General features: G+C 64.9%; 49 protein-coding genes (2 of these 49 cut by a window edge). 25 read left to right on the top strand and 24 right to left on the bottom strand.

Annotated features, from left to right (window positions below; genetic code table 11):
* A protein-coding gene (locus OCK02_RS21920; protein ID WP_263814867.1) for a tripartite tricarboxylate transporter substrate binding protein crosses the window boundary here: on the bottom strand, positions 1-395 show its 5' end (the start). Its footprint begins 592 nt before the window's first position; the window shows 395 of its 987 coding nt (coding positions 1-395); the start codon lies at positions 393-395; its stop codon lies off the left edge, out of view.
* A 266-nt stretch (positions 396-661) separates the two neighbouring features.
* Between OCK02_RS21920 and OCK02_RS21915 the strand changes: the two genes are divergently transcribed.
* Positions 662-1,600: a LysR family transcriptional regulator gene (locus OCK02_RS21915; RefSeq protein ID WP_263814866.1), complete on the top strand. Its 939-nt coding sequence runs from the start codon at positions 662-664 to the stop codon at positions 1,598-1,600.
* A 96-nt stretch (positions 1,601-1,696) separates the two neighbouring features.
* On the opposite strand, the gene OCK02_RS21910 is transcribed toward OCK02_RS21915, so the two are convergent.
* Positions 1,697-3,499 (bottom strand): NAD(P)/FAD-dependent oxidoreductase, encoded by a 1,803-nt coding sequence (locus OCK02_RS21910; protein ID WP_263814865.1) that lies wholly within the window; start codon positions 3,497-3,499, stop codon positions 1,697-1,699.
* A 198-nt stretch (positions 3,500-3,697) separates the two neighbouring features.
* On the bottom strand, positions 3,698-5,587 hold the full coding sequence (locus tag OCK02_RS21905) for a sigma-54-dependent Fis family transcriptional regulator (RefSeq protein ID WP_263814864.1): 1,890 nt from the start codon (positions 5,585-5,587) through the stop codon (positions 3,698-3,700).
* Between the two features lie 286 nt (positions 5,588-5,873).
* Here OCK02_RS21905 and OCK02_RS21900 point away from each other — a divergent pair, with 286 nt between their 5' ends.
* A complete protein-coding gene (locus OCK02_RS21900; protein ID WP_230808835.1) occupies positions 5,874-6,050 on the top strand; it encodes a hypothetical protein in 177 nt (58 codons plus the stop codon).
* A gap of 29 nt (positions 6,051-6,079) precedes the next feature.
* Positions 6,080-6,262: a hypothetical protein gene (locus OCK02_RS21895; RefSeq protein WP_230808836.1), complete on the top strand. Its 183-nt coding sequence runs from the start codon at positions 6,080-6,082 to the stop codon at positions 6,260-6,262.
* Between the two features lie 224 nt (positions 6,263-6,486).
* Here the strand turns inward: OCK02_RS21895 and OCK02_RS21890 are convergent, their stop codons facing one another.
* The 8 genes from OCK02_RS21890 to OCK02_RS21855 form a co-directional block, all read right to left on the bottom strand.
* The gene (locus tag OCK02_RS21890; RefSeq protein WP_263814863.1) at positions 6,487-7,611 is read right to left on the bottom strand and encodes an extracellular solute-binding protein; all 1,125 of its coding nucleotides are present in this window, start codon (positions 7,609-7,611) and stop codon (positions 6,487-6,489) included.
* Between the two features lie 46 nt (positions 7,612-7,657).
* Positions 7,658-8,428: an enoyl-CoA hydratase/isomerase family protein gene (locus OCK02_RS21885; protein WP_263814862.1), complete on the bottom strand. Its 771-nt coding sequence runs from the start codon at positions 8,426-8,428 to the stop codon at positions 7,658-7,660.
* 3 nt (positions 8,429-8,431) lie between these two features.
* Positions 8,432-9,637 carry a CaiB/BaiF CoA transferase family protein gene (locus OCK02_RS21880; RefSeq protein ID WP_263814861.1) on the bottom strand — a complete coding sequence of 402 codons (1,206 nt, stop codon included), beginning with the start codon at positions 9,635-9,637 and terminating at the stop codon, positions 8,432-8,434.
* A gap of 37 nt (positions 9,638-9,674) precedes the next feature.
* Positions 9,675-10,955: a TRAP transporter large permease gene (locus OCK02_RS21875; protein WP_263814860.1), complete on the bottom strand. Its 1,281-nt coding sequence runs from the start codon at positions 10,953-10,955 to the stop codon at positions 9,675-9,677.
* A gap of 4 nt (positions 10,956-10,959) precedes the next feature.
* Positions 10,960-11,523 carry a TRAP transporter small permease gene (locus tag OCK02_RS21870; protein WP_263814859.1) on the bottom strand — a complete coding sequence of 188 codons (564 nt, stop codon included), beginning with the start codon at positions 11,521-11,523 and terminating at the stop codon, positions 10,960-10,962.
* A 79-nt stretch (positions 11,524-11,602) separates the two neighbouring features.
* Positions 11,603-12,580, bottom strand: coding sequence for a TRAP transporter substrate-binding protein (locus OCK02_RS21865; protein ID WP_263814858.1), 978 nt, complete (start codon positions 12,578-12,580; stop codon positions 11,603-11,605).
* 47 nt (positions 12,581-12,627) lie between these two features.
* A complete protein-coding gene (locus tag OCK02_RS21860) occupies positions 12,628-13,092 on the bottom strand; it encodes a MaoC/PaaZ C-terminal domain-containing protein (RefSeq protein ID WP_263814857.1) in 465 nt (154 codons plus the stop codon).
* Positions 13,093-13,273: 181 nt separating this feature from the next.
* Complete coding sequence (locus OCK02_RS21855; RefSeq protein ID WP_263814856.1) at positions 13,274-14,317, bottom strand: LacI family DNA-binding transcriptional regulator; 1,044 nt, start codon at positions 14,315-14,317, stop codon at positions 13,274-13,276.
* 464 nt (positions 14,318-14,781) lie between these two features.
* Between OCK02_RS21855 and OCK02_RS21850 the strand changes: the two genes are divergently transcribed.
* Complete coding sequence (locus tag OCK02_RS21850) at positions 14,782-15,057, top strand: hypothetical protein (RefSeq protein WP_263814855.1); 276 nt, start codon at positions 14,782-14,784, stop codon at positions 15,055-15,057.
* Between the two features lie 163 nt (positions 15,058-15,220).
* On the opposite strand, the gene OCK02_RS21845 is transcribed toward OCK02_RS21850, so the two are convergent.
* The 10 genes from OCK02_RS21845 to OCK02_RS21800 form a co-directional block, all read right to left on the bottom strand.
* The gene (locus OCK02_RS21845) at positions 15,221-15,724 is read right to left on the bottom strand and encodes a hypothetical protein (protein WP_263814854.1); all 504 of its coding nucleotides are present in this window, start codon (positions 15,722-15,724) and stop codon (positions 15,221-15,223) included.
* Positions 15,725-15,822: 98 nt separating this feature from the next.
* Positions 15,823-17,019 (bottom strand): hypothetical protein, encoded by a 1,197-nt coding sequence (locus tag OCK02_RS21840; protein WP_263814853.1) that lies wholly within the window; start codon positions 17,017-17,019, stop codon positions 15,823-15,825.
* A 50-nt stretch (positions 17,020-17,069) separates the two neighbouring features.
* Positions 17,070-17,861, bottom strand: coding sequence for a TfuA-like protein (locus OCK02_RS21835; RefSeq protein WP_263814852.1), 792 nt, complete (start codon positions 17,859-17,861; stop codon positions 17,070-17,072).
* Between the two features lie 4 nt (positions 17,862-17,865).
* The gene (locus OCK02_RS21830) at positions 17,866-19,080 is read right to left on the bottom strand and encodes a YcaO-like family protein (RefSeq protein WP_263814851.1); all 1,215 of its coding nucleotides are present in this window, start codon (positions 19,078-19,080) and stop codon (positions 17,866-17,868) included.
* The gene (locus tag OCK02_RS21825; RefSeq protein ID WP_263814850.1) at positions 19,077-22,112 is read right to left on the bottom strand and encodes an ATP-binding protein; all 3,036 of its coding nucleotides are present in this window, start codon (positions 22,110-22,112) and stop codon (positions 19,077-19,079) included. The genes OCK02_RS21830 and OCK02_RS21825 overlap by 4 nt, the downstream gene beginning before the upstream one ends.
* A gap of 167 nt (positions 22,113-22,279) precedes the next feature.
* The gene (locus OCK02_RS21820) at positions 22,280-23,101 is read right to left on the bottom strand and encodes a sulfite exporter TauE/SafE family protein (protein ID WP_263814849.1); all 822 of its coding nucleotides are present in this window, start codon (positions 23,099-23,101) and stop codon (positions 22,280-22,282) included.
* A gap of 31 nt (positions 23,102-23,132) precedes the next feature.
* Positions 23,133-23,855 (bottom strand): GntR family transcriptional regulator, encoded by a 723-nt coding sequence (locus OCK02_RS21815; protein ID WP_230808852.1) that lies wholly within the window; start codon positions 23,853-23,855, stop codon positions 23,133-23,135.
* A 47-nt stretch (positions 23,856-23,902) separates the two neighbouring features.
* The gene (locus OCK02_RS21810) at positions 23,903-24,802 is read right to left on the bottom strand and encodes an ABC transporter permease (RefSeq protein WP_263814848.1); all 900 of its coding nucleotides are present in this window, start codon (positions 24,800-24,802) and stop codon (positions 23,903-23,905) included.
* Positions 24,799-25,620, bottom strand: coding sequence for an ABC transporter ATP-binding protein (locus tag OCK02_RS21805; RefSeq protein WP_263814847.1), 822 nt, complete (start codon positions 25,618-25,620; stop codon positions 24,799-24,801). The genes OCK02_RS21810 and OCK02_RS21805 overlap by 4 nt, the downstream gene beginning before the upstream one ends.
* Position 25,621: 1 nt before the next feature.
* Entirely contained in the window at positions 25,622-26,611 is a 990-nt protein-coding gene (locus OCK02_RS21800; protein WP_263814846.1) for an ABC transporter substrate-binding protein, read from the bottom strand.
* A gap of 291 nt (positions 26,612-26,902) precedes the next feature.
* Between OCK02_RS21800 and OCK02_RS21795 the strand changes: the two genes are divergently transcribed.
* The 11 genes from OCK02_RS21795 (at position 26,903) to OCK02_RS21745 (ending at position 36,960) form a co-directional block, all read left to right on the top strand.
* Positions 26,903-27,589, top strand: coding sequence for a fumarylacetoacetate hydrolase family protein (locus tag OCK02_RS21795; RefSeq protein ID WP_263814845.1), 687 nt, complete (start codon positions 26,903-26,905; stop codon positions 27,587-27,589).
* 4 nt (positions 27,590-27,593) lie between these two features.
* On the top strand, positions 27,594-28,250 hold the full coding sequence (locus OCK02_RS21790; RefSeq protein ID WP_263814844.1) for a 4-carboxy-4-hydroxy-2-oxoadipate aldolase/oxaloacetate decarboxylase: 657 nt from the start codon (positions 27,594-27,596) through the stop codon (positions 28,248-28,250).
* A 94-nt stretch (positions 28,251-28,344) separates the two neighbouring features.
* Positions 28,345-28,617, top strand: coding sequence for an acylphosphatase (locus OCK02_RS21785; RefSeq protein ID WP_263814843.1), 273 nt, complete (start codon positions 28,345-28,347; stop codon positions 28,615-28,617).
* Between the two features lie 161 nt (positions 28,618-28,778).
* Positions 28,779-29,432, top strand: coding sequence for a Rieske (2Fe-2S) protein (locus OCK02_RS21780; protein ID WP_263814842.1), 654 nt, complete (start codon positions 28,779-28,781; stop codon positions 29,430-29,432).
* Entirely contained in the window at positions 29,429-30,271 is an 843-nt protein-coding gene (locus tag OCK02_RS21775) for an aromatic ring-hydroxylating oxygenase subunit alpha (RefSeq protein ID WP_263814841.1), read from the top strand. The genes OCK02_RS21780 and OCK02_RS21775 overlap by 4 nt, the downstream gene beginning before the upstream one ends.
* On the top strand, positions 30,268-30,927 hold the full coding sequence (locus OCK02_RS21770) for a glutathione S-transferase family protein (RefSeq protein ID WP_263814840.1): 660 nt from the start codon (positions 30,268-30,270) through the stop codon (positions 30,925-30,927). Before OCK02_RS21775 ends, OCK02_RS21770 begins: the two co-directional genes overlap by 4 nt.
* Positions 30,927-32,306, top strand: coding sequence for an amidohydrolase (locus OCK02_RS21765; protein ID WP_263814839.1), 1,380 nt, complete (start codon positions 30,927-30,929; stop codon positions 32,304-32,306). The genes OCK02_RS21770 and OCK02_RS21765 overlap by 1 nt, the downstream gene beginning before the upstream one ends.
* Positions 32,307-32,330: 24 nt before the next feature.
* Positions 32,331-33,428 carry a BMP family ABC transporter substrate-binding protein gene (locus OCK02_RS21760; RefSeq protein WP_263814880.1) on the top strand — a complete coding sequence of 366 codons (1,098 nt, stop codon included), beginning with the start codon at positions 32,331-32,333 and terminating at the stop codon, positions 33,426-33,428.
* A 3-nt stretch (positions 33,429-33,431) separates the two neighbouring features.
* Positions 33,432-34,955, top strand: coding sequence for an ABC transporter ATP-binding protein (locus OCK02_RS21755; RefSeq protein WP_263814838.1), 1,524 nt, complete (start codon positions 33,432-33,434; stop codon positions 34,953-34,955).
* Complete coding sequence (locus OCK02_RS21750; protein WP_230808865.1) at positions 34,952-36,052, top strand: ABC transporter permease; 1,101 nt, start codon at positions 34,952-34,954, stop codon at positions 36,050-36,052. The genes OCK02_RS21755 and OCK02_RS21750 overlap by 4 nt, the downstream gene beginning before the upstream one ends.
* Positions 36,049-36,960 carry an ABC transporter permease gene (locus tag OCK02_RS21745; RefSeq protein WP_263814837.1) on the top strand — a complete coding sequence of 304 codons (912 nt, stop codon included), beginning with the start codon at positions 36,049-36,051 and terminating at the stop codon, positions 36,958-36,960. The genes OCK02_RS21750 and OCK02_RS21745 overlap by 4 nt, the downstream gene beginning before the upstream one ends.
* 71 nt (positions 36,961-37,031) lie before the next feature.
* Here OCK02_RS21745 and OCK02_RS21740 read toward each other — a convergent pair whose 3' ends face one another.
* Positions 37,032-37,934 carry a LysR family transcriptional regulator gene (locus OCK02_RS21740; protein WP_263814836.1) on the bottom strand — a complete coding sequence of 301 codons (903 nt, stop codon included), beginning with the start codon at positions 37,932-37,934 and terminating at the stop codon, positions 37,032-37,034.
* Between the two features lie 162 nt (positions 37,935-38,096).
* Here OCK02_RS21740 and OCK02_RS21735 point away from each other — a divergent pair, with 162 nt between their 5' ends.
* The 4 genes from OCK02_RS21735 to OCK02_RS21720 all read left to right on the top strand — a co-directional run bounded on the left by OCK02_RS21735 (position 38,097) and on the right by OCK02_RS21720 (position 48,283).
* Positions 38,097-38,909, top strand: coding sequence for an alpha/beta hydrolase fold domain-containing protein (locus OCK02_RS21735; protein WP_263814879.1), 813 nt, complete (start codon positions 38,097-38,099; stop codon positions 38,907-38,909).
* Positions 38,910-38,955: 46 nt separating this feature from the next.
* Positions 38,956-40,137: an efflux RND transporter periplasmic adaptor subunit gene (locus tag OCK02_RS21730; RefSeq protein ID WP_263814835.1), complete on the top strand. Its 1,182-nt coding sequence runs from the start codon at positions 38,956-38,958 to the stop codon at positions 40,135-40,137.
* Between the two features lie 131 nt (positions 40,138-40,268).
* Entirely contained in the window at positions 40,269-43,448 is a 3,180-nt protein-coding gene (locus OCK02_RS21725) for an efflux RND transporter permease subunit (RefSeq protein WP_263814834.1), read from the top strand.
* 200 nt (positions 43,449-43,648) lie between these two features.
* Complete coding sequence (locus OCK02_RS21720) at positions 43,649-48,283, top strand: hypothetical protein (RefSeq protein ID WP_263814833.1); 4,635 nt, start codon at positions 43,649-43,651, stop codon at positions 48,281-48,283.
* A 77-nt stretch (positions 48,284-48,360) separates the two neighbouring features.
* On the opposite strand, the gene OCK02_RS21715 is transcribed toward OCK02_RS21720, so the two are convergent.
* Complete coding sequence (locus OCK02_RS21715) at positions 48,361-49,083, bottom strand: response regulator transcription factor (protein ID WP_230808871.1); 723 nt, start codon at positions 49,081-49,083, stop codon at positions 48,361-48,363.
* Positions 49,080-50,333 (bottom strand): sensor histidine kinase, encoded by a 1,254-nt coding sequence (locus tag OCK02_RS21710; RefSeq protein ID WP_263814832.1) that lies wholly within the window; start codon positions 50,331-50,333, stop codon positions 49,080-49,082. Before OCK02_RS21710 ends, OCK02_RS21715 begins: the two co-directional genes overlap by 4 nt.
* Before the next feature lie 306 nt (positions 50,334-50,639).
* Here OCK02_RS21710 and OCK02_RS21705 point away from each other — a divergent pair, with 306 nt between their 5' ends.
* The 6 genes from OCK02_RS21705 to OCK02_RS21680 form a co-directional block, all read left to right on the top strand.
* Positions 50,640-51,656, top strand: a complete 1,017-nt coding sequence (locus OCK02_RS21705; protein WP_263814831.1) for an ABC transporter substrate-binding protein — start codon at positions 50,640-50,642, stop codon at positions 51,654-51,656.
* Positions 51,657-51,728: 72 nt separating this feature from the next.
* The gene (locus OCK02_RS21700) at positions 51,729-53,183 is read left to right on the top strand and encodes a sugar ABC transporter ATP-binding protein (RefSeq protein ID WP_263814830.1); all 1,455 of its coding nucleotides are present in this window, start codon (positions 51,729-51,731) and stop codon (positions 53,181-53,183) included.
* Complete coding sequence (locus OCK02_RS21695) at positions 53,180-54,127, top strand: ABC transporter permease (RefSeq protein ID WP_263814829.1); 948 nt, start codon at positions 53,180-53,182, stop codon at positions 54,125-54,127. The genes OCK02_RS21700 and OCK02_RS21695 overlap by 4 nt, the downstream gene beginning before the upstream one ends.
* Complete coding sequence (locus tag OCK02_RS21690) at positions 54,124-55,074, top strand: ABC transporter permease (RefSeq protein WP_263814828.1); 951 nt, start codon at positions 54,124-54,126, stop codon at positions 55,072-55,074. The genes OCK02_RS21695 and OCK02_RS21690 overlap by 4 nt, the downstream gene beginning before the upstream one ends.
* 18 nt (positions 55,075-55,092) lie before the next feature.
* Positions 55,093-56,007 carry an SMP-30/gluconolactonase/LRE family protein gene (locus OCK02_RS21685; protein ID WP_263814827.1) on the top strand — a complete coding sequence of 305 codons (915 nt, stop codon included), beginning with the start codon at positions 55,093-55,095 and terminating at the stop codon, positions 56,005-56,007.
* A gap of 356 nt (positions 56,008-56,363) precedes the next feature.
* Positions 56,364-57,370: the 5' portion of a DUF3141 domain-containing protein gene (locus tag OCK02_RS21680; protein ID WP_263814826.1), read on the top strand. 1,222 nt of this gene lie beyond the right edge of the window; 1,007 of the gene's 2,229 nt are visible here — the first part of the coding sequence; its start codon is at positions 56,364-56,366; the stop codon falls past the right edge of the window.

Genomic DNA, 57,370 nt, shown 5'->3' with positions numbered 1-57,370 from the left:
ATGGCCGCGAGCGGCGTGAAATCGCGGTGGCTCAACGGCATCTTGCCCAGAAGCGGCGTTGTGAAGAAACTGACGCCGACCCCGCCGAGATAGTAGGGATTGCCCTTCTGCGCGTTGATGAACGAGTAGCCGATGGCGCCCGAGCCTCCCGGCCGGTTCTCGACCAGCATCTTCACCGGAATGAGCTTCTTGTCGTCGATCACCTTGGCCATGGTGCGGGCGATGATGTCGCTGCCGCCGCCGACGCCGAAGGCGACGACGTAGTTCATCGTCTCAGCGGGATAGTCCTGCGCCTGCGCCGTCACGGGCAGCATCGGCTGAAGCGCAAGCAGGGCTGCACCGCAGGCCAGCAGCGCCCGACGCTTCAGTCCGTTGCGGGTCTTAAGTCTTTCCATTGTCTTTCCTCCCAAAATGTCTGTCGCCCGGCAGGTAGCCATGATCAGGTGGATGCCTTCAGGCATCGCACAGCCTTCGCCGGATGCGAGATTTCGTCGCCATGACTTATGACACGGTCCGCAATTTCGGTTTCGATCAGGGCGCCTCCGCCGGTGTCGGCAATCCCTTCCCGATTGCGACACCCAAAGTCTGGACCTGGACAGGGTGGCGGTTCAAGTATAATAATGATACCGATTGGTCATCTTAACGCACCAATGGAATAGCCATGGAGATCGTCAACGACATCAATCTCAGACTGCTCCAGACCTTTCTCGTAGTCGCGAGCGAAGGCAGCTTCCGCCTTGCCGCGGACAAGCTCAATCGCGCGCATTCGGCCATCAGCATTCAGATCAGGCAGCTTGAGGAACAGCTTCAGGTCAGGCTTTTCGAACGCACGACGCGCAGCGTGCGGTTGACCGAGGAAGGTGCAAAACTGCGGGAGAGCCTGCGCAAGGCGCATTTCGAAATCCTGCATGGACTGCGGGAAATCCGGGAGGCGGCCGATCTCAAGCGTGGCCAGCTTTCACTCGCCAGTTCGTCGCATCTCGCCTCAATTCATCTGCCGCCGATCCTGACGGAATTCGTACGGCAGTTTCCCGAGATCGCGGTCACCATCCGCGAGCTGACGTCGACCGACCTCTATGAGGCGCTGCGAAAGCAGGAGGTCGATTTTGCGATTGGTCCACATGCCGAAGACCGTGCATTCGATTTCAGCCCGATCCTCGTGGAACCGCTTCACGCCCTGGTCCATCCGCGTTTCATAGCGGAGCCGCGCGACAGCGTGACCTGGCGCGAGATCTCGCAGTATCCAATCCTTCTGCCCGCCCCGCAGACGGCCATGCGCCGGATCGTGGACCGCGTTCTCCGCGAGAACGGACTGGAAACCACGAGCCGGTATCAGTTCATACAGGCCGAGACCATCATCGCGATGGCCGAGGCCGGTCTGGGGGTCGCCATTCAGCCGAGCACCCGACTGGAGAAGCAGCCACTCGCCAATGCCCGGACGATGACGCTGACCGATCCCCACATCCGCCGCGCCATGTCACTCATTAGGATGCGCAACCGGCAGCTTTCCCCGGCGGCCCGTTATCTCGCGGACAAGATCATCAGCGAGGTTCGACGGGTCAGCAGCTATGCCCTCGACGAGCCGTTCTTTGTTTCCTAGCGGCAATCCCTACGCTCGCCTTGGCGGGGAGTGATCAGAGTTGGATAAGCCCGGCCGCCAGAGCGTGTTGCTCTCCGGTGGCCGGGTTGCCGTGCATCAACCGAGATGATGCCGTTCCTGCAGTCCGTAGACCGGCGTCGCGATTCCTTCTTTTCGTGCCTTCAACTGCAGCGCCAGATATTGCGAGTAGTGCCGCGACTGGTGCAGGTTGCCGCCGTGGAACCACAGCGCCTCCTGCTGTGTCGGCTTCCACATGTTGCGTTGCTCGCCTTCCCAGGGCCCGGGGTCCTTCGGTGTGTCCGACCCCAGCCCCCAGCATTTGCCGACCTTGTCTGCGACCTCTCTTGAAATCAGGTCGGCGGCCCAGCCATTCATCGAGCCGTAGCCCGTCGCGTACACGACGAGATCGGCCGGCAGCGCCGTCCCGTCCTTCAGGACCACCGCGTTTTCCGTCAGGCGTTCGACGTCGGAGCCGGATTTCAGCTTGATCGAACCGTCGATGATGAGGTCGCAGGCCCCGACATCGATGTAGTAGCCCGAGCCGCGACGGAGGTACTTCATGAAGAGCCCGGAGCCGTCTGCACCCCAGTCGAGCATGAAGCCGGCCTTCTCCAGCGCGTCATAGAAGGCAGCGTCGCGGTCGCGCATCTTTTCGTAGAGGGGGGTCTGGAACTCGTGCATGATCCGGTAGGGGAGCGAGGCGAAGATCAGGTCGGCCTTGCGCGTCGTCATGCCTGCCGCCACGGCCCGCTCGGAATAGAGGTCGCCGAGACCGACATCCATCAGCGTGTCGGAGCGGACGATGTGCGTCGAGGAACGCTGGACCATGGTGACGTCGGCGCCGCCTTCCCACAGCGCGGCACAGATGTCATGCGCCGAATTGTTGGAGCCGATGACCACGACCTTCTTGCCCTTGTAGGCGTCAGGGCCCGGATGCTGCGAGGAATGCTGCTGCTCGCCCTTGAACAGGTCCTGTCCCGGAAATTTCGGAATGTTGGCCTTGCCGGACATCCCGGTCGCCAGCACCAGTTGCTGCGGCCGGAGCACCACTTCCTTGCCGTCACGCTCGACGACGACCGTCCATTCCTTCTTCGTCTCGTCGTAGGAGGCGGACTTGCAGGCGGTCGAACTCCAGTAGTTGAGTTCCATGACCTTGGTATACATCTCCAGCCAGTCGCCGATCTTGTCCTTCGGCGCGAAGACCGGCCAGTTCTCCGGGAACGGAATGTAGGGAAGGTGGTCGTACCAGACGGGGTCGTGCAGGCAGAGCGACTTGTAGCGTTTGCGCCAGCTGTCGCCCGGTCGTTCGTTCTTCTCGATGATGATCGTCGGCACGCCGAGCTGGCGCAGGCGGGCGCCGAGCGCGATGCCGCCCTGTCCGCCGCCGATGATCACCACGTTGGGCTGCGTGCCATAACCGAGCTCCGACGTCTCCTGTTCGCGCTTTTCCTTCCAGGTCCTGCGCGCCTTGCCATGCCCATGTTCGGCGCCGAGCGGCCGGCGGATCCCCTTGGGTTCCTCATGTCCCTTCAGTTCGGTCATGGTGGTGAGAAGCGTCCAGACGAGGCCATCCTTCAGCCGAATATGGCCGTATCCGCGTCCGACGTCGGTCTCGAACTCGAACCAGCCCTGGGTAATGCCGTCGCCGTCGCTGGCAGGCTCGCCCGTATCCTGATGGAAATGGCGCGGCTTGATGGCAGCCAGCTGTCTTGTCAGCATGTCGCGGATCTGGTCCCGGCCCTCCATGGTCTTTAGGTTCCAGGTGAAGGTGACCAGGTCGCGCCAGTAGCAATCGGCCTGGAACAGGTTCACCGCGGCGTCTATGTCGCCGGTCTCCAATGCCTTGCCCAGTTTTGCGAGTACATTGTCGATCTTCGTGCCGGGGCTGTCGTCAAGCATGTGATCTCCTCCATTTTGCTGGCATTTGTCGATGGGGCCTGCCGGAACTCCTCCTCCGGCGGTCCTCCGACAACAAAGGCAGCAAGCGACGTGCCACGGCGGCAGCGCCGGAAAACACAGCAATTTCAGGGGCGAAATCGAACTGTGATGTGGCGCGGGCCGAAAAAGCGCCACGCCTGTGGCGCCACAGGCGTGGCATCAGTGCTTGGGCGCGATCCCGTAGCGCCTGATCTGGCGATGTACGGTGGAGCGGTCGACGCCCAGCCGGCGCGCCGCCTCCGAGACGTTCCAGTTGCAGGCGGAAAGCAGCTGCCGCAGTTCGCCGCCGGCGTCGTCTGCCATACCGACGCCGGAAGGCGCGCCGGGCAAGATTTCCGGCAGATCGGAGGGCTCGATGACGTCGCCTTCGCTGATGGCGACTGCGACCGCCAGAACGTTGTCGAGTTCGCGGATGTTGCCCGGCCAGTCATGGCGTTTGAGCAGATCGAGCGCAAGCGGCGACAGCACCGGCACGTTGCCATCCTTCGCGTGCCGCTCGAGGATGCGAGCCATGATCCATTCGAAATCCGTCCGTTCGCGCAGTGGAGGCAATGCGAGCGTCGCAGCATTGAGCCGATAGAACAGGTCCTGCCGGAACCGTCCCTCCGCGACGAGTTCGTGCAGCGGCCGGTGGGAGGCCGATACGATGCGGATGTCGACGGGGCGCGGCTCATGGCCGCCGATCGGCAGCACTTCCTTCTCGGCGAGAACGCGCAGGAGCCGGCTCTGCAAGGCAAGCGGCATGTCGCCGATCTCGTCGAGGAAGAGCGTTCCGCCCTCGGCCTGCTCGACAAGGCCTTTGCGTCCTTTCGCCGAAGCGCCCGTGAAGGCCCCAGGCATGTATCCGAACAGCTCGCTCTCGATCAGTTGCTCGGGAATGGCTGCACAGTTGATCGCGACGAAGGCGCCTTTCAGGCCGCTGCCCTCATGGATCGCGCGCGCAAGGTGCTCCTTGCCCGATCCGGTTTCTCCCTGGATCAGCACCGGCAGCGCCGTTCGGGCGAGCTTGGCGACTTTTGCCTGCAAAGCAACGATCTCCGGTGTGTCGCCGCCGAGCCGGCGGATCGGCCGGGGGATATCACCGCGCACCCAGGCGGAGGCGCGACGCTGGACCTGCGGTTCGATCGCATGGGCGAACAGCGCGTTACCGTCCCGGGCGAAGACCAGCCGGTCCTGCGTCGGCCGGCGCCGGGTCAACTCGGACAGGCCGTCGACTTCAAGGTTCAGAAACGTCGACACGGGCTGCCCGATCAGGCTCGCCGGCGTGCGCCAGTCCGCACCGGCCGCCCGGGCGAGGATCTGCGCCCCTCCATGCGTCATGCCGATGATGCGGCCGCTGCCATCGATCGATATCGCCGCTTCCGGATCGACATCCAGGAATTCAGGCGAACGCGAGAAGCGCAAAACCCATTCGTGGCGCGTCTGGGCCATCAGGTTCGCAAGTTCGATCCGCCGTACCGTCGCGCCGACGAGATGGCGCGCCAGGTTCTGGCTCGCCTTGAGGATCGGCGAACTTAAAAGGGAGATGTCGAGAACGGCCGCAAGTTCGCCCGTCGTGTCGTAGATCGGAGCCGCGGTGCAGGAGAGCGGCGTGTGGGTGTTGTCGAAATGATCGGTCTGATGGATCGTCAATGCCTCGCCGGTTTCGATGCAGGCGCCGACCGCGCAGGTTCCCGCCCGACTCTCGGACCACTCGGAGCCGAGGTAGAGCCCGGCCTTGCGCAGGTTGTTGTCGAACAGCGGATCGCCGAGAAACTCGACCGTGACGCCCTTGCGATCGGAGAGAAGCAGCACGTAGTTCTGCCCGGCCACCTGATGAAACAGATGCTCCAGCCCCGACCGGGCGATCCGTATCAGATCCTCGGATCGTTGCCGGTGCTCCCGCAAGCGCGCCTCAGGCAGGATGAAGGCTTCGCAGGCATGGGTGGGATCGAGACGATGCTGGTCGAGGCAGCGCAGCCACGATTGCACGACGATGTCGTCGCGCCCGGTCGACAGCCCGCGACTGACCCGTTCGATTTCACGGATATGCTCCGAATGCGAGAACATGCAGCTTCAAGGCCGCGTTTGGCGCGTCCCCTCCTCCATTCCTCCGTGCGAATAGTTAACCGATCGGGTTTCGATGTAAAGCTGCGACGTCACCGCCTGTCGCGGATGCCTGGCCGACGGCTTGGCTGGCATGAGTTTCCTCCTGCCCCGATCGGCGGTCACGAGGTCCTGCAAGGGGCAAACGAACTCGACCTGCGACAGCATTCCGTTCCCGGCCGCTCGCGTTTCTGGTTGACTCCAGGTCTCCCGAATGAGAACATAAAGTGAACATTATGGAGCTCTCGATATGGCCGATACCGACAAAGTCATCGCGCAAGCCCTCGCCGCGGTCGCAGCCTCAAAGGCGCTTCGTGAACGTCTCCTTGCCCGTCGTGCCGAGGCGCAGAAGCGCCTGGAGGCACCGCCGCGTCCCGTCTACGTTCGGCGCAAGGCCGGCACCCAACTCCGCCTGCCCCTCCAATGAGCGCCGCCACTTCCGAGGGGCCGCCTCCGTTGGACGAGGCGGTCGCGATCCTTGAATTGCACAACGGCAACGCACTGGAAGCGATCCGATCTCTGCTGGCCGAGCGCGATGCCGTGGAAGAGAAACTCAGGGCCACGGCGATCGCGATGGGACATGGCTTTGATCGTGGCTGGCGAACGCGCCGACCCGGCAGTTTCACCGGTGAGGGGTAGTGCGCAGCACCACGGCATGGCGATGCGGGAAGAGATCTCAGTGGATGCCACAGTTTCCCGACGCCGCTTGGGACAGGATGCGGTTCCAGGTGACGTTCCCGTGACCGGTCCGACTCGCATAGATGGCAACGATTTCCGTGCGATTTTCCTACTCTATGCAGCGTCGGGCGATACCGCCCGATTCCGGACCGGCGTCCGTCCTGATGGCTGGTCCCCGATGCGCCTCAGGTGAAGCTGTTGCGGTAGAGGTCGTTGAGGTCGGCGATCACGGTTTCGGCCGCTTCTGCGGACTTGAGGCCGGCGCTGATGCGTTCGGATGCCGCCGCCTGGAACGGCATGTAGCCGTCGTGGCGGGGGCGGAGATAGGAGCCCTCGAGCGTCGCGCGGGTCTTTTTGTAGAAGTCCCAGGCGGGAGCGTTCACGCCATCATCCTCCCAGGCGGCCGCGTGGCCGGGCTGCCCGCCTGCCGCCGCATAGGGGCCGCGCTGCGCATCCGCAGCCGAGATCCAGTAGGCGAAATCGATCGCTGATTCCGGATGCTTCGTATAGGCGGAGACCGCAATGCCGGTTCCTCCGAGCGTTCCCCCGACCGGTCCGTTCGTCCCCGCGGCCGGAATATCGGCAAAATCCAGCCGCCTGTCGCGGAAACCTTCCAGGGCATAGCTGACGTAGCCATAGGTGTAGGGAATGCAGGCGATCCTGCCGTCCGCCATCGCTTCCGACGCCTGGATCGGATCCATGTCGAAGCAGGCGGGATCCAGATGGGCGACAAGCTCCTTCAGCAGATCGTAGACGCGTGCACCGGCAGCGGCATCGATCAGATCGCCCGACACGGTCGAGCACGGCCGGCCGGTGTTCGCAGCCAGCGTGTAGAACGTCATCAGCGCATGGGGCGCGCGAAGCGGCAGCAGGACACGTCCTTCGCGGGCGAGATCGACGACCTCCTCCCAGCGCCTCGGTGCGCGAGCGGCGAGATCCGGCCGGAAAGCCTGCACCTGCGTTGCCGCATCGATCGGGAACGCCCACTGGCGCCCCTGCCAGAAATAGCTGCGGTAGGACGGGCCGACCGAGGCGTCGCCAAGGGCTTCCCGCTCCGCCTCCCTGCCCTCGACATCGAGCGGCAGCAGGCAATTCTCCTGCGTCACCTGCCCCACATGAGGATGATCGATGACGATCAGGTCGTAGGCGCGGGCCAGTTCGTCGACCGGGAAGCTCTCGAAGTCCTGAAGCGAGCGCTTCTCCCAGACGATTTCGATCCCCGTCTTCTCTTTGTAGACCTCGGAGCAGCGCACCATCGGGTCGTAGCCGCGCGGATGGCTCCAGGTCATGCCTTTCAATGTCACGGTCATGGTCGCAACTCTTGTCTCTTGTCGCGTGTTCGGGAACGGGTTGTCGTCAACGCCGGTGGAAGACCGGTGCGCGCTTCTCCTTGAAGGCGGCGCGGCCTTCCAGGGCATCCGCCGTTGCAAAGCAGATCGTCTGCAGGTCGCGCTCGTATTCGATCGCCTTCTCCTGCGGCATGGCATGGGCGGCGCGGAGGTTGAGCTTGGCAGTCTCGGCGGCGATCGGCGCACGCGAAGCGATCGTCTCGGCGATGCCGCGGGCCCGTGCCGTCAACGCGGCCTGCGGGACGACCTCGCTGACGAGGCCCCAGGCGAGCGCTTTGTCGGCCGACACGGCATCGCCGGTCATCAGCATCAGCGCCGCGTTGGACGCGCCGATCGAATGCGCCAGGAAGGTGGCCATGCCGCCGCCGCCGATCCAGCCGAGCTTGATCTCCGGCGCCGCGAACTGGGCGTTTTCGGAGGCGATGCGGATATCGCAGCTCATCGCGGTTTCCAGCCCGCCGCCGAAGGCGTAGCCGTTGACGGCCGCAATCGTCGGCTTCAGGAGCCGCCGCATGGCATCGCAATAGTCGGGCCGGTTGCGAAACTGCCAGGGCGTCTCGTAGCCATCCAGTTCCTTGATATCGGAGCCGGCACAGAACGCCCGGTCGCCGGCGCCGGTGACGATGACGCAGCGGATCGTGTCGCTGGCGTTGACCGTCTTCACCGCTTCGACGATCGCATCGGACATTTCCGGCGTGACGGAGTTGAGTTTCTGCGGCCGGTTCAGCGTGATCGTCGCCACGTGGCCATCGATTGTGAAGACAATGTCGTCCGTCATCGCTCAGAGTTCTCCCTGCGCGACGACACCGGTCGCCAGAAGCTTCTCGATCCGCTCAGGTGCGAAACCGGCTTCCTTCAGGACTTCGCGCGAATGCTGACCGGTCACCGGCGCACCGCGGTCGACGCGGGAGGGCGTCCTGGAGAAGTTGATGGGGAAACCCGGCGTCTTGATGCGGCCTTCCGTCGGATGGTCGTACTCGACGAACGTGCCGTTGTGGCGGATCTGCTCGTCCTTCAGGAGCTCCTCGTATCCGTAGACCGGACCGCACCAGATGTCGGCGGCGCGCAGCAGCGACAGCCACTCGGCGGAAGTCCTGGCCAGCAGCCGCTCGCGCGTGCGGGCGAAGATGTGGTCGCGCTGCGCCCAGCTGTCCGTCTCGTCGTCCATCGTCAGGAAAGACGGCTCGCCGATGATCTCGCCGAATTTGCGGAGCGGCGGGAAGGCCACGATGATGTAGCCGTCGCTGGTGGCGAATGCGCCATAGGGCGCGCGGATGTAGACATGGGCGTGCGGTTCGGCGGAGCGCGCCTGCGGCTTGCCGGCGACGGTGAAGACCGACAGTTCCTGCATCTGGATGTTGGTGATGGCGTCGAGCATGTTCACCTGGACAAGCTGCCCCTCGCCGGTGCGCTCGCGGTGAAGCAGCGCTGCGAGGGCGCCTTCGAAGGCGTTGTAGGCGGCCACGGCATCGACCAGGTACTGGCCGGCGGCCGTGGGCGCTTCGCCTTCCCGTCCCGCCGACAGCATGGCGCCCGACATGCCCTGCAGGATCAGGTCCTGGCCGGGACGGTCGAGATAGGGGCCGCTCTCTCCATAGCCCGACATGGAGACGTAGACGAGGCGCGGATTGAGCTTGGACAGCGTCTCGTAGTCGACGCCGAGACGTGCAGCGACGCCCGGACGGTAGTTCTGCAGGAACACGTCCGCATCCTTGACCAGATCGAGCAGCACCGCCTTGCCTTCCGGCGACTTCAGGTCGATCGCCAGCGAGCGCTTGTTGCGGTTCAGCGAGAGGAACGAGACGTTGATGCGGTTGCCCTTCGCGCCGCCGGCCGAAACATGGCGCTGCCACTCGCCGGTGACGGGTTCAATCTTGACGACATCCGCCCCGAGATCGCCGAGGCGCTGCGCGGCAAAGGGGCCCGCCATGGCGATGGAGCAATCGAGGACGCGATAACCGGAAAGAATACCGGAGCTTTTGGTCATGTCAGTAGATCCTTGGTGCTGACTTCGCAGTCGGTGCTCAATAGAAGAAGTTCGGCAGCCACATCACGATGGGCGACCAGTAGGTGATGATGAGAAGCATGATGCCGAGCGGGATGTAGAAGGGCAGGATCGCCCTGACCATCTGCGAGAAGCGGATCTCGGCGATGTGCTGGCAGATGAACAGGATGACGCCCATCGGCGGCGTGATGGCCCCGATCAGCAGGTTGACGATCATGATGACGCCGAGATGGATCGGGTCGATCCCGAAGGCGGCAGCGAGCGGCAGGAGGGCGGGCGTTGCGATCAGCAGCACAGCGGTGGTCTCGATGAACAGGCCGAAGATCAGCAGCGCGATGTTCACGACCAGCAGGAACACCACCCAGTTCGCACCGATGGCTTCGAAGAAGCCGAGCAGGCCGGAAGCATAGTTGCCGACCGAGATGATCCAGCCGAACGGCACGGCTGCCGCGATGATCAGCGTCAGGATGCCGGAGGTCACCGCGCTCTGGCGGATGTGCATCAGCAGCGACGAGATCGTCAGGTCCTTGGTGATGAAGCCCAGCACGACGGCATAGATGACCGTCAGCGCGCCGAGTTCCGTCGGTGTCGCAAAGCCCAGCAGCATGCCGGCCGTCAGGAAGATCGGGGCGACCAGGGCCGGCAGGGCCTTCCAGAAGGTGATGGCGATTAGCGGAATGCTGGCGCGCGGTTCCGTCGGCGCCTTGACGCGGCCCGTCGCAGCCAGGACCCAGACGAGGATCATCAGCGCCAGACCCATCGTCAGGCCCGGAATGATGCCGGCAAGGAACAGTTTCGTCAGGGAAACCTGCGCGGTCACGGCATAGACCACCATGATCACGCTCGGCGGAATGACGGGGCCGATGATGGCTGAGGCGGCGGTGCAGGCGGCTGCGAACGGCGCACTGTAGCCGTGGTCCTTCATGTGCTTGATCTCGATGGTGCCGAGGCCGGCCGCATCGGCCTGCGCCACGCCGGACATGCCGGCAAAGACCATGCTTCCGAAGATATTGACCTGGGCGAGCCCGCCCTTGATATGGCCGACGAGCGCCACGGCAAAGGCGTAGATCCGGGCAGCGATGCCGGCGCCGTTCAGGATATTGCCGGCAAGCACGAACAACGGAATGGCGATCAGCGGAAAGCTGTCGAGGCCGGAAGCCATGCGCTGGACGACGATCTGGATCGGCATCGGCGTGAAGGTGTCGATATAGGCCAGCGACGACAGGAAGAGCGCAATGGCGACGGGGACCTCGGCCGCGAGGAGGGCCAGGAAGCCTGCAAACAGAATGAATATCGGCACGGGATCAGCTCGCGGTTAGGGGAATGTCTTGCTCTTCGACGGGGAACGGCGCGACGAGCGGCGTCCGGTCCTTGAGCATGATCAGCCGGAACAGGCGCGCGAGGCTCGAAAAGGCCGTCACGAAGGCAAAGTAGAACAGCGGCACGGAATAGAACCAGGAGCGCGGCACATCGATCGGCAGCGCAATCGTCGTGCTCCGGCTTTCGATCCCGATGACGCTCGGCGTGATCCAGGCGAGATAGGCGCAGCCGAGGAAGATGAAGATGTGGCTCAAGATCGCAATCCGGCGAAGCCCCTCTTCGCCGAAATTGGCGCTGAACAGCTCCACCTTGATCAGCTTGCCCTGCTTGGCACCGTAGCTGGCGCCGACGAAGGTGATCCATATGAAAGCATAGACGGCGCCCTCCTCCACCCAGGTGATGGGACGGCCGAAGGCGTACCGCGTGAAGGTCTGGAGCGCTATCGAGGCGATGATGAAGACCATCGCGACGACAAGCGCAGAAATCTCTATGCGGGCGATGATGCGGATCAGGCCCGCAAGATACCCGTCTATTCTATTAGCAAGCATGGATTATACCTTTTCGCGACGTGCGACCCGCCCGGCGGGTGGGAAAGGTGGCCGGCAGCGGCCGGCCACCGGCATCAGATCAGTCCATCGCCTGGATTTCGGCCCAGAGACCCTTCGGCCAGAAGCCTTCGGCTTCGAGCTTCTCCACGGCAACCTCCGAACGCTCGCGAAGCGGCGTCACGTCGATTTCCGTCACCGTCGCCCCGTCGGCGGCCATCTTATCGAGCGTCTCGGCTTGCTCCGCGGTCACCGTTTCCATCTGCCAGATCACCGCATCCTGCGCCGCCTTGGTCAGCAGCTCCTGGATTTCCGGGGTTTGTGACTGGAACCAGGCATCGTTGACTGCGATATGCGCGATGATGCGGACATGGTCCGTGCGGGTGACGTTCTTCGCCGCCTCGTGGAACTTCGCGCCGTAGATCGACGAGATCCCGCCTTCGGCACCCTCGACGACGCCCGTCGACAGGCCCAGGAACGTCTCTCCCCAGGCGACGCGCGCCGGCGCGGTGCCAAGCGTTTCCCACAATGTGAGATAGGTGCGGATCTCGGGAACGCGCATCTTCAGGCCGGCGAGGTCCTTGACGCCCTTGATCGGGCGGCTCGACACCATCACCCGGACCTGCCCGGGTGCGGCGGCCAGAACCCTGATCCCCTGCTCCGCACGGAGCTTTTCGATGGCGTTCTTGTAGCTGTCGCTTTCGATGTAGGCCTGGACATGGGCGTTGTCGCGAAACAGGAAGCCCCAGCTGACGATGTTCAGTTCCGGCACCCAGTTCGAGTAAAAGCTGAAGTCGTCGCCGTAGAACTGTACGGCGCCGCTCATCACCTGCTCGATGACCTGGACGTCGTTGCCGAGCTGTTCGCCGCGGATGAACTCCAGCTTGATCTGGCCTGCGCCGCGTTCATTGACGAGGTCGACAAAATGCTGGTTCTGACGATCGTAGACGCCCTCCAGCGGGTCGGCTCCACCGAATACGGCCGAGACATCGGCCGAGGACGTGCCCGCCATCGCCAGAAACGCAATTGCGGCCAAAAGGCCCCTTCCCATCATTTTCATGCTCTCTCCTCCCTTTGAGCCGGGCGACTGTGAACGTCGCCCTGTTTCTATCCAGCCTTCCGGATCCCTTCCGGGGCTTTTTCAACCACGCGAATGTGATCGCTAACAAGAACGGTTTCGTTTCTCTGGTTGACCACCTCGCAACGCTCGGTCACCCGCCCGTATTCGGGCCTGCGGGGATCGTCCTCCTTGGCGACGACCGTAACCCGGGTCTGGATCGTATCCCCGATGAAGACCGGGCGGACGAAGCGCAGCCGGTCATGGCCATAGCTGAACGATGCGGGGTTGACTTCGGCGGCCGCCAGCCCGATTCCGATGGAAAACACCATCGTTCCGTGCGCAATGCGCTGGCCGAAGGGCGTTTTTGCCGCGAACTCCGCATCGACATGGTGAGGAAAAAAGTCACCGGTGTGCCCGGCATGAACGACGATGTCGGTCTCGGTTATCGTGCGGGTCGGCGAAGAGCGCGTCGCCCCGATGGTGAATTGCTCGAAATAGACCGCGCCCGACATTCAGTGCCTTTCCTCCGCATGCAGGCATTCGCAATTGCTGCGGGCGCTCTTCAGGCGCCGGCGCTGTGCGGCCGTCTTCGGTCGCTGCGAATGACAGGAATTCGGATCTCCTCCCGAAATCGTGTGATTTAGTGTTAGCGCTATCAAAAACGATTGTCAATCGCCGATCGAACGTTCCCACCTATGCGCTTCCACGCCTGAGAAGCTGAAGCGGCACGATGGTCCGCGACGGCCCCTTGGTGGTTCCGTCCAGCCTGGCCAGGATGGCATTCGCGGCAAGGACGCCTATTTCCTCGAAGGGAACCGAGACCGTGGTCAGTGACGGCACGACGGCATCGGCGAAATCGTAGTTGCCGAAGCCGCAGATCGCCAGTTGCTCCGGCACGCGGATTCCGCGACGGTTGCATTCGAGCAGGGCGGAGATTGCCAGGTTGTCGGCGCTGAAGAAGATCGCCTGTGTCAGCGGATCGATGGCGAGGACGCGATCGAGGCCACGAACGCCGTCGCCAGCCGGCATCGGCAGGGTGAGTTCGACCCGGGCGACGGGTGCCAGTCCCTCTTCATTCAGGCGGGAGCGCAGGCCGTCGAAACGCGCATTCGAGCGAAAGTCCTGGTTCCTCCGTCCGCCGACATAGGCAATGCGCGTCAGGCCGCGACTGCGGAAAAGCTCGGCAACCCTTCGGCCGGCCTCGAAGTTGCTGAAGCCGATGGACGTGTCCATGGCGGCATTGTCGCCGTCGAAGGTCTCGACGACCGGAACACCGCTGTTCCTGAGAAGCTGACGGGTCAGGTCGGTGTGCTGGGTGCCCGTCAGGATGAAGCCGTCCGGTCGCCGTTCGAGGAAGGACTGGACCAGCCGTTCCTCGCGCAGTTCGGAATAGTCGCTGTGGCCGATCACGACGGAAAAGGAATGCTCCTCGAGTACGCGCACGATGTGGTGGACTTCCTGCGCGTAGACGGTGGCCGAAAGGCTCGGGATGATAACGGCCACGATATGGCTGACGCTCGACGCCAGCAGCCGGGCAGCGCTGTTCGGAATGTAGTTCAGGTCCCGGATCGCCTGTTCCACGAGCTTGCGGGTCTCGTCCGCGACGAGTTCCGGGCGGCTGAGAACGCGCGACACCGTCTGCGTGGACGTGCCCGCGCGCCGGGCGACGTCGACCATCCTGACCCCGCCGCTGGACAGGCGGCGGCTGCGTAGGCGCTTTTCTGGTGTCTCGGACATGAAGCCTCCCCGACCGAGATTCGCAGGAGGAATATCGGCGAACCCACCTTATCGCGGATTTAACGCTTTCAAAGCAAGGGCATGCCCGGCGGCAGGGGCGGCCCGAAAGGGCTAAGGTCGGGCGCCGCCGTCGGAAGGGTTCAACCCCTACGCGTTCGGCGCCACGACGGTCGCCACCAAGGGCCGCGTTGCCCGGCTGAGGGAATGCTTGCTCGGCCAATTCGACCCCGGCGCCCTTTCCACAACTGTGCGCATTCGGGCAATTCGGGCACTCTCTGAGCGGTACGGGGAGGCTGGAGGTTCTCGCAGGGTGGCGGTTGATTTGCCGATCAGGGCGCAGAACGCTGCGTCACAGTATTCTCCGGCATGCCACTTTTCGGCTGTGAGATTCTTCAACTGGTAGAAGTAGCTGTACTCTGTTAATTTATTTAGGTTGGAACAATGGTAGCGCTATGGAGGAACCTATGACGAGTCTTGTATATTTCATAGCAGCTCAATCAGAGAAGTTTATAAGAATAACTGATTTATTTTTTCCCGATCCAAAACCAGGTGATCCGAAATTATTAAAGACTGACGAGGCTACGCCTGTAAAAATAGAGGACTATGATGGAGTAACGGGTCGAATAAAAGTCGAGGTAAGTAGGGACAAGAAAACCTATGCGCCGCATTACGAAGTGAAGCGTGTCGAACATGGGGAGACATACTCGATAGACGACAGCAAGCTTCCAGCACAGAAGTAGCAACAGTCGGCGGCATCCTAGAGCCCTGTCTTACGAAATTGCGCAGCGGCTTCGTGTCCGCGAGATACGAGAAGCGAGCGCTCAAGGCACGTAACGCGAATCCGAACGGTCGCGACGGACTTCAGCGTCAGTTGCAATTTGCGCCATTGCCATTCGGCGACGACTAGCCGCCATTGCCCCCGCCACGATTCAGCCGACCACTGCGGTGCCCCAGCATGAAGCTGTTGCCGTAGGTGTTTGGATTACGGTTTCCGGGAAGATTGGAATTCAGGACGATCTCTTCGGCAAGGTCTGTACTTGTGGCAAATTCCATGACGGGCGTCTTGCTTGTGATCTGCCACATCGAGTATCCCAGATCTTCAAAGCCGCATCCAACTGCCGGAACCTCTGCCACGCCTGGCCGGAATACGAGCAGCTTTGGTTTGTCCAAGCGATAGCAGTGGCCTTCAAAGGCATATCCGTAGATTGCCGCAATCACCATCACTTCCGGGTCTGTCGGAGCGTCCGACCCGATCGGCACGATTGAAAGCCGGACGAAGTGGCCTTCGAACGGAAGATTAGCCGCCCTGTCCGTCGATTCGAGGTTCAGGGCAACACCGTATAGCGTAATCTGATCCGGCAGAAATCTCCGCGGGTTGGGTGCTGCAGGAATGTTGTCTGTCGTCATCGAATTTCTCCCTCTTTATCGCTTCGACGCCGACGAAATCTGTCGTCTGCGCCGACTGGCCGTCACGGCCCCGGTTCGTCATCGGCATGCGTTTCGCTTCATAAAATCCCGCGCCAGGCGAAGTTGTCGATGATGCTGCCGGCAAAACGGCTGCAGCGTCCATTCTCGGCCGCTACGATCATCGCCTCCGCCGCCCAGCGGTAGTCGAGTGTTTCCGGGTCAAGCTCTTCCCATGAGCGGACCAGCGTCTCGCCGACAAGGTCGCGCGCCTCTTCCAGCGCCGATTTCAGGGCAAAATGCCGGCCTTCGTTGCCGCTGAGCGAGACCGAAAGCTGCCGTTCCAGTTCATCTTCCGGCAGCTGGTTCCTGAGGTCTCGGAACTCGCGCGGATCGAGATCGGAAAGCTCGCGTTCGAAAAGCAGCACCTGGTAGATTTCAATCAGGACATCGAACAGCGCTCCGGCGAAAGGCTTGGAGAGATCGTGCACTTCTGCGCTGACGTCGCCCATCCGCAGCGAATGGCTGAAGAGCCGCACCTGCTTCTCGTCGGATAGCTCGCCGAAGCGATCAAGCTCGTTGGCGATCAGGAGGTTGCCGCGCGTCCGCCGCAGAAGCAGGTCGAGCGCCGTGTCGAAATGCAGCAGCCCGATGAGCCCGATGAAGTCGGCGACAGCCTCGTGATAGCCGTAGTATTCATGCGGAGGGTCGAACCGGGGGGCGCCCATCACGCCGAAGATGATCAGGTGCCCGATCTCGTGGGCGACTGAGTCGAAATTCAGCGCGAAGGGCTGCGGTTCGCCACGCGCCAGATCCTCCCCCATCTCCAGAAAGCCATAGCCCGACTGCGCGTTGTCCCAGTGCAGGCGCGGCACGATCTCGAGCCGGTTATAGGTCGGCTCGAAGAACCAGGGGATTTCGCGACCGAGGTAGCTCTCGCAGATGTCGAGCACGCGCCGGACGCAGGCATAGGCGTGTGCCGCCTCGAATTCCGGCGTGCCGACCGGAATCGTGTCGAAGTGACCGTCCGGGCCCGCCGTTGCCGGTGGCAGCAGGGCGCCGGCATAGGGAGGCAGGTAGGGAAACTGGTAGGGTTGCTTCTCGGTCCGCGGGGCGATCACGTACATCCGGTGGTCGGCCGGTCCCGGGCCGATCCGCTCGGGCGGAGTGGAAACCCAGATCGTCTCCGGACGCTCATAGCCGGGAATGAAAGGGGGCTGCGGGAAAACGAGGAAGCGCGTTCCAAGGCGGGAAACCGCGGTGCTCTCGCCAGACTGCCATTGTCCGGTAGAATCCATACTGGCGCCCCCGCCTTCTCCCCGTCGCAGGGGATGACCCGAAGTTATCCTTAAGTCATTTTACTGTTGTCTGCAAGTATTGTTGCAATATCGTCGTCCCAAAGCCCCGCCGCGTCGAGGTCATACGCCCATGCTTCGGTCAGCCGGAAGGGCGGGGTGTCAGGGCGTCGCAGGACCAACTCCGGGTAGCGGGAGAGCCTCGTCAGCAGTCCGAGCGCATCCTCGCGCTTGCGGTCGATCGTCCTGGAAGGGAGCCAGTCCGCGAGGCGATCCAGCGCGTCAGCGGATACAGGAAGCAGCATGGATCTTGCGTCCGCGAGCAGGCGCGCATAGCTGCGATCGACGAAGTGCATGCTGCGTGCCTGCGCTTCGAGTGTGCGCTGCTCCGGCACGGTCAGGATCCCGGCGCGTGCCGCGCGGCGCAGCGTCAGGCGGATGTTGATCAGCGCCTCGCTCAGCGGCGCCGCACCAAGGGCCGGCGGGCACATGGCCACCGCAACCTCGTCGTCATCCGCCAGGGGCGTGAGCGCGTACCACCGGTAGATGAAGCCGTGGCCCTGCATGCCGACCGCGGCCAGTTCTGCCGCCCGGAGTGCGCCCATGCTGGCTGCCCCGAACATCGGGATGCCTTTCGCAAGCGCCCAGAGGATCTCCTTGTGACGGACTGCGGGGGCCGTTGCGAACGAGCCGTCGATCAGCACGATCGCTCTTGGCGCATATGTCCGCACCGCGCGCACGACGGAGCCTTGCTCTGCCGGCGGCAGATAGACCGCATCGAGAATTTCGGCTGCTTCGGCGCGCCGCAATGTCGGTCCGAGGAAGACGACCAGTTCGCCAGCCATCGCCTCACGCTCCGCCGAGATCTTTGAGTGGCGGTACGACGAGACGGACAACCTCGATGTCCGGATCCTTGCCGCTGTAGAGAGGCACCACGAGTGCCGCGAGCGCTCCGGCCGCCTTGAGCGCATCGAGCAGGGCCGCCAGCGCAGCAGCGCCGGACGCGGGCTCGTCGCGCTCGGCGGGAAGTGCTGCCGTCTCGCCTGGCGACCGGAACGCGCGCCGGCGCGCATCCAGATATTCGCGATCATGGCGCTCGGGATAGGACATGCGGGTAATGTCCTCACGCCCGCCGGCCAGCGCCGTCACCCGTGCCTGTGCCGCTTCCGTCAGCGCCGCCGCCAGCGCGCGGTCATAGGTGAAATCGCACGCGAACCCCTCACCCGGCATCGGCGCGATCTCCCGATGGCCCTCGGTCTCGATGACCTGACAGCGAAAGACGGGCAGATCATGGTCGGTCGGGACCAGCCAAATGCCTGCGACAAGATCCGATGCCGAAAGCCGGTTCAAGGCCCGCGACGCCAGTGGTCCACTGATGCTGGAGGGATCGATCCGAAGCTCGGGGTAGGAGCGTGGATAGCGCTCCGCCGCTGCGACGCCCGCCCTCTCCAGGACCTCGAGCGCCGCATGGATGATCGCCGCAAGCGTGGTCCGACCGGCGGCGAGCCCCCGTGTCGAGCGTGGAAACGCTATCGGATGTGGCGAAGGAAGCGTATAGACCGTATCGACCATCGCGACGGGAACCGGCAGGATGCGCGCGGTGAAGAGGTCGTAGCCCTCCGTCCAGCCGAGTTGCAGCTGGTCCCAGCCGGCATCGAAGCCGTGCACGCGGCAACCGGCGTAGAGGTTGCGAACCTCGTCTCCCAGATCGCGTGCGCTGGCGACCTCGATGCGCTCGGGTGCGATCCGCTCCGCCGCCCAGCTCTCGATCGCCTCCATCAGGGCCGATGCCGCAGCCTCGATGATGTTGGCGCCCTTGCCCTGGGAGACGGCGTTGGACAGCGAAAGCGGCCGCACCACCTGGGCCACCGCGACGCCGGCGCGATCGAGCCGGGTCAGCGATCCGACGCGCGTGATTCCGAAGCGCCGGCGCGCGGACAGAAGCGCACGGACGAGTTCCTCGGTGGCGTCCGGGTCCCGTCCCCGGAAATGGCTACTGGCACCGATTTCCCGCTCGAGGCGCGCTCCCAGTTGAGCGGCCGTTGCCGCATGGGCCCCGCTCATGCGTCGGGTGCCGTAGCTTTGATTCCAAGCCGCTTCAAGTCGAGGCGCGCACGCGTGACGAGCGCCGAAGCGTGCTGCTCGGTCGCGACCTGCAGTGCACGGCCAAGGTCCAGCGCGATTGCCTTTTCCGGCTCCTGGCGAGCATGGCGAAGAAGGGCCCGCTGCCGGAGTAGCTCTGCGAGCCAGAAGACCTGGCCGCTGCCGATCGAGGCATCGATCGCGCCGTCCAGGATGGACAGGGCCTCGTCGTTGCGTCCGGTTCGCTCGAACAGTTCCGCCCGCATCCCTTCATAGACCGGCGCGCCCTCGTAGGTGGCGATCTCGCGCTGTCGTTTCAGTCCGGCCTCGAATTCCGCCAGCCCGGCTTCCGCATCCTTGCTCAGGCCGCGCGCCCAGGCGCGAAACAGCGCTGCCTTGGCGAGGACGCCCGGTACGGCTTCGGCGAGTTCGGCGATCCTGTTCGCAGCCGAAATCACGCCGGCATGATCGTCCCGATAGCGCTTCAACTCGATATCGAATTCCAACGCATGAAGGAGGCTGTTCAAATGGTTGACGTGCTCGGCCCATTGCTTCGCCGCGTTGATGCTTTTCGACGATCCGGCGTCGTCGCCGATGAACCAGAGGGAGAAGGCCCGTTCGCCCAGGCCGCAGACCCGCGCATCGTGGCCGCCATAGCGGCCGCGGCTGAAGCGCGCCCGGCTCTCGTCGTAGAGCCTGAGGCCGTCCTCGACGCATTTCAGGCAGTGCAGATGCCGTCCGGCGTCTTCGTTCGTCGCCCAGGCGCAATGAAGCGACTGAAGCCGGACCTCGGGATCGGCCGAGCCTTCGAGGTCGCGGACGAGGATGTCGGAGCGGGCGCGCTGCGTCTCGTAGTCGGGCGCTGTGAACCACCAGCCCCAATAAAGCGGGAACCATTTCGCGCGATCCTGGTCCTTGTGTTCGGCACATAGCGATACGCCCCGTTCGTAGATCGAGCGGGCTTGCTCGCCCCCCCGCCCGAAGAGCGCCGCAGCAACCGGCCCGCGGATCGCGAGAAGGCGAAGCATCAGGTCATCCGCGTCGTCGCCTTTTCCCGCCTGCGCAAGCTGCCTCTCGGCAGCGTCCAGCAAATGCTCGGCTTCGTACATGGCCGATCGGAACCCACAGGCCTCGGCCGCCTGAATTCCGTAGCGCGCCGCCTCGAGCGGCTGGCCGGCCAGTTCGAAGTGCCACGCCATGGTTTCATCGGGGAGCGGTGAAACCGAACCTGCCTGGACAAGGCGGGCGATGCGCCCGTGGATTTGCCGCCGTTCCGATTTCAGGAGGCTGTCATAGGCTGCCTCCTGGATGAGGACGTGGCAGAACCGGTCGTTTGCGCCCGCGGCCTTCCGCCGCAAGATGCCGGCGTGAACGAGCTTCTCGAGCGCCTCGTCCAAGGAAATGGGAAGCTGCTCGGGTTCCATGACGGCAACGAGGAGCTTCCGACGGAACTCCCGCCCGATGACGCTCGCGATTTGCGCAACGCGCCTCAGCGGTCCAAGATCGGCGAGCCGGGTCGAGATGAGGTCGCGCAAATTGATGACGCCATCGCGGAGCGGCGCTTCCCATCCGGCCCGATCCTGGGCGCCGTCCTTCGCGCGTTCCCTGAGCAAAAGGGCGAGCTGTTCGGCAAACAGAGGCACGCCGTCGCTCTTCTCATAGACAAAGGCGGCAAGCCCCTCCGGCGGCGGTGTCTCCCAGATGCCCTCGATCAGTTCCGAGGTGGCTTCAGCCGTGAGGCCGGATAGCGGCATCGCGAGAACGTTCGGATCGTCCAGGAGATGTTGCTCGATGGCGTCGCGGGACGTTGCAAGGGTCAGGACAGGCCTTGCCGCGATCCATTCAGGCAGGCGAGCGACAAGCGCACTCGTGAGCGTGTCGGCCCAGTGGAGATCTTCGATCACGATCAGGAGGGGTTTCGACACGGCGGTGGAGGTCAGCACGGCAAGCATGGCCTCGACGGCGCGGGCCCGGATTTCCTCGTCGGAAAGATCGATCGACCAGGTCTCGTCGGACGATTCCTGCGCCTTGCCGAGCATCAGGAACGCAACGATCCCGGCATCGAGTTCGCCCACCTCGCAACTGAGGGATCGCAAGTAACGGACGATCGCATCCCGGTCCGGTTCGGCCTGCCTGCTCGCCTCTGCGACAAGCTGCCTGATGAGCTCCAGGAAGGGATGAAGCGGTTTGGTGCGGCCCCGGGGCTGGCACTGGAATACGACCGTGTCCACGCCCTGCCTTTCAAGGCCGCGACGGAACTCGGTGATGAGCCGCGATTTCCCGATGCCGGCGTTGCCATGCAGGAACACGAACTGGCCGTTGCCGCCGATGGCCCGGGTCCAGCGTCGTTGGCACAGTCCGATCTCCTCGTCGCGGCCGACCAGGGGCGTCGAGACACGCCGGGACGCCGTGAAGCGATCGGGTGGCTGCCGTCGGGCAATCGGTCGCCATAACGCGACCGGCTCGTCGAAACCCTTGATCTGCCGATGCCCGATTTCCTCGAATTCAAACGTTCCGGTGGTCAACCGATAGGTCGCCTCCGAGACGGCAATGCCGTTCGGCGCGGCCTCGGACTGGATGCGGGCGGCGAGTGCAGGGGCAATGCCGATGACCTCGGTATGTTGGGGTAGCGTCGGATTTGAAGCATCCGCGAGGACGACCACGCCGGTGGCGACGCCGACCCTGACTTTCAGGCTGGATCCGAACTGCTGCTCGCATCGCTCGACGATCTCAAGGGCCGAGACGAGCGCACATTCGGCGGCATCCTCGCTCGGCTGGGGAAACCCGAAAAAGGCACAACCGCCATCACCCTGGATCCATTCAAGGTAACCGCTGTTGTTCCTGATGACCGCGGCCGCCTCGTTGTGGAGCGTCCGTTGCATGTCGCCGAAATCTTCAGGATCAAGCTGGTGCAGCAAGGCGGTCGAGCCAACAATGTCGTAGAAGAGTGCGGTGACCTGCCTGCGTTCTCCCGAAAGGGCACCGGTATGTATTTGTCGACCTGCTTTGGACATCGAACAGCCCGCAAGATTTTAACACTGCCACGAATGCCGCAGCACTATCGTATCCAAACTCAATCTCGACCGCGAGCCCCAGTGGCGAACAAAAATCATGTTGTATTGTCGTGGAAAGGACACGTCCACTCGCCCAGATTATCGGACGATTCTCATCGCAACACACATCATGACACGATGTCGTAGAGAAAGCGCAGGCAAACGGTCATCAGGAAGAGGCCGAAGAACAGCTCGAGTTGTCGCTTCTCCAATCCATGGGCCGCCCGAACGCCGAAGCGCGTGGTGAGGAATGACGTCGGCAGCATGAGCAGAAAGCCGAGAAGCGAGACATAGCCGAGTGCATCCGGCGGCAAACCCGCCTTGCCCCAGCCGGCAAAGACATATCCAATGGCTCCGGGTATCGATATCAGCACGCCCACGCCTGCCGACGTGGCGACCGCACGATGGATCGGTGTGCCGAAGAGCGACAGGATCAGGTTCGAGATCGCGCCGCCGCCAATTCCCATGAGGGAGGAGAGGAAGCCGATCGTCACGCCGAACAAGCGCATCAGGCCCGCGCCCGGCAGGGTGCTTGCAACGCTCCAGCCGGAACCGCGCAACATCCGTACCGAGACCACCCCGGCGACACCGATGAAAACGAGCTTGAAGACCCAAGGATCGGAGTAGCGTGCGACCACCGAACCGATGCAAACCCCGAGCAGGATCGGCAGCGCCCACTGCCGAAGTGTCTTGATGTCGATCGCACCGCGCAGGTAGTGGCCGCGTGCCGACTGCAGGGACGTCGGCACGATCAGCGCAAGCGAGGTGCCGACCGCAAGCGGCATTCGCACCGCATCGTCGATGCCGAGAAGGCCGAAGGCCTCGTAGAGCACCGGAACGGAGACCGCGCCCCCGCCCACCCCGAAAAGGCCGGCGAGGAAGCCGACTGCGGCTCCCGCAACAAGAAGCAGGCCGCCAAGGGCCAGAAGCGTCTCCAGATCGAATGGCATGTTGATTTATTTCCTGCTTGCAATGGTAGGATCAGACGTCCGACATCGTCTCTTCGTAAATTTTCAGGGTCAGCAGGTATTGCCCTTGAAGGGCCTCCACGGCTCGCACCGTCTCGCCCGCCAGTGCGGCATCCACGATCGCCTGATGTTCTTCGATGCTGCGCCGGCGCGGATGGGTGTTCGCCATGGAGATGAAGCGGTACCGTTCGCTGAGCAGCATGAGTTCTTCGGCAAAGCGCAGAAGATGCCGTGAGCCGCAGTTGGCGATCAGGGCCCGATGAAATATGCGATGGCGTTCTTCCCAAATGCTGTTGTCCGGCGCCGGCATCCCCGGTTCCGTATGCTCGAAATAATGTATCGGCGTATTACGGAGACGGTGATTGGCGAGGATCACCGCGTCCTCCCAGGCTTCCGTCCGGTTGCGGATCGATTCCTCCAAGGCCTTGCCCTCGACCCAGCAGCGGGTGTGGACGATGTCGCGGAAATCCTCCAGCGAAATAGGCGGCACGAAGAAGCCACGCAGATCCTCGCGATCCACCAGCCGTTCGGAAGAGAGCCGATTGAGTGCTTCGCGCACCGGATTGGTGCCCGCCGAATAGCGTTCGGCAATCTGGTCGATCAGGAGCTTGTGGCCGGGTTCGAGCACGCCCCGCACGATGTCTCGCTTCAGGGCGTGATAGACCGTCGTGGCTGCGGTCTCCTTTTCGACCCGCCGCGGCACTACGCGGCGGGGGGCACTCGTGCGGGTCGTCATCGGCTTTGACTTCCTATCCTATGCTTTCGGAACATGGCACCTGTACATCAACGCCGGTCGTCAATACCCGTGACCGACGCGCGATGCCAGAAGACAAGCCTGCGCTCGAGGACAACCACTGTCCAGAACACCAGGAAGCCGAGGACGCTGAGATACAGGATCAGCGAGAACACGCGCGGTGTCTGGAGCTGGCTTGCGGCCACGCGAATCAGTTCTCCAAAGCCCTTGCCGCCGCCGAGGAATTCAGCCGTGATGGCGCCCGCCATCACGCCGACCGCGCCAATCTTGAGGCCGGTGAAAATCTGCGGCAGGCCGGTCGGGATCTTCATGCGAAACAGTGTCTGCCAGCGGCTTGCGCCGAGTGTCCGGAAAAGCATGCGCGCATTCTCGTCCGCGGCGTGCAGCCCCGCCGCCGTCCCGACAACGATCGGAAAGGTGGCGATGAAGGCAGCCAGCGCAACTTTCGACGCTATGCCGAAACCGAGCCAGGCCAGAAAGAGCGGTGCGAAAGCGACCTTCGGCATGGTGTCGATGGCGACGAGATAGGGCAGTACGGCACGCTCGCCAAAGGCGGTTTCTCCCACCAGAACGCCCAGCGAAAAGCCGATGGCGATGGCGAAGAAGAAGCCCCAGAGCACTTCCTTTGTGGTCGTCCACAGTGCCGACAGCATGTAGCCGCCGGTCAGGATGTTCTTGCCGACGACGACGATGTCATGCCCCACTTCTGCGGGAGATGGCAGGATGATGCGCGAGACCACCTCGAAATGATGGACCGCCCACCAGGCGGCAATGACGGTGAACAGCAGCCCCGCCATGGCGACGACGCGGGGGATGCGATCGATCCAGGCGATCTGTTCGCTCCAGACGGTATCAGGAAAGACACCCGCCTCGACGGTGACCGGGCGGCCGAGAACGCGGGGGGCGGTTTCTGTATCGAAAGGTTTCATGCGGTCACGGCCCCTTCATCCAGCCGGCTGCGGATATAGCGGACATACTCGCCGAACTCCGGCGTCGTCATCATTTCAAGCGTCCGCGGCCGTGGCAGATCGACATGGACCGCCTCGAGGAATTTCCCCGGACGCGGCGACATGATGTAGACCACATCGGAAAGCAGCACGGCCTCCGGAATCGAATGAGTGATCAAGAAGGCGGTGGCGTTGCGCGAGAGGCAGATGCGCTGCAGCTCGATATTCATGAAATCGCGCGCAAGTTCATCGAGAGCCGAAAAGGGTTCGTCGAGCAGCAGGACCTGAGGCTCTGTGATCAGCATCCGGCAAATCGACGTGCGCTGTGCCATGCCGCCAGAGAGCTGGCGCGGATAGACCTTGTCGAAGCCCCTCAGGCCGACCAGTTCGAGGAGTTCCTGCGCTTCCTTGCGGCGTGTCTCGGCGGCAGCCCTGCCGTCACGAATACGGATCGGCAGCAGCACGTTGTCCAGCGCGGTCAACCACGGAAACAGCGTTGCCTGCTGGTACATCATGCCGATCTCGCGTCGCGCACCGAGGACGGGCTTCCCATCGAGAATGACGCTTCCCGTGGACGGTGGGGTCACTCCGGCCATGATCTTCAGCAGCGTGGACTTGCCGCACCCCGACGGGCCGATCACGGACGAGAAGGAGCCTTCGCGCAGATCGAGGTCGACGGGGTCGAGGGCGCGGATACGGCCGAATCCGAAGGATTTCGAGACATTGCGGAGCTGATAGACCGGTCGGGCAAGGGGGTGCCCGACCGTTTGCTCCGCCACGGGAGTGGCGCTTTGCATCATCTTATTTGGTCGCGTGCCAGGCGTCGATGAACTGGTTGGTATAAGCCGCTTCGAGATTGTCCAGCGGCTTGTCGAGGCCGCCACTCGCGACGAGGCTCTCCTGCCACTTCACCCAGGCGCCAGGCGGCATGTAGCCGAAGGGATCCTTGGGATCGACCGGCAGGGTTCTGCCCTGGATGGCGGTGAGCAGCGCATCGGCGAAGGCAGGATCTTCGCTCTCCTGCGGGTTGCCGGCAGCAACGTGTTTCAGCGTCGCCTCGCGGTTGGCCGGGTCGAGGCCGAATTTCGTTCCCCTCACCAGCGCGCGACCGAACCCTTCTATCGTCCCGGGATTGGCGTCGAGAAACGCCCGGGTCACCGCCCAACCGTTGCCGAAATAGTCGAGATAGGGCTCGGGCGTGATTTCGCGCAGCGGAATGCCGCGTGCCGAGATGATGGCCGCATCCGCAACGGCTGCCGCATAGGCGCCGACTTCCTTGTTGAGGAAGGCCGCTACCGCCGTGCCGCCGTCGCCGATGGCGAGAAACTGATAATCGGCACCGTCCTTCAAGCCCAGATCGTTCATGATGCCGCGGGTGAAGCCCACTTCGGCCCCATCGGCCGTTCCGACGCCGATCGTCGCGCCCTTGAGATCGGCAGGGACCTTGGCGGGGGATTCTTCCGGCACGACGAGGCCGAATACGGAGCGGCTGAAATGGTTATAGATGAAGACGACGTCTTCGCCGCGGGCGCGCGCGGCCAGAAGCGGTGCCGGGCCCGGCTGGCCGATATGCCCCTGACCGGAAGCAAGCAGTTGAAGCACGGAAGCCGAGCCGTTCACCGCCTCGACCTTCACGTTCAGGCCTTCCTCGGCGAAGTAGCCCACTCCCACGGCGACATGCAGCGGGTAGACGTTGATGGCAGACGGGTTGGGCACGACGATGGTCAGTTCCTTGACTTCCGCCGATGCGGGCGCCAACGCGCTCATCGCAAGCAGAAGGGCTGCGCCCATGCGCATTATTCCAATCATATCTTCCTCCCTGAAGGGCTTCGCGCCCGCAATGACCTCCGGACCGATACGGTGTTTTCGCCGTCCTGCCCGGCGTCAGGCCGGCTCCTCTTCCGGCTGACGGGAGGAGCTTGAAGCATACCTTATTCTCTGTCAATCACGAAATAATGTATGATTCATGTTGATTGTGAAATCATACATGCTAGCTTCTGACGGCGGTCGGGCCGGTTTCCTGCGTGAGGAGCGCGGGGCCGGAACCCGACGCGACAACGACCGAGGAGGAGACCAAACCGCATGAGCAGCCACGTCATCGACGCACCGAAAGCAGCCACGATTCCGGTCGTCGGCAGCGACAGGACATTCCCGGTTCGCCGCATCTACTGCATCGGCCGCAACTATGTCGCCCATGTCGAGGAGATGGGAGGAGACGCCGATCGCGATCCGCCTCTATTCTTCCAGAAGCCGACTGACGCCGTCGTCAACAGCGGTGCGACGATCCCCTACCCCACGAAGACATCGAACTACCACCACGAGGTCGAACTCGTCCTGGCGATCGGCAAGGGTGGACGCAACATTCCCGAAGCCGAAGCCGAATCGCACATCTGGGGCTATGCCGTCGGCCTCGACATGACGCGTCGTGACATTCAGGGCGGTGGCCTGCCATGGGAAATCGCCAAGTCTTTTGACCATTCCTTCCCGGTGGGGGCTATTACGCCCGTTTCCGAAACCGGCAGGATCGACAAGGGGCGGATCGAGCTGAAAGTGAACGGAAAGGTGACGCAGGAGTCCGATATCTCGCTGCTCATCTGGCGAATTCCCGAGATCATTTCCCGCCTCTCGGAATTTTTCGAGCTCCAGCCGGGGGACGTCATCCTGACCGGCACACCGCACGGTGTGGGGCCGGTGGTGCAGGGCGACACGCTGGCTGCCACGTTCGCCGGGCTCGCGCCGCTCGAGATTACCATCGGCGCTGCGGCCTGAACCGATGGGCAGGGCTGCCGATCTCGCCCAAATCCCGCCAGGCCTCCTGGATGAAATGGCCGGATTCGGGACGGCCACGCTCCACGAGGCCGCGGGCCGGATCGGCGCCCTGCCGGGCGCCATCGCACCTCTGGATCGTCGAATGAGGCTGCGCGGGCGGGCGTTGCCGGTCTTTTCACCGGCCGGCGACAATCTCGCCGTGCATCGTGCCATCGCCCTGGCGCAGCCGGGCGACGTTCTGGTGGTCAGCCACGGCGGCACGCTTTCGCACGGCCCCTTCGGCGACATTCTCGCCCTAGCGGCACAGACGCGCGGCATTGCAGGCCTCGTCATCGATGGCGCCGTTCGCGACAGCGACAGTCTTGTTGCGATGAACTTTCCGGTTTTTGCGCGCGGATGCTCGATCCAGGGCACGATCAAGCGCGATCCGGGCACAGTCGGCGTGCCGGTGCTGATCGGCACCGTCGCCATTCACCCCGGCGACGTGGTGATCGGTGACGCCGACGGAGTCGTCATCCTGCCGGCAGGACAACTGGCGGCCATTCATGCCGCCTCCATAGACCGGTTGGCCACCGAGGCCGACATGCGCGAGCGGATTGCAAACGGAGAGCTGACCCTGGACTTTCTGGGGTTGCGCAAGCTGTTGCCGGGCGACGTGTAGCCGCGTGGTCCCGCAGGATGGGCTTGCGTCGCAGGTCGTCCTTGCGCACAGTGACAGGGCATCATGCCGTGGGGCGCGCGAGCGCGGGATATTCATGACCGGACAGAAACAGGACCAGCTTCACGAGCGGATGACGATCCGTGGTGCGGTTGATTCGGCTTCCTTCGTTCCCTGGATCCGGCGTCATGCCGCCAAGCTCGGGCTTCGCCAGGAAATTCTCCATGCCGATCCCGGCCGGATCGAGCTCGACGTGGCGGGACCGGTCGAATTGATCGACATGCTGGAAATGGGTTGCTCGCTCGGCCCGATCGACGTCTGGGTCGAGACGATCACCCGCACGCCGGCCGCGGGCGGGACCGGCGGGTGAAATCGATGCTTCTTTTCGGGCGATTTTCTTGACTGCCTTTAATTTAATCAATATTGCCAATGTCGACTAGTTATGCAAACCTTGTCGCACCTTGGTAACAATGCTGTCGGCCGGCCTTGTCGATCAAGGTTACAGGTTTGAAATCGTTCAGGAAATAAATCATGCTGTCCGACCCGACGGGATCGTGGACGCCGGTCGTCCTTTCTGCCGATCTTCCCCCGGGAACCGTGGTGCCAGCGCGGACGCCAGCCGGGCCGATTGCGCTCTGGCGGAGTGCTTCGGGGCGTCCCTCGGCTTCGGCGGACCGATGTCCGCATCGCGGCATGCGCCTGTCCCATGGCTTCGTGCGCGGCGAGACGCTCTCGTGCATCTACCACGGCTGGAGCTATGGCCAGGCCGGAAACTGTCTGCGCATTCCGGCCCATCCCGGCCTGGCGCCGCCCGAGACGATCCGTGTGGCGACGCATCCGGTGGAAGAGATCGGCGGCGTCCTCTGGGTCGGGGTCGGTGAACCGACGACACAGCCGCCGCAGCTTGCCGGGCTCGTTCCCCTCCGTTCGCTGCAGGTTCGGGCGGGCGTTGCGGCGCTCGAGGCCGCAGCCGGCGCCAAGGCCGATGCGGACGGCCTGCTCGAGATGACGCAGGGTTCGCAGCAGATCCGGCTCCTGCTTGCCTGCCAGGCGCGCGACGAGACGTTGATCCATGTCCTGCTGGAGGGCGAGGGCAGCGTTGCAGAACGCATCGCCGCGTCGCGCGCGGTCGAGGCGCTGCGGCGCAAGGCCGAGGCGCTCGAGATGGAGAGGGACGCGCCATGACGCAGGACGCGATGATCGACGAATGGTATCCGGTCGGCCTCGTCAGCCAGCTCGACGGCAACGGCCGCAAGACGGCGCTGATGGGAGAGCCGATCGAAGTCGCATGCGATACGGACGGAGGTGCCAGGGTGACGTCCAAGGGGCGCGTGCTCCCCGTTCGTGTCCGCTACGGCCATGTCTGGACCTCTCTCGGGCAGCCGCCGAAGGAGCTTTTCGCCATTCCCGAGGCCGACCAGCCCGGCCGGCGCTTCGTCGATGTCGGCGTGGTCCGGGTGCGCTGCTCGCCGCTGCGCGCGGTGGAGAATTTCCTGGATATCGCGCACTTTCCCTTCGTGCACACCGACATCCTCGGCTCTGAGCCGCACACGGAAGTGCAGAACTACAAGGTCGAGATCCGCGAGGATGCGGACGAGGTCTGGGCCACGCAGGTGAAATTCTATCAGCCGCAAGCCGCCAGGTCGGCAAGCGGCGGCATCACCACGGAATACATGTACCGCGTGCCGGCGCCGACCTGCTCGGTGCTCTACAAGACCTGCCCGCCCCGGCCCGGCGAATGGGATGTGATCACGCTGTTCGTCCAGCCGCTCGCCGAGGACCTTTGCGACGTGTGGCCGTGGATGGCGCTCTTCGACGATGAGAGCTCGATGACCGACCTCATCCATTTCCAGCAGACGATCTTCCTGCAGGACCGGTCGATCCTGGAAAACCAGATCCCGCGGCTTCTGCCGCTCGATCCCGGCATGGAAATTCCGACCCGGGCGGACCTGACCTCGGTGGCCTACAGGCGGTGGCTGAAGCGCCGCGGCTACACATATGGTGCACAGCTGGTGGCACAATGAAGCTCTACGACTACATCCTCTCGCCAAGCTGCTACAAGGTCCGCCTGATGGCGGCGCTGGTCGGGGTCAAGCTCGATATCCGGCCGGTGGACTTCCACCCCGGCCTCGAGCATCGCGGCCCGGAATTCATGGCGCTCAATCCGGCGGGTTCCATCCCGATCCTGGAGGACGGCGACCTCGTCCTCACCGAATCCTCCGCCATCCTCGTCTATCTTGCCGCGAAGGCCGCGCCGGACTGGCTCGGCGGCGGTGCGGCGGAAGAGGCCGCGCGCGTGCAGCAATGGCTGTCGTTCTCCGGCCGCCTGACCGCAAGTCTCGGCGGCGCGCGCCTGCATGAGATGCTGCTGCGCCCCGGCGACATCGGCGCGCTGCAGGCGCAGGGGGTCGCCGCCCTTCGCGAGCTGGAGGCGGGCCTTTTCGAGCAGGGCCTGCGCGGCCAGCGCTTTCTCGCCGCAGACCGGCCGACGGTCGCCGATATCGCCTGCTTTCCCTATGTGGCGCTCGCCCCCGACGGCGGCGTCTCGCTCGATCCCTATCCCACGATCCGCCGCTGGTCGCGCGCGCTGCGCGCGCTCGATGCCTTCATTGAGATGCCCGGCATCCATCGGCTGCACGAGCTGAAGCCCGAACCGCACATCGAACCGGGCGAGGCATGATGGCCAGCTACCTTCTGAAGAATTGCGCGGCGGTCATCGTCGACGACGGCACCGGCCCGGCCGTCCATCGTAATGTCGATCTCCTGACGGAGGGCCCCGCCGTCGCCTCGATCGGCGAAGGGCTTGGTCGGGGCGAACTGCCCGCCGGGACGATCGTGCAGGATGCCACCGGCTGGTTCGTCTATCCGGGCCTCGTCAACACCCACCATCACTTCTTCCAGTGCTTCGTGCGCAACCGCGCCGAGCTCGACTGGACGAAGCTGTCGGTCATCGAATGGCTCGACCGGATCTATCCGGTCTTCTCCCGGCTGACGGAGGACTGCTTCTATCATTCCTCGGTCACGGCCATGGCAGAGATGATCAAGCACGGCTGCACCACGGCTTTCGACCACCAGTACAATTTCCCTCGCCATGCCGGCAAACGGCTGGTCGATCGCCAGTTCGAGGCGGCGGAACTGCTCGGCATGCGCTTCCATGCCGGCCGCGGCGGCAATACGCTGCCGAAGGCGGAAGGTTCGACCATTCCGGACGAGATGCTGGAGACGACGGACGAATTCATCGCCGACTGCGCCCGCCTGGTCGACACCTACCACGATGCGGGCCGCTTCGGCATGCGCCAGGTCGTGGTCGCGCCCTGCCAGCCGGTCAACTGCTACCGCGAGACCTTCGTTGAATCGGTCGCGCTTGCGCGCGATCGCGGGGTGCATATGCACACCCATGTCGGCGAGGGCGAAAGCCCGGTGATCGAAAGCCGCCACGGCATGCGTACGGTCGACTATCTCGAAGAACTCGGTTTTGCCGGCCCGGATGCCTTCTATGCCCATTGCTGGGAATTGACGCACGACGAACTGCGGAGGATGGCGGCAAGCGGTACCGGCGTGTCGCACTGCCCGGAGCCGGTCTATCTCGTCGGCGCCGAGGTCACCGACATTCCCGCCATGTCGGCCTTCGGCCTGCGGGTCGGCCTCGGCTGCGACGGCGCGGCCTCGAACGACAACTCCAACCTGATGCACTGCATCCATTCCGCCTACATGCTGCAGTGCCTGGCCGCATCGTCGCGCACCCATCCCGTCCCCTCGCCCGCCGATTTCCTCGGCTATGCGACGACGGGAGGTGCCGCCCTTCTCGGCCGTCGCGATATCGGCCGGCTGGCGCCCGGCATGGCCGCCGATCTCTTTGCGATCGACACGCGGCGCATGGACTATGTCGGCACGCGGCACGATCCGCTGAGCCTGATTGCCAAGGTGGGAATCGGCATGCCGACCGACATGACCATGATCAATGGCCGCATCGTCTGGCAGAAGGGCGAATTTGCCGGGCTCGACGAAGCCCGGCTGTTCGCCGAGGCCGAGGCCGCGCTCGCCACCGTCGAATTCTAAGAACCAGAAAAGGGAACTGACATGATGAACGACCTGACCCGCAGAACCTTGATGAAGGGCCTTGCCGCCACCGGGCTTGCCGGTGCGCTCGGAAGCCGGCTTGCGCTCGCCGCCGACGAACCGCTCGGCATCAGCCTCGTGCTGCCTTCGCCGGTCGGCGACGTCGGCTGGGGCCACGCGCTTGTGGCCGGTCTCGAGCCCATCAAGGCCGCATACGGGGACAAGGTGAAGGTCACCGTCCTGGAAAACATCCAGGAAGGCCCGGATGCCGACCGGATCATGAACAAGACGGTTGCCGACGGGAACAAGTTCCTGATCGCCGGCTCTTTCGGCTACCAGAACGGCGCGCTGCAGATCGCAAGGCGCGACCCGAGCGTCACCGTGCTGCATGCCTCCGGTTTCCAGGTGGCGCCGAATTTCTCGCCCTTTGCCGCCAAGTATTTCCAGGGCACCTACCTGCTCGGCATGGCCGCGGCGGCGCTCTCCAAGACCGGCAAGCTCGGCTCGGTCTCGGCCTTTGCCATTCCCGAACTGATCACCTCCGTCAATGCTTTTACGCTCGGCGCCCAGGCCGTCAATCCTGATATCGAGGTCTCGGTCGTCTGGGTGAATTCCTGGTTCGACCCGGCCAAGGAGCAGGAAGCGGCCAAGGCGCTGATCGCGCAGAAATGCGACGTGATCTTCTCCAACGCGCAGGATACGCCTTCCGTCATCGCGGCCTGCGAGGAAGCCGGCGTCTACGCCTTCAACCTCAATTCGTCGATGAAGAAATACGCTCCGAAGACCTATCTCGGCTGCGTCGCCACGGACTGGTCGCCCTTCTTCAAGGCCTCGGTCGATGCCCATCTCGCCGGCACCTTCAAGGGGGCCAACGCCTTTCTCGGCGTTGCCGACAAGGTGGTCGAGGTGGTGGACTGGAACCCGGACATCCCGGCCGACACAATGGCCAAGATCAAGGAGATGGAGGCGAAGATCGCCGACGACAGCTTCTCGCCGTTCACCGGGCCGATCGCCAAGGCCGACGGCAGCGAAGGGGTTACCGGCGGCGCCACGCTTTCGGACGCCGAGATCGTAGCAATGGACTGGCACGTCAAGGGCGTCGCCTCTCCCCTGCCGAAGTGATCCATGACCGCTCCGCTTCTGTCGCTGCGCGGCATCTCGAAGAGCTATGGAGAGATCCGGGCGAACCAGGGCGTCGACCTCGACGTGGCGCCGCGGTCGATCCATGCGATCCTCGGTGAGAACGGGGCGGGCAAGTCGACCCTGATGAAGCTCATCTACGGCGTCGAGCAGCCGGATGACGGAACCGTCGCCTGGCAAGGCGAGATCCTCAGCTTCGCCTCCCCTGCGGAGGCGCGGCGCAAGGGGATCGGCATGGTCTTCCAGCATTTCTCGCTGTTCGAGACTCTGACGGTCGTGGAGAATATCCAGCTGGTCGTCCCGGGCCGCAAGGCGGACCTCATCGATCGGGTGCGGGCGCTCGGTCGCGACTTCGGCCTCGAGGTTGATCCGCTCGCCGATGTGCATGCGCTGTCGGTCGGCGAGCGGCAGCGGGTGGAGATCATCCGCTGCCTGATGACCGATCCGAAGCTCCTGATCCTCGACGAGCCGACATCGGTGCTGCCGCCGCAATCGGTCGGCAAACTCTTCGAAACCCTGCGCCGGCTGCGCGACGGGGGCGTTTCGATCCTGTTCATTTCCCACAAACTGGAAGAAATCCGGGCGATCTGCGACAGGGCGACCATCCTGCGTGCGGGGCGCGTCACCGGGAACGTCGACCCGCGGGAGCACGACGCCCATGACCTCGCCCGCATGATGATCGGCCGCGACATGCCGGAGCCGATGCCGGCGCTGCCACGGCCGGGCGGCGACAAGCAGCTCGAGATCGTCGGGCTGGACTACCGGTCCGACGATCCCTTCGCCGTTCCGCTCTCCGACATCAGCCTGACGGTGCGGGCCGGCGAGATCCTGGGCATCGCCGGGATTTCCGGCAACGGCCAGGGCGAACTGGCAGCGCTGATCTCGGGCGAGACGCGGCTGCCGCGCGAGGCGAGTGATCGCATCTTCATGATGGGGCAGGATGTGGGCGCGCTCGGCGCCGCAGCCCGCCGCAGGCTCGGATTCGCCTTCGTGCCGGAGGACCGGCTCGGGCGCGGGGCCGTCCCTGAAATGTCGCTGGTGCTCAACAGCCTGCTGACGGCGCATCCGCTCGGCCTCAAGCGTCACGGCCTCGTCGACCGGGCCAAGGCCGATGCCTTCACGAAGGACTGCATCAGCCAGTACGACGTTCGCACGCCCGGACCGGATGCGGAGGCCGGCGCCCTTTCCGGGGGAAACCTGCAGAAATTCATCGTCGGCCGCGAGATCATGCTGGCGCCGCGGCTGCTGTTCGTCGCCCAGCCGACCTGGGGCGTCGACATCGGTGCGGCTTCTGCCATCCGCAGGCGACTCGTGGCGCTGCGCAACGAGGGAATGGCCATCCTCGTCATTTCCGAGGAGCTCGAGGAACTCTTCGAACTCTGCGACTTCATCCAGGTGCTGTATCACGGCACGCTCAGCGCTCCGCTCGTCACGCGCGATACGCGACCCGAAGAGATCGGACGATACATGATCGGGGCGCATGCCGCCGCAGCGAAGGTTCTCGCATGAGCACCCCGACGACCGCCTTCCTTCCCACCCTCGTTCGCCGGGAGCGCGCGTCGCTCTTGGCGACCCTCATTGCGCCGCCCGCGGCACTTGCCGTGGCCACTGTGGTCAATCTCGGCCTCTACGTGCTGATGGGCCGCGACCCGGTCGCCGTCCTGCATGCGATGCTGCTCGAGCCCTTCCTGTCCTGGGCGTCCTTCTCCGAGGTGCTGCTGAAGGCAGGGCCTCTCCTGCTGATCGCGCAGGGGCTGGCGATCGGATTCCGGGCGAAGGTCTTCAACATCGGCGCCGAGGGGCAGTTCATCCTCGGCGCGATCTTCGCCTCTTCCATTCCCGTCTGGTTCCCGCAGGCGACGGGCCAGTGGATCTGGCCGCTCATGCTGCTGCTCGGCGCGATCGGCGGGGCGCTATGGGCATCGATCACCGCGTTCTGGCGCGTCAGGCTCAATGCGAGCGAGATCCTCGTCTCGCTGATGCTGAGCCTCGTCGCCGCGCAACTGCTCTACTACCTGCTGCTCGGGCCGTGGAAGGATCCGGCCGGCTTCAATTTTCCGCAATCGGTGATGTTCCAGTACGACGCGATGGTGCCGATCCTGTTTCCCGGCACCCGGGTCAACGTCTCGCTGATCCTTGCGGTCGTCCTGTCGCTGGCGGCTTGGGTGTTCATGCAGAAGAGCTTCACCGGCTACAAGCTCCAGGTGGGCGGGCTGGCGCCGCGTGCTGCCGGCTATGCGGGTTTCAGCGAGGGACGGGCGATCTGGCTGTCGCTGCTGATCGGCGGGTTCGCCGCCGGACTGGCCGGAGCCGCCGAGGTCGCCGGGCCGCTCGGCCAGTTGCAGCGCTCGATTTCGACGGGCTACGGCTATGCGGCCATCATCGTCGCTTATCTTGGCGGCCTGCACCCGATCGGCATCATCGTCTCCGCAATGGTGATGGCGGTGCTCTATATCGGCGGCGACAACGCCATGGTGTCGGCCAATCTGCCGATCGCCGCGGTCCGCGTCTTCCAGGGCAGTCTCCTGCTCGCCTACCTCGTCGCCGTCGCCTTCGTCCGATACCGCCTCGAATGGCCCCGTGCCGCCCACCGGAGCCCGTCATGAACGCAATCGAGTTCATTCTTGCGGGCATGCTCGCCGCGGCGACGCCGTTTCTTCTCGCCGCCCTCGGCGAAATGGTGGTCGAGCGTGCGGGCGTCCTTAATCTCGGGGTAGAGGGCATGATGGCGCTCGGCGCGGTCATCGCCTTCATCATTGTCTACCACGGCGGCGGCCATGTCCTCGGGTTCATCGCCGCCGGCCTTGCCAGCGCGGTCCTCTCCCTCCTCTTCGCCGTGATCGCGCTCGGCTTCCGGGCAAACCAGGTGGCGACGGGCCTCGCCATCGGCATCCTTGGCCAGGGGCTGTCGGCGCTGTTCGGCAAGACCTATGAGAGCCTCACGGTGACGGGGCTGCCGAAACTCGCCATTCCCGGGCTCTCGGAAATCCCGGTCGTGGGCGGCCTCTTTGTTCAGGATGCCGCCGTCTGGCTGTCCCTCGTCGCGACACTGGGCATCTGGGCGGTCTTCGCCTTCACCAAGGTCGGTCTCGTCATCCGCGCCATTGGCGAGAACCCGAAGGCCGCGCACGCGATCGGCTACCCCGTCATCGCGGTCCGCGTTGCCGCCGTCGCCTTCGGCGGGGCGATGGCGGGCTTTGCCGGCGCCTATGCCTCGGTGGTCTACACGCCGCTCTGGGCCGACGGCATGATCGCCGGCCGCGGCTGGATCGCCATCGCGCTCGTCGTCTTCGGCACCTGGCTGACAGGGCGGATCTTCCTCGGGGCCTGCCTGTTCGGTGCGGTGTCGCTGATGGGACTTGCAGCCCAGGCCACCGCGCTCAACGTGCCGTCGCAGCTTCTGTCGAGTCTGCCCTATATCGTCACCATCGTCGTGCTCGGCATCATTTCGGCGGACCGGCGGCTCCTGAAGCTGAACGGCGTCGCTTCCCTCGGCGAACCGTTCGAGCGGTAGCCAGGCTCTCGCTTTCTTTGTTACCGTTTGTCTTTTCGGGAAAACCGGATTCCACTTTTCCCTGACAAACTCTAGTCGAGGGTCCGCACGAGCTTGACCAGCCAGTCGACGAAGACGCGCACCTTGTTGCTCAGGTGGCGGGTCTGCGGATAGACGACGTAGAGCTGGAGCGGTTCGCAGGTCCAGTCCGTCAGGACCGGCACCAGCCGCCCGTCGGCAAGCGCCTCGCGGGCCATGAAGAGAGGCACCTGCGCCACGCCGAACCCCGCCAGGATAGCGGTCATGTAGGTGCGGGCGTCATTGGCGGACACGACGTAGCGGGGCACGATTTCCTTCGTCTCGCCGTTTCTGGTGAATTCCATCGGCAGGATCCGTCCGGCCTGGGCCTGGAGGTAGCCGACGGCGAAGTGGTCGTCGCGCGTCAGGTCTTCCGGTTCCGACGGCAGGCCGTTTCTTTCGACATAGTCAGGCGACGCGCAGGTGATCATCTGCATCTCCGAGACCTTGCGCGCGATCAGCGACTGGTCGCTGGGTGTTCCGGCGCGCAGGGCGCAATCGACGTTCTCGGCGATATAGTCCACCAGGCGGTCACCGACGCCGAGGTCGATATGGATCTGCGGGTAGCGCGTGTGAAAATCGCATAACGCAGGAACGACCAGAAGGTCGGCGAAGGCGCCGGCCATCTCGACGCGCAGGCGACCGGACGGCTGGGCCTGCGAATGGGAGAGCGATCCGTCCAACTCCTCGATTTCGGACAGGATCTGCGTGGCCCGTTCGTAGTAGAGCGCGCCGTCGGTGGTCACCATGACCCGCCGCGTGGTACGGTTCAGAAGCGTGGTGCGCAGGTGCGCCTCCAGTCCCTGGATGAGATTGGTGACGGTGGTCTTGGGCATGTTGAGAGCGGTGGCGGCGCGCGAAAAATTGCCCGTTTCCACCACCCGAACGAATACCCGCATCGCTGAAAGCTGGTCCAAGTCCGCAGTCCTTTTCGCTGCAATGCACTATTATTCGAAATATGGAACAGTGATGCCCATATTTTTGCCCTTATCCGGACGGGCTGGAATAATCATATGGGATTCAAGTTGAGCAGGCACCCTTCCCTTCCGGAAGCAGGTTGTATGCGAAAGGCCAGAGCCATGAACAGCGAATGGCGGGACATGGAAGTCGACGGTGCGGCGGAGCGCTACATGCCGATCCGCATCTACGACAGTGCCACCCGCACAAAGGCGCCACCGCTCGTCCTGTATTTCAGCGGCGGCGCCTTTCTGGACAGAGATAGGAATGGCGAAAGCCCGATTGCAAGGTCGTTCGCCAATTCCGGTGCCGTCGTCGTCGAGGCGGACTATGCAAAGCCCTCGGAGAACGTCTTTCCGAAGGCGCTCGAGTTCGCCTTTTCGGCGTTGCGTTGCCTGAGCGGCAAGCGCAAGCAGTTCGGCAGCCAGCGTTCGCTGCTGCTCGTCGCCGGCGAAGAGGCCGGCGGCAACCTGGCGGCGGGCGTGGCGCTGAAGGCGCGCGACCAAATGCCGGGCGAGATCGACGGCCAGATCCTTCTGTCGCCGCTGATCGACCCGCTGATGGCCACGGCCTCCTTCCGCGAGGCGGACGGGGCCGGAATGCGGGAAAGGTGGACGGAAGGCTGGAACCACTATCTCGGTTCCGGCGGGGGGTATTGCCACCCCTATGCCGCGCCGGGCCACTGTTCGCGTTTGTCAGGAGTGGCTCCCGCACTCATCCTGACGTCTGCGGACGACCCGCTGCGGGACGAGGCGGCCGGTTACGCCGCTCGCCTCTCGGCCGCCGGCGTCAGAGTAAAGAGCCGCATACTTCCGGCCTGCAGGGGCTGGACGCAGATATACGGCGCGGACCGGGCGGAGGGCTGTGCGCCCCCGGACGAACTGCGCAGGGAATTTGAAGACTTTATCGGGGAACTGCAGAGCAGGACCTCCTGATTTGAGACAAGAGACCGGTCCTATCTAGGACTTCAAGGAGATAGCCATGTCGTCGAACAAGAGACGCTGGGCCCTGTGGGGCGCCGGCCTGGGGATTTTTGCGTCCGTTTCCGGCGCAGCCTTGCACCTCGATCTTACCCCGGATGCGCATGCGACGCCCGAGGCCGCCGCCCCGGCCCCGGCTGTGCCGGTCACCGTCGTCGCCGTCCAGCCGCGCAGCGTCACCACCTGGCAGGAGTTTTCCGGCAGGCTGGAGGCGGTCGACCGGGTGGAGGTCCGCTCTCGCGTCGCCGGTGCCATCCAGTCGGCACATTTCCGGGAAGGTGCGCTCGTCAAGGCCGGCGACCTGCTCGTGAAGATCGACCCGGCGCCCTTCGAGGCGGCGGTTGCCCAGGCCGAGGGCCTCCTCGCCTCGGCTCGCGCCAAGCTCGACCTCGCCGACACGGAACTCGAGCGTGGCCGCAGGCTGGTCGCGAAGAACACGATTTCCGACAGCGACTTCGCCCAGCGCCAGAGCCTTCGCAGCGAGGCGCTGGCCAACCTGCAGGCGGCCGAGGCGGCATTGACCACCGCACGCCTCGATCTCGGCTATACCGAGATCCGCGCGCCGATCTCCGGGCGGGTCGGCAAGCTGGAGATCACCGCCGGCAACCTCGTCGCCGCAGGGTCGGTCTCCCCGGCCCTGACGACGCTGGTCTCCTCCGGCCCGATCTATGCGAGCTTCAACGCCAACGAGGAACTGGTGGCGCGCACGCTCGCCGAGCTTCCCGGGACCGAGGCCGGGCTTGCTGCGATCGACCAGGTCCCGGTCGAGATCGGCACGCTTGGCGACGAAGGCACCCCGCTCGTCGGCAAGCTCCAGCTCATCGACAACGAGGTGGATGCGCAAAGCGGCACCATCCGCGTCCGCGCCGTCTTCGACAATCCCGGCAACCGTCTCATCCCCGGCCAGTTCGTCCGCATCCGCCTGGGCGAGCCGAAGGCCGAGGACCGGCTGATGGTCAGCGAACGCGCCGTCGGCACGGACCAGGACAAGAAGTTCGTCTTCGTCGTCGATGACGGCAACACCGTCACCTACCGCCAGGTCCAACTCGGCGCGTCGGTGGAGGGCATGCGCATCGTCGAGAAGGGTCTTTCGCCTGGCGACCGGATCATCGTCAACGGCTTGCAGCGCGTCCGCGCCGGCGTCGTCGTCGACCCCCAGACGGAAGTCGCGGCAGCCCAGTAGCCTCACAGTAGCTTCCAGGACCGGCGGGCCGCGCCCGCCGGCATTCCCGATCTTTCCACTTTGCCTGTGGCCGCCGGCCGCAAGCCGGGGACCTTGCGTCCCTTGTCCAGCCCTTTGGAGAGGGTATCGCCATGAATATCTCACGGTTCTTTGTCGACCGCCCCGTCTTTGCTGGCGTGCTGTCGCTGCTGATCGTCATCGCCGGCCTGATCGGCATGCGGTCCCTGCCGATCTCGGAATATCCCGAAGTCGTTCCGCCGTCCGTCGTTGTCCGGGCGACCTATCCTGGCGCCAACCCCAAGGTGATCGCCGAGACGGTCGCGACACCGCTCGAGGAACAGATCAACGGCGTCGAGGACATGCTCTACATGTCGAGCCAGGCGACCGCCGACGGTGTCATGACGCTGACGGTGACCTTCGCGCTCGGCACCGATCCCGACAAGGCGCAGCAGCTCGTGCAGAACCGCGTCAGCCAGGCCGAGCCGCGGCTTCCGAGCGAAGTGCGCGCGCTGGGCATCACCACCGTGAAAAGCTCGCCCGACCTGATGATGGTGATCCATCTCAGCTCGCCCGACGACCGCTACGACATCACCTACCTGCGCAATTATGCCGTGCTCAACGTCAAGGACCGGCTGGCCCGTATCGACGGCGTCGGCCAGGTGCAGATCTTCGGTTCCGGCGACTATTCCATGCGCGTGTGGATCGATCCGCAGAAGGCCGCCGAGCGTGGGCTTGCGGCAAGCGACGTCGTGGCGGCGATCCGCCAGCAGAACGTTCAGGCCGCAGCCGGCGTGATCGGCGCGTCGCCGAGCGTCGACGGGCTGGACCTCCAGCTCTCTGTCAACGCGCAGGGCCGCCTGCAGTCGCCGGAGGAATTCGGCCGCATCATCGTCAAGAGCGGCCAGAACGGCGCCATCACCCGCCTGCAGGACGTCGCCCGCATCGAGCTCGGCGCCGCCGACTACTCGCTGCGTTCGCTGCTCGACAACAAGGCCGCCGTTGCGATCCCCGTCTTCCAGGCGCCGGGCTCGAACGCGATCGAGATCTCCGACCAGGTGACGGCGACGATGAACGAGCTGCAGGTCGCGATGCCGGAAGGCGTGCGCTACGATATCGTCTACGATACCACCCAGTTCGTGCGGGCCTCCATCGACAAGGTCGTCCACACCCTGCTGGAGGCGATCGCGCTCGTCGTTCTCGTCGTGATCCTGTTCCTGCAGACCTGGCGCGCGTCGATCATTCCGCTGCTCGCCGTGCCGGTCTCGATCATCGGCACCTTCGGCGTGATGTACGTCTTCGGCTTCTCGATCAATGCGCTCAGCCTGTTCGGGCTGGTGCTGGCCATCGGTATCGTCGTCGACGATGCGATCGTGGTCGTCGAGAACGTCGAGCGCAACATCGAAAACGGATTGTCGCCGAGAGAGGCGACCTACCGCGCCATGCGCGAGGTGTCCGGCCCGATCATCGCAATTGCGCTCGTGCTCGTCGCCGTGTTCGTGCCGCTCGCCTTCATCACCGGCCTGACCGGCCAGTTCTATCGCCAGTTCGCGCTGACGATCGCGATCTCGACGGTGATCTCCGCGATCAACTCTTTGACGCTGTCGCCGGCGCTTTCGGCGCTGCTCCTGAAGGACCACCACGCCAAGAAGGACTGGTTCACGCGTTTCATGGACCGGACGCTCGGCTGGTTCTTCCGCGGTTTCAACCGGGCGTTCGGAGCGAGCTCCAGTGCCTATGGCCGCGGGGTGGGCGCGATCCTGTCGCGCAAGAGCATCGTCATGGTGATATACCTGGTGCTGCTGGGGGCCACCTATCAGTTGTTCCAGGCCGTTCCCGGCGGTTTCGTGCCGGCGCAGGACAAGCAGTATCTGATCGGGTTCGCACAACTGCCCGATGCGGCCACCCTCGACAGGACCGAGGACGTGATCGAGCGGATGAGCGAGATCACCCTTGCCCAGCCGGGCGTGGAACACGCCATCGCGTTTCCGGGTCTCTCGATCAACGGCTTCACCAACGGCTCGAATGCCGGGATCGTCTTCGTCGGCCTCGCCCCGTTCGAGGAGCGCACTACGCCGGAGTTGTCCGCGGACGCGATCGCCATGCAGCTGAACCAGAAGTTCGGGGCGATCCAGGACGCCTTCATCGCGATGTTCCCGCCGCCGCCCGTCCAGGGGCTCGGCACCACCGGCGGCTTCAAGCTGCAGATCGAGGACAGGGCCGGTCTCGGCTACCAGGCGCTGGACGAGGCGACCAAGGCCTTCCTCGACCAAGCATACCAGACGCCGGAGCTCGCGGGCCTGTTCTCGAGCTTCCAGATCAACGTGCCCCAGCTCTACGCCGACCTCGACCGCGAGAAGGCGGAGCAGCTCGGCGTGTCGGTGACCGACGTCTTCGAGACGCTGCAGATCTATCTCGGCTCGCTTTACGTCAACGACTTCAATGCCTTCGGCCGTACCTACAGCGTGCGCGTTCAGGCGGACGCGCGGTTCCGCGCCCATGCGGAGGACATCGGCGCCTTGAAGGTCCGATCCCAGTCAGGCGAAATGATCCCGCTCGCCACGCTTTTGAAGGTCGAGGCGACCACGGGGCCGGAGCGAACCACGCGCTACAACGGCTTCCTCGCCGCCGACATCAACGGCGGGCCGGCGCCGGGTTTCTCCTCCGGACAGGCACAGGCGGCGGTCGAGCGGATCGCCGACGAGACTCTGCCGCCGGGGATCGGCTTCGAGTGGACAGACCTGACCTACCAGCAGATCCTGGCCGGCAATTCGGGCGTGATCGTCTTCCCGCTGGCGCTGCTGCTCGTCTATCTGGTGCTTGCGGCGCAGTATGAAAGCCTCACCCTGCCGATTGCGATTATCCTGATCGTGCCGATGGGCCTCTTGGCGGCGCTGACCGGCGTCTGGCTCACGGGCGGAGACAACAACATCTTCACCCAGATCGGTCTGATCGTGCTCGTGGGGCTATCGGCGAAAAACGCGATCCTGATCGTCGAGTTCGCCCGGGAGCTCGAATTCGAGGGCCGTTCCCCGGTCAAGGCGGCGATCGAGGCGAGCCGGCTGCGGTTGCGGCCGATCCTGATGACCTCAGCGGCCTTCATCATGGGGGTCGTGCCGCTCGTCATCTCGACCGGGGCGGGCGCGGAGATGCGGGCCGCCATGGGCATCGCCGTCTTCTCTGGCATGATCGGCGTCACCCTGTTCGGCATCTTCATGACCCCGGTCTTCTACGTACTTGTCCGCCGCCTGACCGGCGATCGCCCCCTGAAACAGTCCGGTGAGGCGACCCTGCTGACCGCGCCGGCGGAATAGACCGGAACAACCTCAGCGTTTGTCGGGCCTGCGACCCCGGGATGTCCTCATCCCGGGGTTTTTCCGTTCTGCGCCATTCGCGAAAATCAGCCTCAGGCAAGTCAGCGTCTCTAAAGCAGGGCACGGCGGCGTGAACCGTCGGTTGTATTGCGCGATTTTGATTTGAGGGCTTTGCAGATATGACGTCGATCGTTTCTTCCATGAGCATCAACCAGATCAGGGCCCTTCCGGCCTCGACCATTGCGGCCTGGACCGAAGAGGACGCAGCGGCCCTGACCACGGCGCAGGCCGGCGCGCTGTCCTCGTCGCAGGTGGCGGCTCTCTCGGCAAACGTCGTCGCAAGCCTGAGCGATACGCAGATGTCGGCCCTGTCGCCGAAGGCGGTGATCGGGCTGAATCTGGATCAGCTGGCGGCGATCTCGACGGACAAGATTGCAAACCTGACGAACTCGCAGGTGGCGGCGCTTACCACGACGCAGATCGTCGGCCTGTCGACCGCCCAGGCGGAAGCCCTGACCGCCTCGCAGGTCGCAAGCCTCAGTGCGGCGCAGATCGGAGCGCTGAGCAAAGAGGATCTCGCCACCTTCTCTGCCGCCGACATCGCCGCCATTGCACCGGCGGCGCTGCGCGGACTGTCGGCCGATACGTTGGCATCGCTGACCCCGGAACAGGTGGCCGCGATGACGCCGGCACAGATCGCCGCCCTGAAGACCGACCAGATCGCCGCCCTGACACCGGCCCATATCGGTGTCCTCAGCGCCGCCCAGATCGGTGCGCTCACGGCCACCCAGGTCGCGGCCCTGCCGACCGAGAGCCTGGCGGCGTTCTCGCCGGAGCAGATCGCGGCTTTGAGCACGAAGGCGGTCGTCGGCCTCACCGTCGGCCAGGTCGCGGCCCTGAGCCTGGAGCAGACGGACGCGCTGACGCCGACGCAGATCGCCAGCCTCAGCTCGAAGCAGGTCGGCGCCTTGAGCGCCGAGCAACTGGGAACCTTCTCCGCCGCCGAGATGAAGGCGATCAGCACGAAGGCTATCGTCGGTCTCAGCGCGGCGAATGTCGCCACCCTGAGCCTGGAACAGGTTTCTGCGCTGACGCCTGCCCAGATCGGGGCGATGGGCACGGGCCAGATCGCCGCGCTGACCGCCGATCAGGTGGGTGCGTTGTCGACCGCGCAGGTGTCCGCCCTGAAATCGACGCAACTCGCTGCCCTGCCGATCAGCAGCATTGCGGCATTTTCCGCCGAGCAGATCGCAGCGATCAGCGGTAATGCCCTCGCCGGCCTCACCGCTGCCCAGATCTCGTCCATGAGCTCCGAGCAGACCGAGGCGCTGACGAAGGCGCAGGTGGCGCGGCTGAACGCCAAGCAGATCGCAGCGCTGACGCCGGAGCAACTGGCGACCTTCTCGGCCGACAAGATCGCCTCGATCACGCCCGTCGCCCTTTCGGGGCTGTCCGCCGACAATGTCGCGGCCCTGACGCTGGAGCAGGTCTCCGCCCTGACGACGTCCCAGGTCGCGGCGTTGAAGCCCAGCCAGATCGCGGCTCTAACCACGTCGCAGCTGGAAGTGATGACGACGACCCAGATCCGCACCCTGAGTGCCGCGCAGGTCTCCGCCCTGCCGGCCGACAAGGTCGCCACCCTTTCTGTGGACCAGCTTGCGGCGCTGAGCCCCAGGGCGGTCGCCGGACTGACGCCAACGCAGATCGCTGCCCTGACGCCTGCGCAGACGGGATCGCTGACGACGCAGCAGGTGGCCTATCTCAGTTCCAAGCAGATAGCAGCGCTCAGTGTCGAACAGATCGAAAGCCTGTCGCCTACCCAGATCAAGGCGATCGGTGCCGCCGCATTGTCCGGCCTGTCGCCCGAGGATGTCGCCGCCTTGACCCTGGAACAGGTCTCCGCGCTGACGCCGGCCCAGATGACGGCCCTGAAGGCCAACCAGATCGGCGCCCTGTCGTCGGCACAGCTGGAGCAGCTGTCGCCGGCGCAGATCGGTGCCCTGAGTGCTGCGCAGATCGCGGCCGTGCCTGCCGACCGGATCGGTGCACTGTCCGAACAGCAGATTTCAGCGCTCACCACGCGGGCGATCGCGGGCCTGACCGCAGCCCAGGTCGCAGCCCTCTCCCCCGAGCAGATCGATGCCCTGTCTACGTCGCAGATCAGTGCGCTCACCTCCACCCAGCTTGCGGCGTTGAGCGCCGAGGCGCTCGCGACCTTCTCGCCGCAGGATATCGCCGCGATCAGTCCGAAGGCCCTGCCCGGGCTGAGCCCGGCAAACGTCGCCCTGCTGTCGGCGGAGCAGGTGTCCGCGCTGTCGGCCGTCCAGATCGCCGCGCTGAAACCCACGCAGGTCGCAGCGCTGTCGCCGAGCCACATGGCGGCCCTGAAACCGACCCAGGTCAGTGCCCTGACCGCAGCCCAGGTTGCAGCTTTCGGCGTCGAGAATATCCAGGCGCTTTCCCCGGAGCAGATTGCCGCCCTGACCACCAAGGCGATCGCAGGGCTCACTGCCGCCCAGATCGCGGCCCTGTCGCCGGTGCAGGCGGAGGCCCTGACGGCCACCCAGGTGGGCGGCCTGAGTGCGGCCCAGTTGGCCGCGCTCGAGCCGGAGGATCTGGCCACGTTCTCGCCGGCAGACATCGCCGCCATCAACGCCAAGGCGATCACCGGCCTTTCGGCCGCCAATATTGCCCTTCTGAGCCCCGAGCAGATCGCCGCCCTGACGCCGACGCAGATTGCGGCGCTGAAACCGGCCCAGGTCGCGGCGTTCTCGCCGACGCAGGTCGAGGCGCTGACGGTCGGGCAGGTCCGTGCCCTTGGCGCCACCCAGGTGGCGGCGCTGGGAATCGAGAGCGTCAAGGCGCTCTCGGCCGAGCAGATCGCCGCATTGAACGTCAAGTCGATCAGCGGCTTCACGGCCGCGCAGGTTGCCGCCCTGAGCCCCGAGCAGACCGAGGCCTTCACGGCGGCCCAGATCGGCGGGATGACTGCGGCGCAGGTCGCAGCCCTGGAGGCGGACGACCTTGCGACCTTCACGCCCGAGGAAATCGCGGCGATCCCCGCAGGCGCGATCTCCGGTCTGACGCCCGAGAACATCGCTGCACTCAATCTCGACCAGATCGCGTCGCTGACCCCCAATCAGATCGCCGCCCTGAAGCCCGCCCAGGTCGGGGCCCTGACCGTGGCCCAGGTGCAGGTCCTGTCGCCGGGACAGGTTGCGGCGCTGAGCGCCACGCAGGTTGCCGCCCTGCCGGTCGAGGCCGTCGCCGCCCTTTCCATCGACCAGAGCGCCGCCCTGAGCGCCAAGGCGATCCCGGGATTGACGGCAGACCAGATCGCAGGCCTGGCTCCGAGCCAGGTCGATGCGTTCACGGCCGCCCAGATCGCGGCCCTGACCGCGACCCAGCTCGGTGCGCTGACGCCTGAGCAACTGGCGACGATCTCGCCCGACGAGATTCCGGCGATCGGCACGGGTGCCATCCCCGGGCTTTCGAACGAGAATCTCTCCGGGCTTCCCATCGAGCAGGTGAAGGCGTTGACCGTGGCCCAGATCGCCGCGCTCAAGCCGAGCCAGGTTCAATCCCTGACCGCCGCGCAACTGGCGGCGCTTTCGACGGCCCAGATCGGCGCCCTCACCGCGGCCCAGATCGCCGCGCTGTCGCCGGACCGGATCGCCGAGCTCTCCACCGAGCAGATCGCGGCCCTGAACCCGAAGACGGTCGCAGGACTGACCGCAGAGCAGATTGCCGCGCTGACGCCGACGCAGGTGGACGCACTCACGACCACGCAACTCGCCGCGCTGACGGCCACGCAGGTCGCAGCGTTCAGCGCCGAGGATCTGGCGACGTTTTCGGCAGCTGACCTGGCGGCGATCAGTCCCGCCGGCATTGCGGGGCTGTCGGCCGGGCAGTTTGCGTCCCTGAGCTCCGAACAGGTCGCCAGCCTGACGACGGCACAGATCGCGGCGCTTAAGCCCGAGCTGATCGCGACGCTTTCGCCGGAACAGGTCGGAAACCTTACGACGGCGCAGGTGCGGGCGCTGAGCGCAACGCAGGTCGCGGCGCTGACGAGCGCGGGGATCGCCGCCCTTTCGCTCGAGCAGATCGCGGCCCTCGATACGAAGGCCATTCCGGGCCTGACCGCGTCGCAGATCGGCGCCTTGACCCCGGCGCAGGTCGATGCGCTGACCACCAGCCAGATCGGCGCCCTGACCGCGACGCAGGTCGCAGCGCTCGGCCCGGACGATCTCGCGACGTTCTCTCCGGGCGACATCGCTGCCATCACCGCGGCTGCGATCACGGGACTGTCGCCCGAGAACATCGCAGCCCTTGATCACGAGCAACTGACGGCCCTGACGCCGGGACAGATCTCGAGCCTGACCTACTATCAGCTGAAGGCCTTGAGCGCCGACCAGATCAGCGCCCTGACCCCGGGGCAGATCGGTGCGCTGAACGCCTTGCAGGTCGCAGCGCTCGGGACCGACAAGATCCCTGCGCTCTCCACCGAACAGATCGCCGCCCTGACGCCGAAGGCCATCGCCGGCCTGACGACGGCACAGATCGCGGCGCTCAGCACGGCACAGGCCGAAGCCCTGACGCCTGCCCAGGTCGCCGGTCTCACCGCGGAGCAACTGGCCGCCCTCAGCTCCGACAACCTGAGGACGTTCTCGACCGAGGACATCGCATCGATGAGCACGAGCGCGCTCTCCGGGCTGTCGGTGATGAACATCAAGAGCCTGAGGCGCGAACAGCTGGAGGCGATCACGACCACGCAGGTGGAAGCCTTGAGCTCGCAGCAGATCGCGGCCATCATCGCAGCCTACGAGGCCTTCTGACGACCTGTACCCGGCCCGCGTAAGCGGGCCGGGTCACGGTTGCGCACGCCGGGCCGGAGCCTGGCCGCGGCTCGGTCCTATTGTTCCTTCAGCCAGTCCTGCAGTTCCGCTTCGGCGCGTTCAAGGGCGCTGTAGTTCAGCAGCTTCCTCAGGAACGCGACGGTAACGGCGCGTGCGCGTAGGTTGAAGCGGCTGTCGTCCGGGTCGGCGGCGGTGGTCTGGTAGACCTCCAGCTTGTCATAGAGATGCTGCAACCGGTTCTGCACGCTGCGCAGCGACAGGTTCCGCCGCCGTGCGATGGCGCGATCGGTCAGGCCCAGCGCGATGTCGACAAGCACCTCATATTCGGAATCGGTGAAGCTGCGGGCGTGGCTGAGGCTCTTCTGCTGGAGGCCGCGCACCTCCCGGTCGATCACGCACTGGCTTTCGATGAAGATCGAGCGCAGCGCCAGTTTCAGCCGCTCGTCGGAGGCCGACTTCAGCACGTATCCGTAGGCCGCACCGTCCGGGACGATGCGGGAGACGCCACGCACATAGGCCTCGTCGGAATAGTTGGACCAGAACAGGATGCGCGTCTCGGGCCGCTCCTTCCAGATGGCGCGGGCGGCCTCGATGCCGTTGCGGCTCGCCATCTGCAGGTCCATGACGATGTGGGCGGAGCGATGGTCTCTCGCGAGCCTTTCGCCGGCGATGCCGTTTTCGGCCTCGATCACCGTGTCGCATTCGGGAAGGGCCGAACTGACCGCCTCGTGCAGATACGAGCGGTGCAGCGGGTCGTCCTCTACGATCAGAACCTTCATTGCGCGTCCTTCATCGATGCTTCGTCGTCCACGCCGGGCCGGCAGAGCGGTAGTTGTACCGCAACCGTCGTGCCGCGATTGCCGCGTCCGAGGCCGATTGCGAATTTCGCCGAAATGAGCCGCGCCCGCGTCTTCATATTGTCGATACCGCCGCCGATGCGCCCGCGCCTGTCGGCCACGCCGCAGCCGTCGTCCGATGTCTCGATCTCGACCTGGCCGCCGACGACCCGCAGCCGCACGGTGATAGACATCGGCTGGGCGTGGCGGACGGCATTGTTGATCGCCTCCTGGGTGATGCGGAAGAGCGCGACGCTGACCGTCGGCTCCAGGCCGTCGAGCGCGCCCGCGGTGTCGTCGACCAGCGCCCACTCGATCGGCGTGCCGCTGTCGCGGACCGATCGGTCGAGATGGTTCTCCAGCGCCTGGGCGAGGCCGAAGAGCTGCAGCACCGAAGGCTTTGCCTCCTCGATGATCTGCCTCAGGTCCTGCATGCAGTGCTGCAGGCCGCGCGCGACGGGTTCGAGTGCTGCCCCAGTCAGTTCGCCCGAATTGACCAGTCGGTCGATCCGTCGCGACAGCCGGGTGAGGTCGGCCAGTGTCTGGTCGTGGAGGTCCATGCCGATGCGCTGGCGCTCCTGCTCCAGCGCCTCGGTCAGCTTCAGCGCTCCCTGGCGCAGCCCCTCCTCGCGCGCCCGCGCCTCGGCCTCGACGATCGCCGACTGCTGCGCCTGCCCGGCCGCGCGCAGGGCGAAGAAATAGGGCGCCAGCAGATCGGCGATGATGCACGCCCGGTCGACGTCCTCCATCGTGTAGATCGCCGGCTTCTGCGACGAACAGCTGAGCGCCGCGATGATGGTGCCCTGCACCTTCAGCGGCACGTGCAGCCGGCTGCGCAGGGTCTGCTCGACGATCGGCCGCTTGAAGGCGCCCTCGAAATGGAAGCGCGGATCGGCCATGGCGTCGTCGGTCAGCATGTAGTCGACCTCGCCCCGCAGCAGCGAGCGGATCGGGCTGTTGGCGACCGGCGCGGAGGCGACGTCGCCCCAGGCGGTGTCCATGCCGGTCTCGTAGGCCGTATGGTAGTTGCCGTCCACCATCAGCATGCAGACGTCGAGATGGTCGTGCGGGATGATGTGTGCCACTTCGGCGGCGACCGCCCGGATCGCCGAGCGGAAATCGAGCTGGCCGGCGAGCAGCCGGGAAATACCGAGATAGTGATCGACCAGTGCGGCCGGCGCCATGTGCAGCATGTCGGCAATTCCTCCCGCCGTCGCCCGGACCCGAACCAGGTTCTGGACCGTGCGCTCCTCAACGCCGCGACAGCATCTCCCAGTAAGCGCCAAAGGGCTGCGCGCGTCCTGCATGAAACCGCAACTTGTCGCGCAATCCCCGCAAACAACTTGCCGCATGCCGCCTATACAGACCGCCCGTTCTCGCTCATCCTGCCCTTACTGAGAGGAGGAAGCTCAGTGCAAGAACAATTTTCATCGGCTTGCGCATTGGACGCCGGCGATGAAGCGATCCGGTCGAAGGACGGATCCCTGAGGGAGGATGACATGACAATTCGCAAGATGCTGCTGGCATCGGTCGCCGTCGCGTGCGCCGCCATGCCCATGACCGCGTTCGCCGATACGTCCGGAAAGAAGATCGCGCTCTCCAACAACTACGCCGGAAACTCCTGGCGCCAGGCCATGCTGACGAGCTGGGACAAGGTCACCGGCGAGGCCGTGAAGACCGGCGTCGTTGCGGCCGCCGATCCGTTCACCACCGCCGAGAACCAGGCGACCGAGCAGGCGGCGCAGATCCAGAACATGATCCTGCAGGGCTATGACGCGATCGTGATCAACGCCGCCTCGCCGACGGCCCTGAACGGTGCCGTCAAGGAAGCCTGCGACGCGGGCATCACGGTCGTCTCGTTCGACGGCATCGTGACCGAGCCCTGTGCCTGGCGCATCGCCGTCGACTTCAAGGAGATGGGCCGCAGCCAGGTCGAGTATCTTTCCAAGAAGGTGCCCGAGGGCGGCAATCTGCTCGAGATCCGCGGCCTTGCCGGCGTCTTCGTCGACGACGAGATCTCCGCGGGCATCCACGAGGGCGTGAAGCAGTTTCCGCAGTTCAAGGTCGCGGGTTCGGTCCATGGCGACTGGGCGCAGGACGTGGCGCAGAAGGCCGTGGCCGGCATCCTGCCGAGCCTGCCGGAGGTTGTCGGCGTGGTCACCCAGGGCGGCGACGGCTACGGCGCCGCACAGGCGATCGCGGCTGCCAAGCGGCCGATGCCGGTGATCGTCATGGGCAACCGCGAGGACGAGCTGAAATGGTGGAAGGAACAGAAGGACGCCAATGGCTATGAGACCATGTCGGTCTCGATCGCGCCGGGCGTGTCCACCCTCGCCTTCTGGGTCGCCCAGCAGATCCTCGATGGCAAGGAGGTGAAGAAGGACCTCGTGGTGCCGTTCCTGCGCATCGACCAGGATAACCTCGAACAGAACCTCGCCAACACCCAGGCCGGCGGCGTCGCCAACGTGGAGTACTCGCAGGAAGACGCGCTCAAGGTCATCGAGGCCGCCAACTAGGGATCTCCGGAGCTGGCCGCGCGGCGCTATCGTGCCGCGCGGCCGATTTTCCTGCAGCAGAAGACGGCAGCGATGACGGGTGACAGACGCAAGGCGGTGATCGAGGTCGATGGCGCCAAGGTGAGCTTCGGCGCGGTCAAGGCGCTCGACGGCGTGACGCTTGCGATCATGCCCGGCGAATGCGTCGGCCTCGTCGGCCACAACGGTGCCGGCAAGTCCACCATCGTCAGCGTCATCAACGGCGGACTGACACCGCACCAGGGGACGGTTTCCGGCGATGGCGAGGTCGTTGCGAACTACGGCATCAATGCCGCCCGGACACGGGGCGTGCGCTGCGTCTTCCAGGAACTCTCGCTCTGCCCCAATCTCACGATCGTCGAGAACACGCGCGTCATGCACCGTACGCTCGGCGGCTTCGGCTGGCGTCAGCGGGCAAGGCAGGTGATCGAAAAGAGCCTGGATACGGTCTTCCCGGGTCACGGCATCGCCAGCGACAGGACGGTCGGCGAACTGTCGATCGCCGAGCGGCAGATGGTGGAGATCGCCATGGCCTTCTCCGACGCCGGCATCGCCCCGAGACTGGTGATCCTGGACGAACCGACCTCCTCGCTCGACGCCAGCCTCGCCGAGCAGATGCTGGACCATGTCCGCCGCTTCGTCGCGGCCGGAGGTGCTGTCGTCTTCATCTCGCATATCCTGCACGAGGTCCTGACGACGGCGAGCCGTATCGTCGTGATGAAGGACGGCCGCATCGTTGCCGAACGTCCCCCAGCGGCATTCAGCGAGGTGAGCCTCGTCGAAGCCATGGGCAGCGTGGTCAAGGGCGACGCCCATCGCCGCCGGGCGCGCGATCTCACAGGCGCGCCGATCGCTCTCGAGCAGGTCGGCCGCGGCCTGCCCTTCCGGGCAGCGCGCGGGGAAATCGTCGGGCTTGCGGGGCTTGCGGGGCACGGCCAGACGAAAATGCTGATGGCGCTGCACGCGGCCAACAGCGGCGACTGGTTGCCGCGGCGCGATCCGCTGGTGACGTTCGTGGCCGGCGACCGCCGGCTGAACGGCGTATTCGAACTCTGGAGCATCCTGAAGAACCTGTCGATCGCCTCGCTCGACGGCGTCGCGCGGCGGGGCGTGCTGGATACGGGTGCGGAGGCCGGACGCGGGGCGGAATGGAAGCGGCGGATCGAGATCCGCACGCAGGACATGGAAAACCGTATCCTGTCGCTCTCGGGCGGCAACCAGCAGAAGGTGCTGTTCGCCCGGGCGCTTTCGACGCGCGCCCCGGTCGTGCTGATGGACGACCCGATGCGCGGCGTCGACGTCGGCACGAAGCAGGAGGTCTACGAGATCGTGCGCCAGGAGGCGGAAGCCGGGCGCACTTTCGTCTGGTATTCGACGGAAATGGAGGAAGTCCGCCTCTGCGACCGCGTCTATGTCTTCCGGGAGGGCGCGATCGTCGCCGAACTGGCCGGCGAGGCCATCACCGAGGACAACATCCTCGCCGCCTCCTTCGCGGGGGCGGCCGCATGAAGCGCTGGATATCCGCCGATGCGCTCCGGCTGGCGATCCCGGCCCTGTCACTGACGGTCCTGCTCGCCGCCGTGTTCTGGCTGCAGCCGCGGGCGATGAGCTATGTCGGTCTCAACCTGCTCTTCAACCTCGCCGTGCCGATCGCGCTCGCCACGATCGCGCAGATGCTGATCATGTCGGTGAACGACCTCGACCTGTCGATGGGCACCTTCGTCAGCTTCGTCGCCTGCGTGACCGCCACCTTCCTGCGCGACGCGCCGCTTGTCGGGGTGCTGATCCTGGCCGGCGCTGTGGCGGTCTATGCCGTTTTGGGCGTGGTGATCTACCTGCGCGACCTGCCCTCGATCGTCGTGACGCTCGGCATGAGCTTCGTCTGGGCCGGCCTTGCCGTGCTGCTCCTGCCGGCCCCCGGCGGGCAGGCGCCGGACTGGGCGCGCGCGCTGATGACGATGAAGCCGCCCGTGGCGCCGATGGCGATCGTCGCCAGCATCGTCATCGCGATCGTCGCCCATCTCGTCGTCATGCGCTCCTCGCTCGGTGTGCTGATCCGCGGTGTCGGCGGCAACCAGCGCTCGGTCGAGCGGGCCGGCTGGTCGGTGGTCGCCACCCGGGCCGCGGCCTATGGGCTGGCGGGCATCTTCGCCGTGCTTGCCGGCATTGCGCTCGTCGGACTGACAACGTCCGCGGACGCCAATATCGCTCTTCGCTACACGCTGCTGTCGATCGCCGGCGTGATCCTCGGCGGCGGCGAGTTCATCGGTGGCCGGGTGTCGCCGGTCGGCGCGGTGATCGGCGCCCTCACCCTGACGCTGGCCGGATCCTTCCTGTCGTTCCTGCGGATCTCGCCCGACTGGCAGATCGGCGCGCAGGGCGCGATCCTCATCGTCGTGCTGGCCCTTCGCCTGCTGCTCAGGCGCGTCGAAAACCGGGAGAAAGGGCGATGACGGCAATCGCGCGGCTTTCGCAAAAACCCTGGATCTGGTCGTGGTTCGCGGCCTTCGTCGTCTGGTTCGCCACCATCTTCGTCACTGGCGGGGCGAGCACGTTCGGCCTCTCGCAGGCGGCGCTCACCTTCGCGGCCTTCTCGATCATCGTCGGCATCGGCCAGATGTTCGTCATCACGCTCGGCCCCGGCAACATCGACCTCTCCGTCCCCGCCACGATGACGCTGGCCGGCACGGTGGCGCTGAAGCTGATGGACGTCGACAACGCCATGATCGTTCCGGGCCTGCTGGTCGCTGTCGGGATCGGGATCGCGGTCGGAATCGGCAACTACGCCCTCATCAAGGCGCTGCGCATTCCGCCGATCATCGCCACGCTGTCGATGAGCTTCATCATCCAGTCGACGGCGATCTGGACCAACCGTGGGCTTCGCATCAAGCCGCCGAGCGTTCTCGCCGAGTTCACGACCTCCGCCACGCTCGGCATCCCGAACGTCGCCATCGTCGCGCTGCTCATCTCGCTTTTCGCCTGGTTCCTTCTGGAGAAGACGATCTACGGCCGCTGGATCTCGGCAATCGGCCAGACCATGCCGGCCGCCCGGATGGCCGGGATCCCGGTCGACGGCACGCGCTTTGCCACCTACGTCTTCTGCGCCGTCCTCGCCTCGCTTGCCGGCTACCTGCTCGCCTGCTTCTCCGGCGGGGCGGCCCTGAACATGGGCTCCGAATACCTGCTGATGTCGATCGCCGTCGTGGTCATCGGCGGCACGGCGGTCGCCGGCGGCGATTCCAACGTGCCGGGCATATGGGGCGCCTCGCTCTTCATGTTCCTGGTCGTGTCCATGCTCAACACCTACGGTCTCGGCGCGGGCATCCGCCTCGTCATGACCGGGCTCATCATCATCAGCGTCATCCTGCTCGCCGGCGGCCGCCAGCCGGGCACGCGCTAGTTCCAGGACGATCCGACCATGGCCCGAGACAGCCTCTACGAAATCCACGATCCGCGCTTCGTCCACCTGATCGTTTCGAGCGCCCGACTGGAAGAACTCTATTCCGGCTGCCGCTGGGCGGAAGGGCCCGTCTGGTTCAACGATGCGAACCAGCTTCTCTGGAGCGATATTCCCAACCAGCGCATGCTGCGCTGGACGCCGGAGGGCGGCGTGTCCGTCTATCGCCAGCCGTCGAATTTCGCCAACGGCCATACGCGCGACCGGCAGGGGCGGCTAGTTTCCTGCGAACACGGAACGCGTCGGGTGACGCGAACCGAAGTGGACGGTTCGATCACGGTGCTGGCCGACAGTCATCAGGGCAAGAAGCTCAACGCGCCGAACGATGTCGTGGTCCGCTCGGACGGCACCGTCTGGTTCACCGATCCGACCTACGGCATCCTCTCCGACTACGAGGGCTACAGGTCCGAGCCCGAGCAGGCGACGCGCAACGTCTACCGGCTGGACCCGGCGACCGGCGAGATCGATGCCGTCGTCACTGACTTCAACCAGCCGAACGGCCTCGCCTTCTCGCCGGACGAGACGATTCTCTATGTGGCGGATTCCGGCGCAAGCCATGACGACGTGCTTCCGCGCCATATCCGCGCCTTCGACGTCGTGGACGGGCGTCGGCTCGCCAACGACCGCGTCTTTGCCGTGATCGACAAGGGCATACCGGACGGCATCCGCACCGACACCGCCGGCAATCTCTGGTCCAGCGCGGGCGACGGGGTGCATTGCTTCGCCGCCGACGGAACGCGCCTCGGCAAGATCCTGGTGCCGCAGACCGTGGCAAACCTGACTTTCGGCGGCCCGAGGCGCAACCGCCTCTTCATCGCCGCGACCAATTCGCTCTATTCGATCTACGTCACCGCGACCGGCGCCCAGGTTCCGTGACGTTCGATTTTCGGCCTTAGCCGGTCGGCCTGGCCGACCGGTACACTTCCGTGCCGGCGGTTCACTTGACCCTTGACCGCCGGATGGGGTCTACTGCGCACCGCAGTTCAAATTCCCGCTTCCTGGCCGGCCGGGCAGGCCACGCGCCATTCCGGCTGTCGATTGATGTCACGCAAACGAGACGTTGGAGCACTATGCTATCACTCTTGGCGATGTGTGCCGCCCGCGCTGAAATTTCGGCATAGATTCACCCTGCCCTGCGGGGTGCGATGCGGGCTGTCGCGAGCGTAGCGCCGAGATAGGAGCAACCCGTATCGCCAGCTACGCCTTCGCAATGAACAGAAGGAGTGGATATGATGTCCGAGCTATCCGGCATTCCGACTGCGCAGATGTTTTCCGACGCCTACTCCTATACCCTTGACGCCTGGCAGCGTTCGATCCTGTATCTCGACGTCATGCGCCGGCGTGGCGAGCAGTACGAGCAGCATGCGGCAAGCCGCGTGCCGCATGTGCTGGACTATGATGCCGAGCTCGTCTGCGACGGTCGCGAACTGCCGAGGCCGGTGAACTACGGGCTGGTCCGCATCGTTGCGCCCGAGGGCGTCACGATCGATCCGTCGAAGCGTCCCTTCGTCGTGGTCGATCCGCGGGCAGGGCATGGCCCGGGCATCGGCGGTTTCAAGGCCGACAGCGAGATCGGCGTGGCGATGAAGGCCGGGCATCCCTGCTATTTCATCGGGTTCCTGCCCGAACCCGTGCCGGGCCAGACGATCGAGGACATCGCGCGGGCGGAGGCCGTGTTCCTGGAGACGGTGATCGAACGCCATCCCGACGCAGACGGCAAGCCGTGCGTCATCGGCAATTGCCAGGCGGGCTGGGCCATGATGATGCTGGCCGCGATGCGGCCCGAGCTTTTCGGCCCGATCATCATCGCCGGCGCCCCCCTTTCCTATTGGGCGGGCGTGCACGGGCAGTATCCGATGCGCTACTCCGGCGGCCTGCTCGGCGGTAGCTGGTTGACGGCGCTGACCGGCGATCTCGGCGCGGGCAAGTTCGACGGCGCCTGGCTGGTGCAGAACTTCGAGAACCAGAACCCGGCCAATACGCTCTGGACGAAGCAGTATAATCTCTATTCCAAGGTCGATACCGAGGCCGAGCGCTATCTCGGCTTCGAACGCTGGTGGGGTGGGCACGTCACGCTCAACGCCGAGGAGATCCAGTTCATCGTCGATGAACTCTTCATCGGCAACAGACTCGCCTCGGGCGAGATCCGCACGACCGACGGAACGGCGATCGACCTGCGCACGATCCGCTCCCCGATCGTGGTGTTCTGCTCCAAGGGCGACAACATCACTCCGCCGCA

Source organism: Rhizobium sp. TRM96647 (assembly GCF_025780115.1).
Taxonomy (GTDB): domain Bacteria; phylum Pseudomonadota; class Alphaproteobacteria; order Rhizobiales; family Rhizobiaceae; genus Mycoplana.
The sequence above is the reverse complement of the archived record's forward strand: the minus strand, read 5'-3'. Positions and strand labels throughout refer to the sequence as shown.

What these genes read in the sequence shown, in the direction of transcription:
- OCK02_RS21770 (WP_263814840.1), top strand. Translation starts at nt 30,268, where the DNA reads ATGAAGCTCTACGACTACATCCTCTCGCCAAGCTGCTACAAGGTCCGC.
- OCK02_RS21790 (WP_263814844.1), top strand. Translation starts at nt 27,594, where the DNA reads ATGGGCAGGGCTGCCGATCTCGCCCAAATCCCGCCAGGCCTCCTGGAT.
- OCK02_RS21880 (WP_263814861.1), bottom strand. Translation starts at nt 9,637, where the DNA reads ATGACCAAAAGCTCCGGTATTCTTTCCGGTTATCGCGTCCTCGATTGC.
- OCK02_RS21745 (WP_263814837.1), top strand. Translation starts at nt 36,049, where the DNA reads ATGAACGCAATCGAGTTCATTCTTGCGGGCATGCTCGCCGCGGCGACG.
- OCK02_RS21845 (WP_263814854.1), bottom strand. Translation starts at nt 15,724, where the DNA reads ATGACGACAGACAACATTCCTGCAGCACCCAACCCGCGGAGATTTCTG.
- OCK02_RS21865 (WP_263814858.1), bottom strand. Translation starts at nt 12,580, where the DNA reads ATGAAAATGATGGGAAGGGGCCTTTTGGCCGCAATTGCGTTTCTGGCG.
- OCK02_RS21765 (WP_263814839.1), top strand. Translation starts at nt 30,927, where the DNA reads ATGGCCAGCTACCTTCTGAAGAATTGCGCGGCGGTCATCGTCGACGAC.
- OCK02_RS21850 (WP_263814855.1), top strand. Translation starts at nt 14,782, where the DNA reads ATGACGAGTCTTGTATATTTCATAGCAGCTCAATCAGAGAAGTTTATA.
- OCK02_RS21820 (WP_263814849.1), bottom strand. Translation starts at nt 23,101, where the DNA reads ATGCCATTCGATCTGGAGACGCTTCTGGCCCTTGGCGGCCTGCTTCTT.
- OCK02_RS21755 (WP_263814838.1), top strand. Translation starts at nt 33,432, where the DNA reads ATGACCGCTCCGCTTCTGTCGCTGCGCGGCATCTCGAAGAGCTATGGA.
- OCK02_RS21720 (WP_263814833.1), top strand. Translation starts at nt 43,649, where the DNA reads ATGAGCATCAACCAGATCAGGGCCCTTCCGGCCTCGACCATTGCGGCC.
- OCK02_RS21730 (WP_263814835.1), top strand. Translation starts at nt 38,956, where the DNA reads ATGTCGTCGAACAAGAGACGCTGGGCCCTGTGGGGCGCCGGCCTGGGG.
- OCK02_RS21870 (WP_263814859.1), bottom strand. Translation starts at nt 11,523, where the DNA reads ATGCTTGCTAATAGAATAGACGGGTATCTTGCGGGCCTGATCCGCATC.
- OCK02_RS21780 (WP_263814842.1), top strand. Translation starts at nt 28,779, where the DNA reads ATGCTGTCCGACCCGACGGGATCGTGGACGCCGGTCGTCCTTTCTGCC.
- OCK02_RS21860 (WP_263814857.1), bottom strand. Translation starts at nt 13,092, where the DNA reads ATGTCGGGCGCGGTCTATTTCGAGCAATTCACCATCGGGGCGACGCGC.
- OCK02_RS21835 (WP_263814852.1), bottom strand. Translation starts at nt 17,861, where the DNA reads ATGGCTGGCGAACTGGTCGTCTTCCTCGGACCGACATTGCGGCGCGCC.
- OCK02_RS21725 (WP_263814834.1), top strand. Translation starts at nt 40,269, where the DNA reads ATGAATATCTCACGGTTCTTTGTCGACCGCCCCGTCTTTGCTGGCGTG.
- OCK02_RS21825 (WP_263814850.1), bottom strand. Translation starts at nt 22,112, where the DNA reads ATGTCCAAAGCAGGTCGACAAATACATACCGGTGCCCTTTCGGGAGAA.
- OCK02_RS21890 (WP_263814863.1), bottom strand. Translation starts at nt 7,611, where the DNA reads ATGACCGTGACATTGAAAGGCATGACCTGGAGCCATCCGCGCGGCTAC.
- OCK02_RS21915 (WP_263814866.1), top strand. Translation starts at nt 662, where the DNA reads ATGGAGATCGTCAACGACATCAATCTCAGACTGCTCCAGACCTTTCTC.
- OCK02_RS21830 (WP_263814851.1), bottom strand. Translation starts at nt 19,080, where the DNA reads ATGAGCGGGGCCCATGCGGCAACGGCCGCTCAACTGGGAGCGCGCCTC.
- OCK02_RS21840 (WP_263814853.1), bottom strand. Translation starts at nt 17,019, where the DNA reads ATGGATTCTACCGGACAATGGCAGTCTGGCGAGAGCACCGCGGTTTCC.
- OCK02_RS21685 (WP_263814827.1), top strand. Translation starts at nt 55,093, where the DNA reads ATGGCCCGAGACAGCCTCTACGAAATCCACGATCCGCGCTTCGTCCAC.
- OCK02_RS21905 (WP_263814864.1), bottom strand. Translation starts at nt 5,587, where the DNA reads ATGTTCTCGCATTCGGAGCATATCCGTGAAATCGAACGGGTCAGTCGC.
- OCK02_RS21750 (WP_230808865.1), top strand. Translation starts at nt 34,952, where the DNA reads ATGAGCACCCCGACGACCGCCTTCCTTCCCACCCTCGTTCGCCGGGAG.
- OCK02_RS21900 (WP_230808835.1), top strand. Translation starts at nt 5,874, where the DNA reads ATGGCCGATACCGACAAAGTCATCGCGCAAGCCCTCGCCGCGGTCGCA.
- OCK02_RS21695 (WP_263814829.1), top strand. Translation starts at nt 53,180, where the DNA reads ATGAAGCGCTGGATATCCGCCGATGCGCTCCGGCTGGCGATCCCGGCC.
- OCK02_RS21690 (WP_263814828.1), top strand. Translation starts at nt 54,124, where the DNA reads ATGACGGCAATCGCGCGGCTTTCGCAAAAACCCTGGATCTGGTCGTGG.
- OCK02_RS21715 (WP_230808871.1), bottom strand. Translation starts at nt 49,083, where the DNA reads ATGAAGGTTCTGATCGTAGAGGACGACCCGCTGCACCGCTCGTATCTG.
- OCK02_RS21735 (WP_263814879.1), top strand. Translation starts at nt 38,097, where the DNA reads ATGAACAGCGAATGGCGGGACATGGAAGTCGACGGTGCGGCGGAGCGC.
- OCK02_RS21855 (WP_263814856.1), bottom strand. Translation starts at nt 14,317, where the DNA reads ATGTCCGAGACACCAGAAAAGCGCCTACGCAGCCGCCGCCTGTCCAGC.
- OCK02_RS21785 (WP_263814843.1), top strand. Translation starts at nt 28,345, where the DNA reads ATGACCGGACAGAAACAGGACCAGCTTCACGAGCGGATGACGATCCGT.
- OCK02_RS21705 (WP_263814831.1), top strand. Translation starts at nt 50,640, where the DNA reads ATGACAATTCGCAAGATGCTGCTGGCATCGGTCGCCGTCGCGTGCGCC.
- OCK02_RS21810 (WP_263814848.1), bottom strand. Translation starts at nt 24,802, where the DNA reads ATGAAACCTTTCGATACAGAAACCGCCCCCCGCGTTCTCGGCCGCCCG.
- OCK02_RS21795 (WP_263814845.1), top strand. Translation starts at nt 26,903, where the DNA reads ATGAGCAGCCACGTCATCGACGCACCGAAAGCAGCCACGATTCCGGTC.
- OCK02_RS21885 (WP_263814862.1), bottom strand. Translation starts at nt 8,428, where the DNA reads ATGACGGACGACATTGTCTTCACAATCGATGGCCACGTGGCGACGATC.
- OCK02_RS21800 (WP_263814846.1), bottom strand. Translation starts at nt 26,611, where the DNA reads ATGGGCGCAGCCCTTCTGCTTGCGATGAGCGCGTTGGCGCCCGCATCG.
- OCK02_RS21910 (WP_263814865.1), bottom strand. Translation starts at nt 3,499, where the DNA reads ATGCTTGACGACAGCCCCGGCACGAAGATCGACAATGTACTCGCAAAA.
- OCK02_RS21700 (WP_263814830.1), top strand. Translation starts at nt 51,729, where the DNA reads ATGACGGGTGACAGACGCAAGGCGGTGATCGAGGTCGATGGCGCCAAG.
- OCK02_RS21815 (WP_230808852.1), bottom strand. Translation starts at nt 23,855, where the DNA reads ATGACGACCCGCACGAGTGCCCCCCGCCGCGTAGTGCCGCGGCGGGTC.
- OCK02_RS21710 (WP_263814832.1), bottom strand. Translation starts at nt 50,333, where the DNA reads ATGCTGCACATGGCGCCGGCCGCACTGGTCGATCACTATCTCGGTATT.
- OCK02_RS21760 (WP_263814880.1), top strand. Translation starts at nt 32,331, where the DNA reads ATGAACGACCTGACCCGCAGAACCTTGATGAAGGGCCTTGCCGCCACC.
- OCK02_RS21775 (WP_263814841.1), top strand. Translation starts at nt 29,429, where the DNA reads ATGACGCAGGACGCGATGATCGACGAATGGTATCCGGTCGGCCTCGTC.
- OCK02_RS21805 (WP_263814847.1), bottom strand. Translation starts at nt 25,620, where the DNA reads ATGATGCAAAGCGCCACTCCCGTGGCGGAGCAAACGGTCGGGCACCCC.